The sequence below is a fragment of the Hydrogenibacillus schlegelii genome (assembly GCF_001653195.1).
Classification (GTDB): domain Bacteria; phylum Bacillota; class Bacilli; order Thermicanales; family DSM-22653; genus Hydrogenibacillus; species Hydrogenibacillus schlegelii.
This window is the reverse complement of sequence record NZ_JXBB01000001.1, coordinates 230,687-288,357: the sequence shown is the minus strand read 5'-3', so window position 1 is coordinate 288,357 and position 57,671 is coordinate 230,687. Positions and strand designations below refer to the sequence as shown.

The 57,671-nt window shown below is 65.8% G+C and carries 50 protein-coding genes, 1 tRNA gene and 2 pseudogenes (2 of these 53 running past the window's edge); 34 read left to right on the top strand and 19 right to left on the bottom strand.

The genetic code is table 11. From position 1 onward, the window contains the following. Positions 1-1,027, top strand: partial view of an acetate--CoA ligase gene (locus SA87_RS01330; RefSeq protein WP_066197889.1) — the 3' portion only. It extends 953 nt beyond the left edge of the window; 1,027 of the gene's 1,980 nt are visible here — the last part of the coding sequence; its start codon lies beyond the left edge, outside the window; its stop codon occupies positions 1,025-1,027. Between the two features lie 168 nt (positions 1,028-1,195). Next, positions 1,196-3,184, top strand: coding sequence for an acetate--CoA ligase (gene acs, locus SA87_RS01325; protein ID WP_066197886.1), 1,989 nt, complete (start codon positions 1,196-1,198; stop codon positions 3,182-3,184). Positions 3,185-3,262: 78 nt separating this feature from the next. On the opposite strand, the gene SA87_RS01320 is transcribed toward acs, so the two are convergent. Next, a complete protein-coding gene (locus SA87_RS01320) occupies positions 3,263-4,627 on the bottom strand; it encodes an MFS transporter (RefSeq protein WP_066197883.1) in 1,365 nt (454 codons plus the stop codon). A gap of 164 nt (positions 4,628-4,791) precedes the next feature. Between SA87_RS01320 and uvrC the strand changes: the two genes are divergently transcribed. The 6 genes from uvrC to SA87_RS01290 all read left to right on the top strand — a co-directional run bounded on the left by uvrC (position 4,792) and on the right by SA87_RS01290 (position 12,355). Continuing rightward, on the top strand, positions 4,792-6,795 hold the full coding sequence (gene uvrC / locus SA87_RS01315) for an excinuclease ABC subunit UvrC (protein WP_066197880.1): 2,004 nt from the start codon (positions 4,792-4,794) through the stop codon (positions 6,793-6,795). A 54-nt stretch (positions 6,796-6,849) separates the two neighbouring features. Then, a complete protein-coding gene (locus SA87_RS01310) occupies positions 6,850-8,289 on the top strand; it encodes an aspartate kinase (protein WP_066197877.1) in 1,440 nt (479 codons plus the stop codon). Between the two features lie 216 nt (positions 8,290-8,505). Further along, entirely contained in the window at positions 8,506-9,123 is a 618-nt protein-coding gene (locus SA87_RS01305) for a succinate dehydrogenase cytochrome b558 subunit (protein ID WP_066197872.1), read from the top strand. Positions 9,124-9,140: 17 nt separating this feature from the next. Further along, on the top strand, positions 9,141-10,904 hold the full coding sequence (sdhA, locus tag SA87_RS01300) for a succinate dehydrogenase flavoprotein subunit (RefSeq protein WP_066197868.1): 1,764 nt from the start codon (positions 9,141-9,143) through the stop codon (positions 10,902-10,904). Then, on the top strand, positions 10,901-11,647 hold the full coding sequence (gene sdhB / locus SA87_RS01295) for a succinate dehydrogenase iron-sulfur subunit (RefSeq protein ID WP_066197867.1): 747 nt from the start codon (positions 10,901-10,903) through the stop codon (positions 11,645-11,647). The genes sdhA and sdhB overlap by 4 nt, the downstream gene beginning before the upstream one ends. A 9-nt stretch (positions 11,648-11,656) precedes the next feature. Next, positions 11,657-12,355, top strand: a complete 699-nt coding sequence (locus SA87_RS01290) for an acyl-CoA thioesterase (protein WP_066197864.1) — start codon at positions 11,657-11,659, stop codon at positions 12,353-12,355. Positions 12,356-12,418: 63 nt separating this feature from the next. Here SA87_RS01290 and SA87_RS01285 read toward each other — a convergent pair whose 3' ends face one another. Further along, on the bottom strand, positions 12,419-12,676 hold the full coding sequence (locus SA87_RS01285; protein ID WP_066197862.1) for a hypothetical protein: 258 nt from the start codon (positions 12,674-12,676) through the stop codon (positions 12,419-12,421). A gap of 268 nt (positions 12,677-12,944) precedes the next feature. Between SA87_RS01285 and SA87_RS01275 the strand changes: the two genes are divergently transcribed. The 8 genes and pseudogenes from SA87_RS01275 to SA87_RS01240 all read left to right on the top strand — a co-directional run bounded on the left by SA87_RS01275 (position 12,945) and on the right by SA87_RS01240 (position 19,299). Next, positions 12,945-13,169, top strand: a complete 225-nt coding sequence (locus tag SA87_RS01275; protein ID WP_066197859.1) for a helix-turn-helix domain-containing protein — start codon at positions 12,945-12,947, stop codon at positions 13,167-13,169. Positions 13,170-13,342: 173 nt separating this feature from the next. After that, positions 13,343-13,774 (top strand): annotated as a pseudogene (locus SA87_RS01270) (MarR family winged helix-turn-helix transcriptional regulator); the annotation flags it as partial. Positions 13,775-13,862: 88 nt separating this feature from the next. Beyond that, positions 13,863-14,675 (top strand): glutamate racemase, encoded by an 813-nt coding sequence (gene murI, locus SA87_RS01265; RefSeq protein ID WP_066197857.1) that lies wholly within the window; start codon positions 13,863-13,865, stop codon positions 14,673-14,675. An 89-nt stretch (positions 14,676-14,764) separates the two neighbouring features. After that, the gene (locus SA87_RS01260) at positions 14,765-15,832 is read left to right on the top strand and encodes a GerMN domain-containing protein (RefSeq protein WP_066197852.1); all 1,068 of its coding nucleotides are present in this window, start codon (positions 14,765-14,767) and stop codon (positions 15,830-15,832) included. Positions 15,833-15,912: 80 nt separating this feature from the next. Further along, on the top strand, positions 15,913-16,701 hold the full coding sequence (rph, locus tag SA87_RS01255; RefSeq protein ID WP_066442026.1) for a ribonuclease PH: 789 nt from the start codon (positions 15,913-15,915) through the stop codon (positions 16,699-16,701). Positions 16,702-16,836: 135 nt separating this feature from the next. Continuing rightward, positions 16,837-17,451 (top strand): RdgB/HAM1 family non-canonical purine NTP pyrophosphatase, encoded by a 615-nt coding sequence (gene rdgB / locus SA87_RS01250; RefSeq protein WP_066197847.1) that lies wholly within the window; start codon positions 16,837-16,839, stop codon positions 17,449-17,451. 148 nt (positions 17,452-17,599) lie between these two features. Next, positions 17,600-18,214, top strand: coding sequence for a metallophosphoesterase family protein (locus SA87_RS01245; protein ID WP_066197844.1), 615 nt, complete (start codon positions 17,600-17,602; stop codon positions 18,212-18,214). Between the two features lie 131 nt (positions 18,215-18,345). Beyond that, positions 18,346-19,299 carry a metallophosphoesterase family protein gene (locus SA87_RS01240; RefSeq protein ID WP_066197841.1) on the top strand — a complete coding sequence of 318 codons (954 nt, stop codon included), beginning with the start codon at positions 18,346-18,348 and terminating at the stop codon, positions 19,297-19,299. Positions 19,300-19,537: 238 nt separating this feature from the next. Here the strand turns inward: SA87_RS01240 and SA87_RS01235 are convergent, their stop codons facing one another. Continuing rightward, positions 19,538-20,164 carry a hypothetical protein gene (locus SA87_RS01235; protein ID WP_066197838.1) on the bottom strand — a complete coding sequence of 209 codons (627 nt, stop codon included), beginning with the start codon at positions 20,162-20,164 and terminating at the stop codon, positions 19,538-19,540. Then, entirely contained in the window at positions 20,161-21,213 is a 1,053-nt protein-coding gene (locus tag SA87_RS01230) for a type I phosphomannose isomerase catalytic subunit (protein ID WP_066198080.1), read from the bottom strand. The genes SA87_RS01235 and SA87_RS01230 overlap by 4 nt, the downstream gene beginning before the upstream one ends. 253 nt (positions 21,214-21,466) lie before the next feature. Between SA87_RS01230 and SA87_RS01225 the strand changes: the two genes are divergently transcribed. After that, a tRNA-Ala gene (locus SA87_RS01225) sits at positions 21,467-21,541 on the top strand. A gap of 334 nt (positions 21,542-21,875) precedes the next feature. Here the strand turns inward: SA87_RS01225 and SA87_RS01220 are convergent. The 7 genes from SA87_RS01220 to SA87_RS01200 all read right to left on the bottom strand — a co-directional run bounded on the left by SA87_RS01220 (position 21,876) and on the right by SA87_RS01200 (position 29,214). Then, the gene (locus SA87_RS01220; RefSeq protein ID WP_066197836.1) at positions 21,876-22,313 is read right to left on the bottom strand and encodes a type II toxin-antitoxin system VapC family toxin; all 438 of its coding nucleotides are present in this window, start codon (positions 22,311-22,313) and stop codon (positions 21,876-21,878) included. Then, the gene (locus tag SA87_RS12925) at positions 22,310-22,531 is read right to left on the bottom strand and encodes a hypothetical protein (protein WP_066441998.1); all 222 of its coding nucleotides are present in this window, start codon (positions 22,529-22,531) and stop codon (positions 22,310-22,312) included. Before SA87_RS12925 ends, SA87_RS01220 begins: the two co-directional genes overlap by 4 nt. Before the next feature lie 491 nt (positions 22,532-23,022). Beyond that, complete coding sequence (locus tag SA87_RS01215) at positions 23,023-23,709, bottom strand: TorD/DmsD family molecular chaperone (RefSeq protein ID WP_066197834.1); 687 nt, start codon at positions 23,707-23,709, stop codon at positions 23,023-23,025. Positions 23,710-23,780: 71 nt separating this feature from the next. After that, on the bottom strand, positions 23,781-25,181 hold the full coding sequence (locus SA87_RS14315) for a 4Fe-4S dicluster domain-containing protein (protein WP_368015007.1): 1,401 nt from the start codon (positions 25,179-25,181) through the stop codon (positions 23,781-23,783). Between the two features lie 216 nt (positions 25,182-25,397). Beyond that, entirely contained in the window at positions 25,398-26,429 is a 1,032-nt protein-coding gene (nrfD, locus tag SA87_RS01210; protein WP_169816877.1) for an NrfD/PsrC family molybdoenzyme membrane anchor subunit, read from the bottom strand. Between the two features lie 45 nt (positions 26,430-26,474). Continuing rightward, positions 26,475-27,014: a 4Fe-4S dicluster domain-containing protein gene (locus SA87_RS01205; protein WP_066197830.1), complete on the bottom strand. Its 540-nt coding sequence runs from the start codon at positions 27,012-27,014 to the stop codon at positions 26,475-26,477. 13 nt (positions 27,015-27,027) lie between these two features. Continuing rightward, positions 27,028-29,214, bottom strand: coding sequence for a molybdopterin-dependent oxidoreductase (locus SA87_RS01200; protein WP_066197827.1), 2,187 nt, complete (start codon positions 29,212-29,214; stop codon positions 27,028-27,030). 996 nt (positions 29,215-30,210) lie between these two features. Here SA87_RS01200 and SA87_RS01195 point away from each other — a divergent pair. After that, a pseudogene (locus SA87_RS01195) lies at positions 30,211-31,069 on the top strand (transposase). Positions 31,070-31,454: 385 nt separating this feature from the next. Here the strand turns inward: SA87_RS01195 and SA87_RS01190 are convergent. The 5 genes from SA87_RS01190 to SA87_RS12465 all read right to left on the bottom strand — a co-directional run bounded on the left by SA87_RS01190 (position 31,455) and on the right by SA87_RS12465 (position 37,420). Then, a complete protein-coding gene (locus SA87_RS01190) occupies positions 31,455-32,132 on the bottom strand; it encodes a DsbA family oxidoreductase (RefSeq protein ID WP_245637593.1) in 678 nt (225 codons plus the stop codon). A gap of 622 nt (positions 32,133-32,754) precedes the next feature. Next, complete coding sequence (locus SA87_RS01185; protein ID WP_066197824.1) at positions 32,755-34,326, bottom strand: hypothetical protein; 1,572 nt, start codon at positions 34,324-34,326, stop codon at positions 32,755-32,757. 56 nt (positions 34,327-34,382) lie between these two features. Then, positions 34,383-36,461, bottom strand: a complete 2,079-nt coding sequence (locus SA87_RS01180; protein ID WP_066198074.1) for an efflux RND transporter permease subunit — start codon at positions 36,459-36,461, stop codon at positions 34,383-34,385. A gap of 97 nt (positions 36,462-36,558) precedes the next feature. Then, a complete protein-coding gene (locus SA87_RS01175; RefSeq protein ID WP_066442006.1) occupies positions 36,559-37,113 on the bottom strand; it encodes a hypothetical protein in 555 nt (184 codons plus the stop codon). Between the two features lie 16 nt (positions 37,114-37,129). Further along, positions 37,130-37,420 (bottom strand): hypothetical protein, encoded by a 291-nt coding sequence (locus tag SA87_RS12465; RefSeq protein WP_066442009.1) that lies wholly within the window; start codon positions 37,418-37,420, stop codon positions 37,130-37,132. A 399-nt stretch (positions 37,421-37,819) separates the two neighbouring features. On the opposite strand from SA87_RS12465, the gene SA87_RS01165 reads away from it, so the two are divergent. The 3 genes from SA87_RS01165 to SA87_RS01155 all read left to right on the top strand — a co-directional run bounded on the left by SA87_RS01165 (position 37,820) and on the right by SA87_RS01155 (position 40,195). Further along, a complete protein-coding gene (locus SA87_RS01165) occupies positions 37,820-38,620 on the top strand; it encodes a patatin-like phospholipase family protein (RefSeq protein WP_066197820.1) in 801 nt (266 codons plus the stop codon). Positions 38,621-38,796: 176 nt separating this feature from the next. Next, positions 38,797-39,336: a GreA/GreB family elongation factor gene (locus SA87_RS01160; RefSeq protein ID WP_066197815.1), complete on the top strand. Its 540-nt coding sequence runs from the start codon at positions 38,797-38,799 to the stop codon at positions 39,334-39,336. A 37-nt stretch (positions 39,337-39,373) separates the two neighbouring features. Continuing rightward, positions 39,374-40,195 (top strand): SDR family NAD(P)-dependent oxidoreductase, encoded by an 822-nt coding sequence (locus SA87_RS01155; protein WP_211258094.1) that lies wholly within the window; start codon positions 39,374-39,376, stop codon positions 40,193-40,195. 66 nt (positions 40,196-40,261) lie between these two features. On the opposite strand, the gene folB is transcribed toward SA87_RS01155, so the two are convergent. The 3 genes from folB to SA87_RS01140 form a co-directional block, all read right to left on the bottom strand. Further along, positions 40,262-40,660 (bottom strand): dihydroneopterin aldolase, encoded by a 399-nt coding sequence (gene folB / locus SA87_RS01150; protein ID WP_245637592.1) that lies wholly within the window; start codon positions 40,658-40,660, stop codon positions 40,262-40,264. Between the two features lie 203 nt (positions 40,661-40,863). Then, positions 40,864-42,183: an NCS2 family permease gene (locus SA87_RS01145; RefSeq protein ID WP_415579162.1), complete on the bottom strand. Its 1,320-nt coding sequence runs from the start codon at positions 42,181-42,183 to the stop codon at positions 40,864-40,866. A gap of 148 nt (positions 42,184-42,331) precedes the next feature. After that, on the bottom strand, positions 42,332-42,967 hold the full coding sequence (locus SA87_RS01140) for a DUF7847 domain-containing protein (RefSeq protein ID WP_169816876.1): 636 nt from the start codon (positions 42,965-42,967) through the stop codon (positions 42,332-42,334). Positions 42,968-43,078: 111 nt separating this feature from the next. Between SA87_RS01140 and miaB the strand changes: the two genes are divergently transcribed. The 13 genes from miaB to SA87_RS01075 form a co-directional block, all read left to right on the top strand. Beyond that, positions 43,079-44,689, top strand: coding sequence for a tRNA (N6-isopentenyl adenosine(37)-C2)-methylthiotransferase MiaB (gene miaB / locus SA87_RS01135; protein ID WP_415579161.1), 1,611 nt, complete (start codon positions 43,079-43,081; stop codon positions 44,687-44,689). A gap of 220 nt (positions 44,690-44,909) precedes the next feature. Further along, the gene (locus SA87_RS01130) at positions 44,910-45,404 is read left to right on the top strand and encodes a YlbF/YmcA family competence regulator (protein ID WP_066197806.1); all 495 of its coding nucleotides are present in this window, start codon (positions 44,910-44,912) and stop codon (positions 45,402-45,404) included. 97 nt (positions 45,405-45,501) lie between these two features. Further along, positions 45,502-46,077, top strand: coding sequence for an outer spore coat protein CotE (cotE, locus tag SA87_RS01125; protein ID WP_245637591.1), 576 nt, complete (start codon positions 45,502-45,504; stop codon positions 46,075-46,077). Between the two features lie 2 nt (positions 46,078-46,079). Next, on the top strand, positions 46,080-47,384 hold the full coding sequence (locus tag SA87_RS01120; RefSeq protein ID WP_066197799.1) for a putative amidoligase domain-containing protein: 1,305 nt from the start codon (positions 46,080-46,082) through the stop codon (positions 47,382-47,384). A 17-nt stretch (positions 47,385-47,401) separates the two neighbouring features. Then, positions 47,402-50,176 (top strand): DNA mismatch repair protein MutS, encoded by a 2,775-nt coding sequence (mutS, locus tag SA87_RS01115; RefSeq protein ID WP_245637596.1) that lies wholly within the window; start codon positions 47,402-47,404, stop codon positions 50,174-50,176. A gap of 107 nt (positions 50,177-50,283) precedes the next feature. Continuing rightward, the gene (mutL, locus tag SA87_RS01110; RefSeq protein ID WP_066197794.1) at positions 50,284-52,311 is read left to right on the top strand and encodes a DNA mismatch repair endonuclease MutL; all 2,028 of its coding nucleotides are present in this window, start codon (positions 50,284-50,286) and stop codon (positions 52,309-52,311) included. Between the two features lie 28 nt (positions 52,312-52,339). Further along, entirely contained in the window at positions 52,340-53,158 is an 819-nt protein-coding gene (locus tag SA87_RS01105; RefSeq protein ID WP_169793292.1) for a class I SAM-dependent methyltransferase, read from the top strand. After that, positions 53,155-54,135: a tRNA (adenosine(37)-N6)-dimethylallyltransferase MiaA gene (gene miaA / locus SA87_RS01100; protein ID WP_066197790.1), complete on the top strand. Its 981-nt coding sequence runs from the start codon at positions 53,155-53,157 to the stop codon at positions 54,133-54,135. Before SA87_RS01105 ends, miaA begins: the two co-directional genes overlap by 4 nt. Before the next feature lie 37 nt (positions 54,136-54,172). Then, positions 54,173-54,433, top strand: a complete 261-nt coding sequence (gene hfq, locus SA87_RS01095; RefSeq protein ID WP_066197788.1) for an RNA chaperone Hfq — start codon at positions 54,173-54,175, stop codon at positions 54,431-54,433. A 177-nt stretch (positions 54,434-54,610) separates the two neighbouring features. Next, complete coding sequence (locus SA87_RS01090) at positions 54,611-55,231, top strand: genetic competence negative regulator (protein ID WP_066197786.1); 621 nt, start codon at positions 54,611-54,613, stop codon at positions 55,229-55,231. Positions 55,232-55,365: 134 nt separating this feature from the next. Next, positions 55,366-56,712, top strand: coding sequence for a Glu/Leu/Phe/Val family dehydrogenase (locus SA87_RS01085; protein ID WP_245637590.1), 1,347 nt, complete (start codon positions 55,366-55,368; stop codon positions 56,710-56,712). Positions 56,713-56,946: 234 nt separating this feature from the next. Further along, on the top strand, positions 56,947-57,153 hold the full coding sequence (locus tag SA87_RS01080) for a hypothetical protein (RefSeq protein WP_066197784.1): 207 nt from the start codon (positions 56,947-56,949) through the stop codon (positions 57,151-57,153). Between the two features lie 60 nt (positions 57,154-57,213). Further along, a protein-coding gene (locus SA87_RS01075; RefSeq protein ID WP_066197781.1) for a PepSY1/2 domain-containing protein crosses the window boundary here: on the top strand, positions 57,214-57,671 show its 5' end (the start). Its footprint extends 892 nt past the window's final position; only the first 458 of its 1,350 coding nucleotides appear in the window; its start codon is at positions 57,214-57,216; its stop codon lies beyond the right edge, outside the window.

Sequence of the window (57,671 nt, the reverse complement as noted above, 5' to 3'; positions counted from 1 at the left end):
GGCGCTCGATCACCCCGGCCCGGAGACGTTCTATCGCCTCCTGGAGTCGGAGCGGGTGACGGGACTTTTCGTCGCGCCGACGCTCATCCGGATGCTGATGAAGTACGGCGCCGACGTCGCTCGCCGCTTCGACCGCACGTCGGTCGAGCGGGTGTTCAGCGCCGGCGAGACGCTGAACCCGCCGGCGTGGGCGTGGTTTCAGGACGAGGTGTTCGAAGGGCGGGTGCCGGTGATCGACCACTGGTGGCAGACCGAGACGGCGGCGCCGGTCATCGGGAACCCGTACGGCCTGGGACTGCTCCCGATCAAGCCCGGGTCCGCCGGCGTGCCGCTCCCCGGCATGGCGGTCCGCATCGTCGACGATACCGGCACGCCGCTTCCCGCCGGCCGGCAGGGTATGGTCGTCGTCGAGCGGCCCTTCCCGACCCTCACCGCCCGCCTGTGGGGCGAGCCGGAGCGATACGCCGAGTCGTACTGGCGCCGCATCCCGGGCGTCTACTACGCCGGCGACGCGGCGCACGTCGATGAGGACGGCTACGTCTGGTTCGCCGGCCGGGCGGACGAGGTTCTGAACGTCGCCGGCCACCGCCTCGGCACCGTCGAGGTGGAATCGGCGCTCCTTCGCCATCCGGCGGTGGCGGAAGCCGGCGTCATCGGCCGGCCGGATCCCCTCCGGGGCGAAGTCATCGCCGCCTTTGTCGTGTTGAAAGGGGACGTTCGGCCGTCGCCGGCCCTCGAAGACGAGCTCCGTAAGACGGTTCGCCAGGCGCTCGGCCCCGTCGCCGTCGTCGGGGACCTGATCTTCGTGCCGATGCTGCCGAAGACCCGGAGCGGCAAGATCATGCGTCGGGTGCTCAAGGCGACGCTCCTCGGCCAGCCGCCGGGGGACATCTCGACCATCGAAGAGGAGGCGAGCGTCGCCGAGATCATGGAAGCGTGGCGGAAGCTCGCCGCCGCCCGAAGCGGCGCCGATGCCGGTGCCCCGCCGGCGGCGGGCGCGGCTTCGCCACCATTCGCGCAAGATTGAAACGCCCCGGTTCTTTCGCGTCTCGGTCGATTGTGTTAGACTCGATTTTACAAACGCGCCGGGGCGGCGCCCCTGCGGCGGACCGGCCCCCCTGCGGGGGATCGGCGGCCGCCTGCGGCGGGCCGGCAGGCACCGGGTTCATCCTTCACCGGCAAGGAGGGACGGACGATGACCGATCGCGAGGTGAAGGCGGCGGAAGGGCCGCTTCTGGAAAGCAAGCTCCGGGAAGAGCGCCGCTTTGAACCGCCGGCCGACTTCCGGGAGCGGGCGTGGGTCAAAGACCGGACGCCGTGGGAAGAGGCGGAACGGGATTTTGAGGGCTTCTGGGCGAAGCACGCCGAAGCGGAAGTCCACTGGTTCAAAACATGGGATCGGGTCCTCGAGTGGAATCCGCCGTGGGCGAAGTGGTTCGTCGGCGGCGAGACGAACGCGAGCTACAATTGCGTCGACCGTCACGCCCTCGGCTCCCGGCGGACGAAGACGGCGATCCTCTGGGAAGGGGAGCCCGGCGACCGGCGCGCCCTCACGTACGAAGACCTGCACCGGGAAGTGCAGAAGTTTGCCAACGTCCTGAAGGGCCTCGGCGTCCGGAAGGGCGACCGGGTGGCCATCTACATGGGCATGGTGCCGGAGCTCGTCATCGCCATGCTCGCCGCCGCCCGGATCGGCGCCACCCACACCGTCGTCTTCGGCGGCTTCAGCAGTCAGGCCCTCCGGGACCGGATCCAGGACGCTCAGGCGAAGGTCCTCATCACCCAGGACGGCGCCTGGCGGCGGGGGCAGGTCGTCCCCCTCAAGCAGTGGGCCGACGAAGCGCTGGCGGAGGCGCCCTCGGTCGAGAAGGTCGTCGTCCTGCGGCGGGTCGGCGACGCCGCCGGCGCTGCGATGGTCCCCGGCCGGGACGTCTGGTGGCACGAGGCGATGGCCGGGGCGGCGGCCGACTGCCCGGCGGAACCCCTCGACAGCGAGCATCCGCTCTTCATCCTCTACACATCCGGTACGACCGGCAAGCCGAAGGGCGTCCTCCATACGACCGGCGGCTACCTCGTCGGGACGACCCTGACGGCGAAATGGGTCTTCGATCTCAAGGATGACGACGTCTACTTCTGCGCCGCCGACATCGGCTGGATCACCGGTCACAGCTACATCGTCTACGGCCCGCTGTCGAACGGAGCGACGGTCGTCATCTACGAAGGGGCGCCGGACTGGCCGGATAAGGACCGCATCTGGGCGATCGTGGAAAAATACAGGGCGACGATCTTCTACACCTCGCCGACGTTCCTTCGGACGGCGATGCGCTGGGGGCCGGAGTATCCGAAGCGGCACGACCTTTCGAGCCTCCGCCTCCTCGGCACCGTCGGCGAACCGATCAACCCCGAGGCGTGGATGTGGTACCACGAGCACATCGGCGGCGGCCGCTGCCCGATCGTCGACACGTGGTGGCAGACCGAAACCGGCATGATCCTCATCGCGCCCCTGCCCGGCGTCCAGACGACGAAACCGGGTTCGGCGACGGTGCCGCTTCCGGGCATCAAGGCCGACGTCGTCGACGAAGCGGGCAACCCCGTTCCGCCGAACGTCGGCGGCTACCTCGTCATCGAGCGGCCCTGGCCGGCGATGTTCCGCACCCTCTGGGGCGACCCGGACCGGTACGTCAAGGCCTACTGGAGCCAGTACCCCGGCCGCTACCTCACCGGCGACGGCGCCCGGAAGGATGAAGACGGCTATTTCTGGATCACCGGCCGCGTCGACGACGTCGTCAACGTCGCCGGCCACCGGCTGTCGAACATCGAGCTCGAAAGCACCCTCGTCGCCCATCCGGCGGTCGCCGAGGCGGCGGTGATCGGCCGCTCCGACCCGATCAAGGGGCAGGCGCTTTCGGCCTTCGTCGTCCTCCGGGCCGGCGTCGAACCGAGCGACGCCCTCAAGGAGGAGCTTCGGCAGTGGGTCGGCGAGAAGATCGGCCCGATCGCCAAACCGTCGGACGTCTTCTTTGCCGCCGACCTGCCGAAGACGCGCTCGGCGAAGATCATGCGGCGGCTGCTTCGGGACATCGCCGAAGGACGGGCCCTCGGCGATACGACGACCCTCACCGATCCGGCGGTCGTCGAGGAGCTCCGGCAGCGCTACATCGCCGAAGGGAAGGAGCAGGCCTGAAACGGCTCCGGATCGTGGAGAAAATCGGGCGGCCCTGAAGGAGGGCCGCCCGATTTTCGGTGCCGGCGCTTCCGGCGTCTACCGGCCAGCCGCCGGGGGTCCTGCGACCAGACGGCCGGCCGGCTCTCCCGGATGGAAATGTCGATCGCTCGGGAGAAGGAAAGCCAGCGTCCCGAGCAGCGGAAGGACGCTTAAGGCTTGCATGCCGAGTGTGATGCCGAAATGCTCGATGAAGGCGCCGACGGCGACGGCGCCGACGGCCCCCATGCCGAACGCAAGGCCGATGACAAGCCCCGACATGGCGCCGACGTGGCCGGGGAACAGCTCCTGGGCGTAGAGCACGCTCACCGAAAAGCTGGAGAAGACGATGAAGCCGAGGATCGGCATGACCGCGAGGGCAAGCGCCGGTCCCGCATGGGGAAGGAGAAGGGCGAACGGGGATGCGCCCACCATGGAAAAGACGAGCACCGTCTTTCGCCCGAAGCGATCGGCGAGCGGTCCGCCGCAGAGCGTCCCCAGCGCCCCCGCCGCCAGAAACAAAAAGAGGTAAAGCTGTGCGCGCTGGACCGGAAGTCCGCTCCGTTCGATCAGGTAAAAGGCATAAAAATTGCTCATCCCCACATGGTACCAGGATCGGAGGAAGACGAAAGCGACGAGGACGAGAAGGGCCCATCGGGCGCGAGTGAGGAGGCGGTGGCGGACGGCGTGCGGGGCGGCGGCCTCCGTTTTCCGGTCGCGTTCGGCCGGCCCCCGGGCGCCCGCGGGGGCGAAGGGGTGCGCGTTCGGGATCGTTTTGCGCCAGGCGGCGACGGCGAGCATGAGCCCGGCGGCGGCTGCCGCCGGGAGGGCAAAATAGAGCGCCGCCCGCTGTCCGAAAGGGACAAAGATCAGCGCGGAAAGAAGCGGGGCGAGGGACTGTCCGGCGTTTCCGCCGACCTGGAAGATCGATTGTCCGAGTCCCCGGCGCGGGCCGCTCGCCAGATGGGCGACGCGCGATGCTTCCGGATGGAAGACGGCCGACCCCAGCCCCACGAGCAACACCGCGAGCAGCACGTGATGAAATTCACGGGCTGAGGCCAGGGTGACCATGCCGGCGAGGGAGAACAGCATGCCCGTCGGCAGCAAATAGACGAGCGGGCGGCGATCCGTTCCGAGGCCGATCACCGGCTGCAGCACCGAGGCCGTGGCGTACAGGGCGAAACTCACCCACCCGAGCTGAACGTAGTCCAGGGCCAAGTTCTCCCGCAGGATGGGAAAAACGGCGGGAATCACGGCCTGCATCGAGTCGTTGAAAAGATGCGCCAGGCTGATCGCCAGAAGAATCCACAAAAACATCGCCGGATCGCGGCGTCCTTTTTCCCGGGCGGTCGCCGGTTTGGCGGGCGCCTTATCCTCTTCGGACGCCCCGGGAAAGGGGATTTTCCTTCCGACGGTCGCGCGCATGCGGCTCCCTCCTTCCCTCGGATCGGTGTCTGTTTTGTCGGTTGTAGCTGTTAGATTATATCAGAAAAACGGCGGTGGCGCGAAAACGGCGAACGGAGCGAAGGAGGTCGGGATCCTGCCGGCGAAGAGCCCGCCCCGGCCGATGTGCTACAATAGGGGAGAAGGTGATCGTCGTGAAGCTCAAAGAAAAGCTTTCCCTCCTCCCCGACGCGCCGGGTTGCTATCTGATGAAAGACAAAGACGGCCACGTTCTTTACGTCGGCAAGGCGAAATCGCTCAAAAACCGCGTCCGGTCGTACTTCACCGGCTCCCACGATGGGAAGACGGAGCGGCTCGTCCAGGAGATCGCCGATTTCGAGGTCATCGTCACCCGGAGCGCCTTCGAGTCGCTCATTCTTGAGATGAACCTGATCAAGGAGCACCAGCCCCGCTACAACGTGCTCCTCAAGGACGATAAAAGCTACCCCTACATCAAGCTCACCAAGGAGCGGCACCCCCGCCTCGAGATCACCCGGCGGGTGAAAAAAGGAGACGGCCACTACTTCGGTCCCTATCCCGACGCCACCGCCGCTCGGGAGACGAAGCGCCTCCTCGACCGCCTCTATCCCCTCCGGAAGTGCCGGACGCTCCCGGCGAAGGCGTGTCTCTACTACCACCTCGGCCAGTGCCTCGCTCCGTGCATCCGGCCCGTCGAGCCGGAAGACTACGCCGCCATTGCGAAGGAGATCAAAGCGTTTCTCCGAGGCGGCCACGGCGAGGTGAAAGAAAAGCTCGCCGCCGACATGCGCCGGGCGGCGGAAGCGTGGGACTTCGAGCGGGCGGCGGAGCTGCGGGACCTCATCCGGCGGATCGATGCCGTGATGGAAAAACAGTCCGTTCTCCTTCCGGACGCCGCCGACCGGGACATCTTCGGCTACGCGGAGAAAAACGGTCTCCTCTCCGTTCAGGTGCTGCACATGCGCGGGGGTCGACTCATCGAGCGGAAAAGCGACATCCGGCCTCTCTCCGTCCCGGCGGAAGAGGCGTTTTTCTCGTACGTCGCCCAGTTCTACGCCGCCTTCGACCGGGACAGCTGGCCGGACGAGATCCTCCTCCCGCCGGCCGCCGGTCCGGAAGGGGAGGCGGCGCTGGAGGCGCTCGAGGCTTTTCTCGAGCGGCGGGTGAAGATTCCGAAGCGAGGCGCCGGCCGGGACCTCGTCCGGATGGCGGAAAAAAACGCCGCCCTCGCCCTCGACGAGCACCTCGCCCTCCGGGCCCGGGACGACGAAAAGCTCCGGAGCGCCCTCGCGGAGCTCGGCGCCGCCCTCGGCCTCCGGCCGCCGGAGCGGATCGAGGCGTTCGACATCGCCCACCTGGGCGGCGCCGACGCCGTCGGCGCGATGGTCGCCTTCGTCGGCGGCCGGCCCGACAAAACCGCCTACCGCAAATACCGCCTCAAAGAAGCCCGGGGCGGCGACGACCCCGGCGCCCTGCGGGAGGTCGTCCGCCGGCGCTTCATCCGGCTGCTCAAAGAAGGCGCGCCGCATCCCGATCTCGTCCTCGTCGACGGCGGCCGGGCGCAGGTCGAGGCGGCGGTCGACGTCCTCCGGCACGAACTCGGCCTTTCTCTGCCCGTCGCCGGCATGGTCAAGGACGAGCGGCATCGGACGGCCGGACTCCTTTTCGGCGATCCCCCGGCGCCGGTCGCCCTCCCGCGCTCCGGCGAGGCGTTCGTCCTCATCGCCCGCATCCAGGAAGAGGTGCACCGCTTCGCCCAGGCGTACCACCACGCCGTTCGCCGGTCGAGCGCCCTTGCATCGCTGCTCGACGGCGTGCCGGGGATCGGTCCGAAGCGAAAGCGCGCCCTCCTTACGCACTTCGGCTCCCTCCGGCGCCTTCGCGCGGCCGACCCGGAAGAGATCCGGCGCCTCATCGGCCGTCCGGCGGCGGAGGCGCTCCGGGAACGCCTGCTGGCGCTCGACGCCGGCGGCGCGGCCTCGGAGGGAGCCCCGGAGGAGCGGCCCCGGCCGGATCGGCGCTCCGGCGCCGGAGCGGCGCCGGCGCCCTCCGGCGGTCTCGACGAATCCGGCATCGACGCCGAAGCCGGGGAGATCGAGGCGGCGGTCGATTCGGCGGACGGCGGCGCCCGGGCGGCCGACCGCGTTGCCGAAGGCCCCCCCCTCGGATAAAATGGGAACCATGAGCGCTTTAAAGAGACAAAGTCCTCAAGGGAGTGGAGGCCGGTGCGCATCGTGCAAAAATACGGCGGCTCTTCGGTCAAGGACGCCGACCGCATCCGAGCCGTCGCCGGGCGGATCGCCGCCCGCCACCGGGAGGGACACGAGCTCGCCGTCGTCGTCAGCGCCATGGGCCGGACGACCGACGATCTCATCGCCCTGGCCGAGGCGGTCGTCGGCGACCGACGGCGAGAGCCGGCGTTTGCCCGGGAAATGGACATGCTCTTAAGCACCGGCGAGCAGGTGTCGATTGCCCTCCTCGCCATGGCCTTGAAGGCCCTCGACGTGCCGGCGGTATCCCTGACGGGCTGGCAGGCCGGCATCCTCACCGAGGCGGTTCATGAGCGGGCCCGCATCCGGGCCGTCGACGCGAAAAAGTTGCGCGCGCTTCTCGCCGAAAGGACGGTGGCGATCGTCGCCGGCTTTCAGGGCATCACCGCCGGCGGCGAGATCACGACCCTCGGCCGCGGCGGATCCGACACGACGGCGGTCGCCCTGGCGGTCGCCCTCGGCGCCGATCGGTGTGAAATCTATACCGACGTCCCCGGCGTCTACACGACCGACCCGCGGATCGAACCTCGGGCGCGGCTTCTTCCGACGGTGACGTACGACGAGATGCTCGAGCTGGCCCATCTCGGCGCCGGCGTCCTTCACCCGCGGTCGGTGGAGCTCGCCAAGCGCTATCGGATGCCGCTATTTGTCGGCTCATCGTATACGGACGAAGGGGGGACACTGATCGTGGAAACGCGTTCGACGCGTCCGGAGGACGTCCGCCATGAGCGATCGACCGGCGCCGCCTCTTACGCTCAAGACCGTTCCGCTTCGACGGAGCTGAAGGCGCGGACGGCCGCGGAGGCGCCCGGCGCCTCGGATTCGACCGGCGCGCATCCGGCCGCTTCGGGTGAGAACGCCGGCGGCCTCGAAGACGACCGGGTCGTCAGCGGCGTCGCCCTCGACAAGGCGGTGGCGCGGCTTACCCTCGTCGGCCTCTCGCTCCGGCCGACGACGCTGGCCGATCTGTTTGAAGCGCTGGCGGCCGCCGGCGTCAACGTCGACATCATCATCCACACCACCCGGAACGACGGCACGACCGACGTCGCCTTTTCCGTCCAGGAGGACGACGTCGACCGGGCCCGGGCCGTCCTCGACGGCCTTCAGGCGACCCTCGGTCATGCGGCGGTCGAGGTCGAGGCGGACCTGGCCAAAGTGTCCATCGTCGGCGCCGGCATGGCCACCCGGCCCGGCGTCGCGGCGACGATGTTTCGCTTGCTCGCCGCCGCCGGCATTCCGGTCAAGATGGTGAGCACCTCCGAGATCAAGGTGTCGGCGGTCATCCCCCGCGCCCTCGGGGCGGATGCCGTCCGCATGCTTCACGACGGCTTCGGCCTCGGCGAGGAGAACGGCCTCGGCCGGCTGGCCGCCCGGATCGCCGAGGCGGCGGAGTGAACAAGGGTTGGGCGCCGTCGACGGGGGCCGTTTTCGGGCCGTTTCCGGTCGGGCGGGATGGCCAGCCGTCGATGCGGGAGCGTTTTCTTGACCTTTTTTTGACCCGACGGTACAATGAAAGCGGAAAAATGATCCGGAGTTTCACCTATCAAACCACGCGTGCTTTTTTTCACAATATTGTCCCGGGTCGGCCCCGGCCGGAGGCGGAGGGATTCGATGGCAACCGTCTTACCTCGTTCCTTTGTCAGCCGCAGGCTGCATTCGCTCCTCGGCGTCATCCCGATCGGCGCCTTTTTGATCGAGCACCTCATCGCCAACTACTCGGCGGTCGGGGGGCCGGAGAAGTTCGAGGCGACCGTGCGGTGGATCAACAGCCTGCCGTTCGTCCTCCTCATGGAGATCTTCTTCATCTATCTCCCGATCCTCTTTCACGCGGCCCTCGGCGTGGTCATCGCCTTTCAGCCGAAAAACACCCTGCCGAACTACGGCTATTTCCGGAACTGGATGTTCTATCTTCAGCGGCTCACCGGTCTCATCACCCTCATCTACATCGCCTGGCACGTCTGGGAGACGCGGGTTCAGGCGGCCCTCGGCCAGCCGGTGAACTTCGAGATGATGAAAAACATCCTCGACAACCCCGTCTCGATCGCCTTTTACGTGATCGGCATCCTTTCGACGGTGTTCCACTTTTCGAACGGCCTCTGGTCGTTTGCCGTCAGCTGGGGTCTCGCCGTCGGCCCCCGGGCCCAGCGGCAAATGACCTACGTGTCGGCGATCGTGTTCGTCTTTCTGTCGTACGTCGGGCTCATGGCGCTCTTTGCGTTTATCGCGTGAGAGGGGAGTAGAGGCGGATGGCAAAGCAAACGCTCATCGTCGTCGGCGGCGGGCTGGCGGGGCTGATGGCGACGATCAAGGCCGCAGAAGCCGGCGTGCCGGTGAAGCTTTTTTCCGTCGTCAAGGTCCGGCGGTCCCACTCCGTCTGCGCCCAGGGCGGGATCAACGGCGCCGTCAACACCAAGGGCGAGGGCGACTCGCCGTGGCAGCATTTTTACGACACGATCTACGGTGGCGATTTTCTCGCCAACCAGCCGCCGGTCAAGGCGATGGCCGAGGCGGCGCCGGGGATCATCTACATGTTCGATCGGATGGGCGTCATGTTCAACCGGACGCCGGAAGGGCTCATCGACTTCCGACGCTTTGGCGGCACCCTCTATCACCGGACGGCGTACGCCGGGGCGACGACCGGGCAGCAGCTCCTGTACGCGCTGGACGAACAGGTGCGCCGGCATGAGGTCGCCGGCCTGGTGGAAAAGTACGAAGGGTGGGAGTTTCTCTCCCTCGTCCTGGACGAGGAAGGCGTCGCCCGGGGGATCGTGGCGCAAAACATGACGACGATGGAGATCCGGGCCTTCCCGGCGGATGCCGTCATCCTCGCCACCGGCGGACCGGGACTCATCTTCGGCAAATCGACCAACTCGATGATCAACACCGGAAGCGCCGCCTCGGCCGTCTACCAGCAGGGGGCGATCTACGCCAACGGCGAGTTCATCCAGGTGCATCCGACGGCCATCCCCGGCGACGACAAACTCCGCCTGATGAGCGAATCGATCCGCGGCGAAGGAGGCCGGGTGTGGGTGTACAAGGACGGGAAGCCGTGGTATTTCCTCGAGGAAAAGTACCCGGCTTACGGCAACCTCGTGCCGCGGGATATCGCCACCCGGGAAATCTTCCACGTCGTCGTCGATCTGGGCCTCGGCATCAACGGAGAGCATATGGTGTACCTCGACGTTTCGCACATCCCGCCGGAGGTGCTCCGGGTGAAGCTCGGCGGGGTGCTCGAGATCTACGAAAAGTTCATGGGCGACGATCCGACCAAGGTTCCGATGAAGGTCTTCCCGGCGGTGCACTACTCCATGGGCGGCCTCTGGATCGACTACAACCACATGACGAACATCCCGGGCCTCTTTGCGGCCGGCGAGGTCGACTACCAGTATCACGGCGCCAACCGCCTCGGCGCCAATTCGCTGCTTTCGTCCGTCTTCGGCGGCATGGTCGCCGGTCCCAAGTCGGTCGAGTACATGCGGGGGCTCAAGAAATCCGCCCACGACCTCCCGAGCACGCTCTTCGAGGCGGCGGTGAAGCGGGAGGAAGAAAAGTATCGCCGCATCCTCGGCATGCGCGGCGGGAAGGAAAATGCCTACAAGCTGCACGAAGAGCTCGGGAAGTGGATGACGGAAAACGTCACCGTCGTCCGGTACAACGACCGGCTGAAGAAGACGGACGAGAAAATTCAGGAGCTCATGGAGCGCTGGCACGACATCAACCTCGACGACACGCTGGAGTGGAACAACCAGGGCGTCTTCTTCACGCGGCAGCTTTGGAACATGCTCGAGCTCGCCCGGGTGATCACGTTGGGCGCCCTGAACCGGAATGAAAGCCGCGGCGCCCACTACAAGCCGGAGTTCCCGGAGCGGAACGACGAAGAGTGGCTCAAGACGACGAAGGCGACGTGGACGCCGGACGGGCCGAAGTTCGACTACGAAGACGTCGACATCTCCCTCGTCAAGCCGGTGCCCCGACGGTATGACGTGGCCAAGGAGGCGACGAAGGCGTGAGCCGCAAGATCACCCTCATCGTGACGCGCCAGGACGGGCCGGATCAGCCGCCGTACAAAGAGACGTTCGTCATCGACTACCGGCCGAATATGAACGTCATCGGCGCGCTCATGGAGATCCGCAAAAACCCCGTCAACGCCAAGGGGGAGCGGGTCGCGCCCGTCGCCTGGGAGATGAGCTGCCTCGAGGAAGTGTGCGGCGCCTGCTCGATGGTCATCAACGGCAAGGCCCGGCAGGCGTGTTCGGCCCTCATCGATAAGCTCGGCGACACGATCACCCTCGAGCCGATGCGGACCTTCCCGGTCGTCCGGGACCTCATCGTCGACCGCAGCCGGATGTTCGAAGATCTGAAGAAGGTCAAGGCGTGGGTACCGATCGACGGAACGTACGACATCGGCCCCGGGCCCCGGATGCCGGAAGTCGAGCGGCAGATGGCCTACGAGCTTTCCCGCTGCATGATGTGCGGCGTCTGCCTCGAGGTCTGCCCGAACGTAAGCCCCCGGTCGAAGTTCATGGGCGCGGCGATCATGAACCAGGTCCGCCTCCACAACACCCATCCGACCGGCGCGATGCACAAGCACGAGCGCCTTGAGGCGATCATGGGGGAGGAGGGCCTGGAAGGGTGCGGCAACTCCCAGAACTGCGTCCAGGCGTGTCCGAAGGGGATTCCGCTCACGACGTCGATCGCCGCCCTCCGCTGGGAGACGACCCGGTATTCGATCAAAAAATGGATGTTCTCGTAAGGTGAAACGATGCGCCTCTCGTTCATCGCCGGCCCGGTCGACGCTTGGCTGGCGGGGTTTCGCTATTTCCGGCCGTTTCGCGTTCGTTTCGGCGAGCTCGACGCCTTCGGTCACGTGAACAACGTCGTCTATTTTCGCTATTTCGAACAGGCCCGGATCGACTACTTCGGCCGCCTCGGCCTGTTTACCGATCTTTTTACCGGTCCTTCTTCCGGCCTCATCGTCGTCGCGCAGCAGGAAGCCCATTATCTGAAGCCGCTCTACTTCGGCGATGCGATCGACGTCGGCGTCCGATGCGCCCGCCTCGGCCGGACGTCGCTCACCCTCGATTACGCCGTCCTCCGGCGACCCCGCCCCGACGGGGACGTCCGAGCCGGGACGGGAGAGACCGCCGGCGAAGGCGGATCCGCGGCCGCCGGGCGGGGCGGGCCGGCGGCGCCGAACGCTCCGCCCCCGGCGGGCGAACGGAACCGGGCGAACGAGGCCGTCGACGATTCCGGGCCCGCGGAACCGGCCGGAGACGGCAGTCGATCGGCCGTCGACGCATCGGAGGACCGGCCTCGGCCGGAGCGCCTCGTCGCCGCCGGCCGGAGCGTCCTCGTCCACCTGGATCGGGAGCGTAAGGCGCCGGCGGCGCTCCCGGAGGCGGTGCGAGCGGTTCTGTCCGCCTTTGACCGTCCCGAGGGAGCGGACGAATGGGGATATTGAAGAAAAGCTCGGGATTCGTAAGCCGAAAAAAGCCGCCGTCCATCGGCGGCATTTTTTATGGCTTTACGGGGCGTCGGACGCCGTCGCCTCACCGCCGTCCGCCGGCGGCGTTTCTCGTTCCAGCGGGCGGTGCTCGTCGATGAGGCCGTTTTCCGGGCTCACGATGCCGCCGCCCAGCCCTTCGTTGATCATCCGGTCGACATCGAGCCAGTAGGCGGCTTTTCCTTCCGGATTCAGGGTCGCTTCATCGCGGGCCGCCGCCGGTCGCACCCGGTCGGTCCGGCCCGTCGTCGGGTCGGGGAGCGGGGTCGGTTCGGCCATGATCTTCCTCCTTCCGGCGCCATTTGACCAAAAGAGCCGGGGATCCGGCCTGTCGGAAGCGATCGTCGGGGCGGCGACCGGGTGGGCCTCCGGGGTGGGCCGGAAGACCGGTCGGGCTGCCCGATCGATCGGGCCGCCGACGGTAGTGTGCCCCGTTTTGGCCTACACCACCGCCGAAGGCGAGACATAAGATAGTCTGACGCCAAGACCGTACGTCCGCGCGCCATGGCGCCGCCACGGTGCAGGGCGTGGCTAGGAGGGTGGCCAGGTGCAAGAGGCTGGGCGCAGGCGGTCGTCCGTGCTGACGAAGCGGGAGCGGGAAGTCTTTGAACTCCTCGTGCAGGATAAAACGACGAAAGAAATCGCCGAGCAGCTTTTCATCAGCGAAAAGACGGTCCGCAACCACATCTCGAACGTCATCCAGAAGCTCGGCGTCGCCGGCCGTTCTCAGGCCGTCATCGAACTGATCCGCATGGGGGAGCTCAAGATCTGACGCCGTCCCTTGACAGCCTTTTGGCGGTGCGGTTTACTTTAAGACAAGAACATCGCCGAAGAGGTCCCGACATGGCGCATTTCGATGCAACTTCCTCCTCTCGCGACGTGTCGCTTTCTTTCGACCGAAGGGAAGCGTCGACCGGTCCGCCGCCGGAGCGGTCCACGTTGGACGTGCCGGTCGATCCGGCCGTTGCCGAGGTGGAGTGGCTCCTTCGTTACATCAGCGGCATCATCAAGCAGCGGGGGCGGGAGATCCTGCGGGATTTTCCGATCACCCCGCCGCAGTTTGTCGCCCTCCAGTGGCTGAAAGAACACGGCGACATGACGATCGGCGAACTGTCGGAAAAGATGTACCTCGCCAACAGCACGACGACGGACCTCGTCGACCGGATGGAAGCGAGCGGCCTCGTCCGCCGGGTGCGTTCGGCGACCGACCGCCGCGTCGTCTACATCCACCTGCTGGACAAAGGGCGGACGATCATCGACGCCGTGATCCGCGCCCGGCAGCGGTACCTCGCCGAGGTGCTCGCTTCCTTTGCGCCGGAGGACGTGGAGCGGCTCATCGCGCTTCTCGGCGCCCTGTACCGGCAGATGAAGGGCGAGCCGGTGTCGAATCGGAACCGGGAACGACGGGCATCCGACGCCGCCGAAGGCGGCGGGCGGTCGGATCAAGCGCGGGAGGAGGGGTCGGATGGATCGGCCGATCGGCATCCTTGATTCCGGCGTCGGCGGGCTCACCGTCGTCAAAGAAGTGCTGCGGCAGCTTCCGAACGAGCGCATCGTCTACATCGGGGACTCGGCGCGATGCCCCTACGGCTCCCGGCCGCGGGAGGAGATCGTGCGGTTCACGATGGAGATGGTGCGTTTTTTACTTAAATTTGATCCCAAGGCCCTCGTCATTGCCTGCAACACCGCGACGGCGGTGGCGCTCGATGCCGTCCGGGCGGCGGTTCCGGTGCCGGTGATCGGCGTCATCGACCCGGGAGCCCGGGCGGCGATTCGGGAGACGGCGGGCAGCCGGATCGGCGTGATCGGCACGGTGCAGACGATCGAAAGCGGCGCCTATGCGGCGGCGATCGGTCGGACCCGGCCGGACCTCACCGTCGTCGGCATCGCCACGCCGGAGCTCGTGCCGCTCATCGAACTGGGCTGGCCGAAGGAGGCGGCCCGGCCGGTGCTGGAGGCGTCGCTCGCGCCGGTGCGGGCGGCGGCGGTCGACACGCTCGTCCTCGGCTGCACCCACTATCCGCTCATCGCCGACTGGATTCAGGACGTCCTCGGCGACGGCGTGAAGCTCATCAGCTCGGCGACGGAGACGGCGGCGGAGCTCGCGGCGGTGCTGACGGAGGCGGGGCTTTTGCGCCGGGCGCCGGAGGTCCCGGTGGAAGAGCGCCTGCTTCTGTTTACGACCGGCGATGTGCCGGGCTTTCAGGCGATTGCCGAGCGGTGGCTCGGCCGGGCCGTCGCCATCCGGAGTGCCGTCTTGAACCCGGAACGGGTCTAGAACGACCCGGCATATCCGCCCGTCCCGGTCCGTATACATGAGCGTACGAGCCGAACAAGCGCCTTCAGGGCGCAAGGAGGGACGGACGGATGCGAAAGTGCACGGTCGGCGGACGGTGGATCCGAGGAACGCTGTTCGTCGTCCTCATTTTCGGACTCGGGATCGGCGGATGTGCCTGGGGAGCGCAGCCGTCGTCGGCCCCCATCGATCCGCCGCCGCTTCCCAAGGCGGACGTCCCGGAGGAGGGCCCCGATGGCGGGGCGGGGGCCCGGCCGACCGAGATGCCTTCCGGATGGGTGAACGCCACGCTGTATGCCATCGATGCGCACGGATACGTGATGCCGCTTACGGTCCGCCTCCCGCACGCGGAAGGGGTCGCCCGGCAGGTGCTCCTCCACATGGTCGACGGCGGCCCGGGGACGGCGCTCCTTCCGGCCGGTTTTCGCCTGCCGCTTCCGAAGGGGACCCAGATGAGCGTCGACGTGCGGCCGGACGGAACGGCCGTCGTAGACTGGACCGGGGCGTTTGACCGCTACCGGCCGGAGGATGAGGTTCGGATCGTCCAGGCGGTGACGTGGGCGCTGACGGAGTTTCCGACGGTACGAAAGGTCCGGTTCCTCCTGAGGGGAGAGTCGCTTCAGGCGATGCCGGTCGCGGGGCTGCCGTTGCCGGAGGCGCTCGACCGGTCGATCGGCCTCAACGTCGAGTTTTCACCGGCGGCCCGCCCCGGCGAGACGACCGCGGTGACGGTGTTCTTCGAGGGCGAAAGCGTCGACGGAACGTTTCGCTATTTTGTGCCGGTGACGCGGCTTGTCCCGCGAACGCTTGATCCGGCGGCGGCGGCGCTGGAGGAGCTCATCCGCGGTCCGGCGCCGGGAAGCCCCCTCCTGCCGACGGTCGTGCCAGGCGCGGAGGTACACCGAATCTCGGCGGACGGCGAGGCGGCCGTCGTGGACGTTGCTTCGGAACTGCTCGGGCCGGAGCCGAAGCGGACGGGGCTTCGGGCGGTGGAGGCGGCTGCCCTTTCGCTCCTCACGTCGCTCCCGCTCAAAAAGGTGCATTTCCTCGTCGACGGTCGACCGATTCAGCTCGGCGACGCCCTCGATCTGACGCAGCCGGTCACGCGGCCGAAGTCGATCAACCCCCTCGCGTTCTAAGCCGTTTGGGATTGCCGGCCGAGGCGCGGTATAATGAAGGCATGCTCAAGATCGGCACATCGGTGAAGCGAGGGATCGGATTGCGGGCGGACGGTCGGGCGTACGACGCGCTGAGACCGGTGACGATCGAAACGAGCGTCAATAAATACGCCGAAGGGTCGGCGCTCATCCGGGTCGGCGATACCGCGGTGCTGTGCACGGCGACGATCGAAGACAAGGTGCCCTCGTTCCTCCGCGGGAGCGGCCGCGGCTGGGTGACGGCGGAGTACAGCATGCTGCCGCGGGCGACGGAAAACCGGACGCCGCGGGAGGTGGCCAAGGGACGGCCGAGCGGCCGGACGATGGAGATTCAGCGGCTCATCGGCCGGGCCCTCCGATCGGTCGTCGAGCTGGAAGCGCTGGGCGAGCGGACGGTCATCGTCGACTGCGATGTGCTGCAGGCCGACGGCGGCACCCGAACGGCGGCGGTGACGGGGGGGTTTGTGGCGCTGGCGCAGGCGCTCGGGGAGATCGCCCGTCGGAAGCAGCTGGCGGCGCCGCCGCTTTATGATTTTGTCGCTGCGACGAGCGTCGGCCTCGTCGACGGGGAACTGCTTCTTGATTTGACGTTTGCCGAGGACAGCCGCGCCGCCGTCGATCTGAACGTCGTCGGAACCGGCGCCGGGGCGTTTGTCGAGGTTCAAGGGACGGGAGAGGGCACGCCTTTTACGTACGAGCAGCTGATGGCGATGCTGGCGCTCGCCCACCGGGGGATCGAAACGCTCGTCGCGGCGCAAAAGCAGGCGCTCGGCCCCCTCGGCGAGCGGATCGCCGCCCGGGCGTTTGCCCGGTCCGCCGGGGCGGTCGTGCGGGCCCCGGACGGCGTTTAGCCTGCTTTCGCCGACCGCGAGCCGGTTCGGGGAGCGCTTCGCGGTGGTTCGGGGGCGCAGGACGCTTGAGGAAAGCGGCGCCCGGGCAGGAAGCGGAAGGTCCAAAAGAGCGGCGCGGCAAACGGGTGAGAGACGGTGGCAACGATCCTGCTTGCGACGCACAACCGGCACAAGGCGGAAGAACTGCAAGCGCTCCTCCTTCCCCGCGGCATCCGCGTGCGGACGCTGGCGGAGTCGGCGGTGGACGTGGCGCTTTCCGAGACGGGCGCGACGTTTGTCGAAAATGCGCTGGAAAAGGCCCGGACGGCGGCCGCGGTGTTTCACCTGCCGACCCTCGCCGACGATTCGGGGCTGGAGGTGGCGGCGCTCGGGGGAGCGCCGGGGGTGCATTCGGCCCGCTTCGCCGGCGAGCCGCGGGACGATGCCCGGAACAACGCGAAGCTGTTACAGGCCCTGGAAGGGGTGACCGACCGGCGGGCGCGGTTTGTGGCCGTGCTGGCGTTCGTCGCCCCCGTCGCCTCCGGCTGGCTGGAGCGGACGTTTACGGGGATGCTGGAAGGGGAGATCCTCCCGGCGCCCCGAGGGACGGGCGGATTCGGCTACGATCCGCTGTTTTACGTCCCGGCCCTCGGTCGCACGCTGGCGGAGCTGTCTCCGGATGAGAAAAACGCCGTCAGCCACCGCGGCCGGGCCCTCGCCGCCTTCGTCCGCTGGCTGGAGGCGGAAGGCCGAAGGCTTCTCGGATGGTGACGGCCTCGGGTTTTCCGGCTCCGTCGGGGAAAGGGGCGGCGCCTCTGTTCGGCGCGCTTCCGACGGCCATCCGGCGTCGGGCGGTCGGACGGGAACGCGCCTGCGCCGGCGGAAATTTTTTCCGGGCCGATCCCCGACCCCAAAGGAGGTGACGGTCCGGTTCGAAGGCGCCCTGCCTGAAGGGCTTCCGGCAGCGTTGACGAACCGGGGCAGGATGGAGTTTCTCGTCATGAGCGACAGTCACGGCCTCGTCGAAGCGGTGGAGGCGGTCGTCCAGCGGCATCCCGGGGTTCGGGGCATCCACTGCGGCGACGTCGTCGCGCCGGTCGACCGACCGCCGTTTGCGGAGCTCCTCATCGTCGCCGGTAACCAAGACCGCGGCGCCGGGCTGCCGGCGCACCGCCTCCTGCGCTGGGAGGGGGAAGCGATCCTCGTCACCCACGGCCACCGGTTCGACGTTCAGGCGGATCTCTTGAGGCTCCGGCTGTTTGCCGAGGCACAGGGCGCCCGCATCGTCTTTTACGGCCACACCCACGTGCCGGGGTGGACCGTCGACGGCGGCGTGCTTCTCTTGAACCCCGGCAGCCTCGCCCGGCCGCGGGGATACCCGCACCCGACGTACGCCGTCGTCCGCCTGCACCGGTCCGAAGCCGGCGTCGAGGTGGAAATTTCGTACTATGATCTGGCCGGCCGAAAGCAGGAGGGGCTGTCCGGCCGGACGGTCCTCTCCGGGACGCGCCCGACCGGCGGCGCTTCGCTTTGATTTTCATCAAATCTTTACACCGTCTTTACCGTCCGTCAACCGTCATCCGATACAATGGCGTCGGAGAGCTGCGTGCGGATGCCGGCAGAGACGGGCGCCGAAGCGGCGCCGCGGGCGGAGGAGGGACGGGGATGCGCATCGCCATTTTGGGCGACCTTCATTACAGCGCCCGGCTATTGACCCGTTATCCGGCGCACCGGGCGGCGCGGGATCGGGCGTTTGACGCCCTGGTCCGGCGCTTTTTTGCAGTGGAGGCGGACTGGTACGTTTCGATCGGCGACCTCGTCAACGAAGGGCGTTCCGCCGATTACGACGGCATCTACCGGCTGATCCGCCGGTACGCCCCGGCGTCGTCGCCGGAGAAGGGGGCGCTTCGGGTCGGCCCGTCGTCCATCGCTCGGCCGAAGCTCGAGCGCCGTTTTATCCACGTCCTCGGCAATCACGACGTCCTCCTCCTGCGGAAGGAAGACGTGGAGGCGCGCATCGATCAGCCGCGCAACTTTTCAATCGATGTGCCGGAAGCGCGGCTTATCTTTTTGGACACGACGAAGGCGCGAAAATGGTACGACTGGGGCGGAACGCTCGATCGCGAGACGCTGGCGTGGCTTTCCGCGGAGCTCCGGGCGGCGGGCGATCGCCCCGCTCTTGTCTTCGCCCACCATCCGGTTCACAACACGACGGCCCGTTCGGCCGGCGACCGCCGTTCGATCGATGCGGCGGTGCCGATCGAACCGGTGCTCGCGGAAAAGCGAGGCCTGAACCTGTTTTTCTCCGGGCACAATCACGTCGATTCCATCGCCCGTCGGCCCCACTGGCTGCACGTGCAGACGGCCGCGGCTTTGGACACGTTGACGATCCGGCTCGTGGACCTGTCCGGCGGAAAGATCCGGCTCCGGCTCGTTCCGATCGGCACGCCGGAGATGATGTGGGACGTCGGCCGCTTCGCCCGGCACATGCGGGGATTTCGGCCGGGGGAAGGCGGGGCGTTCGGGCCCCTCGACGAGGCGTACGTCAGCGTCGAACGGCCGATGGCCGTGCCGGCGCCGGAGCCGGCTTGGGCGCCGGCCCGGGCAGCCGAGGCGTAACGATGGGGCGCAAAGTCCAAGTCGATCGATATCAATCCGCCCGAAATCAAGGGCCGTCCTCCGAAGAACGAAAAGCCGCCCGTCCGGGCGGCTTTTCGCTTCCGGTGGCGTTCGTCGTTTTCGGCATCCGGTCGAGGGCGGTCGGATCGGGAGGGGTCGGGCGAGGGGGACGATCGGGTGACGGGACGATCGAATCGCGGACGGGTGCGTCGAGAGGAATGATTTCGGGCGACGGCGGTCAATTTTTTTCCGTCTGCTGGCTGCTTTTCGGCCGGCGGGGAAAGTCCCGGCTTTTCAGGACCCGGAACTGGCTCCGGCGGTGGTGCGGGCCGAAGAGTTCCGCCTCCCGGGCCTTTGGGAAGAGGACTTCAAAGTGGACGAAGAAGTACATCGTCCACATGTACGCCATCGCGTGGAGCCGTTCGCTGTAGTCGGTGTACCGAGAGAGGCCTTCTTCGCCGTATTGCTCGACGAAGGCGTCAACCGGCGTTTTGAGGGGCGTCCGGAAGGTGAAGTGCCGGAGAATCGCGTTTTTCGCCCCTTCGTCCATCTTCTCGATCGGCTCGGCGATCACCTGTTCGAGGGCTGCGAGAGCAGCGAGGAAAAATTCATTTTTGGCGTTTTCCCAGAAGCCGTCGTCCTGCGCCGGGTGAATCCGCTCCCACCAGGCGTCTTCGTGGTTGTCGAAGACGGCGTCGAGCAGGTAGTTTTCGATCTGCTCCTGTTCGGTTTTCCCGTATTCATGCGGCGCCTTTTCGATATCGTCGTAGACGTCCTGCCAGATGCGGTACTGGACGCGGAGATCGTCCATCATCTGCCAGAACGCCTCGACGATCCAGTCTTCAAAGAACGTCTCCCAGATCATCGCACCTCACCTCCGGGTCCGGGGATGGCCCGCAGAAAAACGAGCGCCTTTGCCGTCCGCACGGTGTAGCGGGGGATGTCCGCCGGGACGAGGATCGTGTCACCGGGCCTTAGGGCGAGAACGGTGACGTCGTCCGTCCGCCCGGGCGGTCCGTCGGCCGTCCCCTCTCGGGGGGGCGCTTCCCGGCCGTCGAGGACGAGCCCCCCTTCCCCGTCGGCGACGACGATGACCTCCGGACGGTGGGCGACGACCGGCGCGAAGCGCCGGCGTTCGCCCGCGGCCAGCGCGTGTTTTTCCAGCGTAAAAAACGGCGTCCGGAGGGCGGTCGTGCTCTTTTCGGCGACGGAGGCATCGCCGTAGCGGATGACGTCCGCCGCCTTGTCCACGTGAAGCGGCCGGGGCCGGCCGCTTACCGGATCGATGCGATCCCAGTCGTAAATCCGGTAAGTGACGTCGGACGGCTGCTGGATTTCGATCACCGTCGTGCCGCCGAGGAGGGCGTGCACGCGGCCGGCCGGAATATAGACGAGCTCGCCGGCGGCGATCGGCTGTTCGAGGAGGTACTCCCGGATCCGGCCTTCGGCAACCGCCCGCCGGTACGTGTCCGGGGAATCGAACCGGTGCCCGGCGATGATCCGGCCGCCTTCAGGCGCTTTCAGGATGTACCACGCTTCGCTTTTGCCCCAGTCGTTTTCGTGCCGGCGGGCGTAGGCGTCGTCGGGATGAACCTGAACCGAGAGGTCCTGGGCGGCATCGATGAACTTGACGAGGAGCGGAAAGCGGTCGGCCGGCGCCAGCGCCCCGAGCATCCGTTCCGGCGCTTCGGCGATGAGCTCGGTAAGCGTCCGGCCGCGGTGCGGTCCGTTCGCCACCCGGCTGGCGTGGGTCGGGTGCGTCACGAGCGTCCACACTTCGCCGATCGGATGCCGGCCGTCGCCGGAGCGCTCGGCGTCGGGAAAGAGCGGCTCGAGCGCCGTCCCGCCCCATAGGCGCTCGACGGCCAGCGGGATGAAGCGAAGCGGATAGAGCGTGACGAGCGATGCGTCCATCGACCACATCGCCTCCTTATCCACCCCAATCATACGCGATTTTGCCGGAGGCCGCAATGGTCGCGGCCGGGAAACGGGCCGGCTCCCTCGGCGGAAATGGACGGGTATCGCCGCTTCCGCCGGGTCGAGCGAGGGGCGACGGTCGTCGGCAGTCCGGGGGTTGCCGCAAACAGGTGTGCACAATATACATCTTGACTGTCCGGCAGGCGCGGCGTATAGTATATCTTGTCGCCGTTCAAAACGGCACAGCGACGGGGGCGTAGCTCAGTGGGAGAGCGCTTGAATCGCACTCAAGAGGTCGTGGGTTCGACTCCCATCGCCTCCACCAGTACATAACGCCGGAAGCCTTTGAAAATCAAGGGCTTCCGGTTTTTTTCTCCCCTTCAAAAAGGCCTCCGGGGAAAGCACGGAATCGAAAACCAACATGATGGGCTCCAGATCGGCGGCGGGCGTCCGGTGCGTGCAGATGAAGCGGTGCGACCCGCTCATGGACGGCGGAGCAGTCTAAGACGCGAGCGATCGTTCTGGCGCGGCTTCGGGCTCGGCGAGCGGACCGGCGGCGCCTTCGCCGCAGGGCGGCGGATCGAAGGCGGCGGTCCGGACAGGGAAGACGCATGCCGCATTGCGACGATACCGCATTCCGGCCATGAAAGCGAACAACTTCACGACAGGAGCTCTTCAGGTGGATGCGCCACGATTCCCGTGAAACCGACAAAATCTTTAGTATTATAAGTGCAGATAACCGAAATTCCGAGGGATTTCATCTGGGCAACGAGCCAGGCGTCAAAAACCTCTCCGCCGCGCATGTTTGGACGTTCTGAGATCATCTTCGCAAACCATTCCAGCGCATCTTCTTGCACTTCTAGGACCGGAAGGGAAAGCCTAAACGCTTTGATCTGCTCCAGCGCCGTTCCAGGGGCGAGAGGAGTCAAAACACGTTTGCCGGTGACCACCGCATAAAACTCAAGCAAGACTTGGGGGACAAGGACCGCCTTGATATGGCCTTGACGAGCGTTTTCGATCAACTTGCGGCTTGGTGCGTGTTGAGGAGCCAGCTCGTCGATGGCGTAGACGAGCACATTGGTATCAATCAGAATCATGTCCTGTCTACCCTTTCGGCGTAAAGGTCGGCGCGCCGAAGGGACGGGTGAGCCCCGATCTTAAAACGCCCCAACGGCGGTTGATCTGCACTCAAAAGGTATTTTTCCAGAGCCTCGATCACGATTTCGGATTTGCTCTTTTTGGATTTAAGAGCGACTTCTTCCAACATTTCAAATATCCACTTTTTGGAATCGGGAACATAAATATTGAACTGCATCGTTCAAAGCACCCCCTCAGGTCTATATATAGGGTATAGATAAAGACGGCAAAAGTCAACCCGTGCGGGGCTCTAAGCTAAAAAGTGGGGTTGTCTAAGCAGAAGAAAAGTGGTCAGAGCGCTAACGGGATAGTTATCACACCCCATCCCAAGGAGGCTCCGAGCATCACCTCGTCTATTGCTACAAGGGGCAAATGGGGTCCTACGTCACCGCCGGTCTTCGCCTCCTCGGCTGCGATGCCACAACCTCTCGGGGGCTTCGGCGCGCGGGGAGACGCCAAGTTGCCTACGAAGGATGACCGCCGGGCGAGGGCTCCGCTCCGGTGCAAACAGCTCCTGCTCCGTTGGGCGGTGACGGCGGCTGCGGCGGCTGATCCGGCGAAACGGTTGGGCCCTCCTCTTTTGCGGATGTCAGAAGAGCGCGACGTCCCTAGCAGTGCAAAAAAGACGCTGGGATAGCAAAAACGGCCGGGATGCCCCGACCGTTTTTGCTATCCGTCTTTCCTTCCCCCCTCGGACGTCTCCTGCCGCAGAAGTTCTTCGAGCCAGGCTACGATTCGGGCGTAACGTCCGCCCCGCGGCGTCGTTTCCAGTTCCGCACGAAAGTCGCCGAGCCAGTCGAGATGTTCGCGAATGAACAGGCGGGCGGCTTCCGCTTCTCCGGCCTCAAAGAGAAAGGCGAGAAATTCGAGTTCGAGCGTGAGGTGGTCGGGTATGCTCGCGTATTCGGGGGGGAGGGTGATCCCCAATTCGTCGTACAGGTGGCGCATGTGTACCGCAGGATCCCCGTAAAAGTATCCCCTCTGCCCCGCCATGGGGACTTCCGCTCCCGGATCTTCCGTCCACGGCTTGTAGATGGACTCGACCGGCGGGGCGTACGGGTGGATCGCCCCGGAGACAGCACGGCGGTAGTCCTCCGCGAATTCTCCAAAGGACGACCAGAGCTCGCGCAAATTCGGGGCCGAGGTCGTCGCGCTGTACCCGGCCTCTTGAAACCAGCGCGAGAGTTCTTCGGGAAAACGGGGAGACGTGATTTCCTGGTAAAAACCTTCTTCGGGGGGCTTAAAGAACTCGGCGAAGAAGCGGTAGAGCTCCGCCTTGGCGGAATGGATGCCGTCGTTCATACAGACTCCGGTCGACGGGATGCCGAAGGGCCATTCCGTCGAACCGAACGCCACCTCCTCACGACGAAGTTCCCCCCGCCCGAAAGCTCGAGCGGGCGGGAGTTTATCCAAGCACAACCCCGCGGTCATCTGCTCGGTCGCGGAGCGAACTGGGCGGCAAAGAAGTCCGGCGGCAGGCGCCGCGCGCGGCACACGGGACATAGGCGTTCCGGATCTTCAGGGCGGTCGCGAAAAGGTTCGCCACATTGAGCGCACGTCCGTTCCTCGAAGACGACGAGCGGGCGTTCCGTGAGAGGACGAGACGCGTTCCAATGGACGGCAATTGCCTGCCGCGGACATAGAACAGCGCACTTTTCGCATCCAAAACAGCGCTCTTCGTCGAGGACGAGGGCCACCTCACCCGAACGGGAACGCCAGGAAAGAGCGTCCGAAGGACAGACGCGCACACACACGTCACACCCGTCGCACGTCTCCCCTACGGCAAGGGTGGCCGTGAGCGCGAGCTTCTCCCCGAAGCGGTACGTGCGTAGAGAAGGGGTCGAGGAGAGCCGTTCACGGTAAAGCCGCTTTTTCGCCAGGGCGCGTTCCACTCCGCGTCTGGGCAGGGGATCCTCTTTCTCGCTCCCTTTCCCACCGGGAGGGCGGTCTGGAGATGCGGTAGTCCCCGGCGACTTGCCCGACGGAGGGGAGGACGTTTCCTGCGAACTCGCGAGAAGTTCGCGAATTCCCGGGGGGAGGAGACGACGAAAGAACTCCCGACGCCCGATCGCCTCCTGCGAGACGGATTCGCGACCCAAGGCTGCATCGGCGGAATCTCGCCCCCTTCCCTCAGGACCTTCGGCAAGGGGAACGAACGTCACGGACCGACCGTAGGACCGAAGGGCCTCCTCGAGGGCGCGGAGGTGGGATTCTGCTTCTTCGTACCGCACACCCCGCGGGCAGCGGCGGCAAGGAAGCAAATCGACGGTAACGTGGACGTGTGGTCCCTCGGTCGAAGGAGAGGTCGAACCGGCGTTTTCCCAATCCGCGCCGTTCGAAGCAAGCACCCCCTCATGGGGAAGGGAAACGGGCAAAGAACCTCCATCCGACGGGGGAACGGGCCCGATGTCGAGAAAGTGCGCCGGCTCGAGTTCGAGGACACAAGCGATGGGCCATACCGAACGCTCCCGGTGGGGAGAAAGGGTACAGGCGAGGAAGGGTTCGGCGGAAGGCGCGTCGTCTCCGACATTCGCAGCGGCTGGTAGCCCCCCCTTGGTCCGCGCATTCCGCCACCGAAGCGCGTATGCCAAAGAATCAGGGACGCCTCGTTTTTGAAGAGCGCCGGTGAGACAAGCCCCCACGCAGGCAGCACACCCCGTGCACGCTTCGGGATCGACGACGACGACTTCCGGCGCGTGCACATCGATGCGGATGGCGGCAAAGGGACATGAGCGCGCACACTCATCGCAGACGACCGCGCGGCTTTTGGCGTTGAGGCAAACTTCGGGACGGACGTCGAGCCTTTCTCCCGGAAAGAGGAGGTCCATCCACACGGCCCCATCCCTCCTTTCTCGGGGGAGATGCGCTTCCCCGAATCGCGCCTTCCTGCACAATCCCATCAAAGTCCTCAGCAGAATTCAAGCGGAAAAGGAACCTCGAAACGGCGAAAAAGAGGGCGGAAGGACACCCTTCCGCCTACGTGCGTCACGTCTCGTCGCTGCCTTATTGTCCATCTCCGCGACCCGAAACGCACCTCAGTAAACTCACCAGGTGGGCAGGAAGTAGACGAAGTGGCCGGCGAGGAGGATGAGGTAGCGAAGGACGAACCCGCCGACAATCGCAAAGAGGTGCATGATCTGCGATGTGGCAAAGAGGCGTGGGCTCAAGCTCCCTGCGTCGACGGGTCTCTTGTCGCCCGCGGGAACCGATGCGGCAAGGGCCGGAACGTGGCCGGCGAGGAGGTGCTTCCGCTCCTGAAGCTCGTACCGGAGGGGCAGCGCGAGCCCCAAAACCACGAGGAGGATCCAGAACGGCAATGCGAGCCTGCCCCAGAGGAGGTCGGCGGTGGACGCCTTGGCGGCCTGGTCGCCGTACCACGAGAAGTAGAGGAGGGCGAAGAGGAGAAAAAGTTCAAGTCCTTTTAGCGATGTGGAGAGGGCGAGGTACGGCGCGTAGTGCTCCTGCACCTTGGGGTCCCACGCCGTGGCCGTAAAGAGCGTGATGGCGATTCCCGTTGAGAAGGCCGAGACGACGAAGAGTACGGGCAGGATGGAATTGTTCCAGAAGGGGACGGCGTGAATGTTCCCGATGAGGAGCGCCGTGTACGTCGCCGTTGCGACGGCCATGACGAGGCCCAAGAAGTCGATCCATCCGCGCCCTTCCACGAACCAACGAAGCCATTCCGGAGGCCGGGCGAAGAAGCGGTCGAGTCCCAAGGGCCACTTCTTCTCTCCGCCGTCGCGCCAGATCTCCGCCAGAGATACGACGGCCCGGTACAAGGCAAGGGGGGTGAAGAGGGTGAGGATGTACACGCCGATGGCCATGATCGACGAGGGGTTGCCGATGTAGAGGAAGAAGAACCTCCACGGGTGGAAGAATCCCGCCTCCGCGTCGATCATGAGGGTGACGAGCCCGATGATCACGAGCGGAGGGGCGACGATGTAACCGGACCAGCGAATGACCTTGAGGTGCGGGTAAAGACGCTGGGAAAGGTACGCCGTCGTGTACGCACCGGCGCTCATCCCCGCGAGAAAAAGGTAAAGGGCGATGATCCAACCCCAGATCTGACCCGGCATGATTTGCCCGGGGTACATGCCAAACGCTCCGCTCGGCATCCCGCATCACCACACGTAGAAGATTTTCGGCTTCGTCCCGAGGTCCGGACGGAGGGGACGGGCCTTCTTCTCGTTGATCTGCTTGTTGAGCTCGCTTTCCGGATCGTCGAGGTCGCCGAAGACGCGCGCCTCACCGAGGCACGTCTGAACGCACATCGGCTGCTCGCCCTCTTTTACGTGGTCGAAGCAGAAGATGCACTTCATCGGCGTGTGCGTTTCCTCGTTGAGGACGCGGGCGTTGTACGGACAGGAAGTCATGCAATATTTACAGCCAATGCATTTGGACTCGTTGAGGAGCACCACGCCGCCGTCTGCGATGTAGCTCGCTCCCGTGGGGCAGTTGTACACGCACGGCGGTTTTTCGCAATGTTGGCACTGAACGGGAATGTTCACGAGGGAGACGACGGGAAACGTCCCGTACTCCTGCTGGTAGAACTTGATGAAGTGCACCTCGGGCGGGAGATCGTTTTGGAGCTGACAGGATACCGTACACGCCATACACCCTGCGCACTTCGTGAGGTCGATGAGCATTCCGTAGCGGGCCATTGGGTTTCACCCCCTAGATTTTCCGCAGGGTGACGACAATTTCCTGCGTCATCGCGATGCCGCTCACGGGATCGAGCTTGTGGTAGGGAAGGAGCGTCATGAAGGAGAAGGCGAAGTTTCGCCCGGGGGCGTCCTTTGCGAGACTTCCGTAGGGCGCGTAGATGAACACCGCTTCGGGGTGGATCGCCTCCGTGAGGTGGACCTGGACGCGCGCCGTTGCGGCTTCCGAGCGCACTTCCACCCAGTCCCCTTCCTTGAGGCCCATGCGCTCGGCGACGCGCCGGTTAATCCACAGGCGGTCGCCGTGGTAGTGCTCCGTGAGCGCGAGAAGGTAGGGGTTGCGCGTCGTGTTCGTGTGTGAATGGTACGCCTGACGTCCGTTGATCAGGCGGAATTCGCCTTTGGAGACGTCCGGCATCACCAGCGGAGGCTTCCAATTCGGGATCGGATCGAAACCCGCCGCCTTGAAGTTCGTGCTGTAAAACTCCACTTTGCCCGTGGGCGTCTCGAAATTCGGCGTCCCGAGCAAGAGGGGAGAATTCAGGACGACCGTACCCTCGGCCTTGAGTTCGTTCAAGGAAAGCCCCGTGGGAGCGAGCATCGCCTGGTTCAACTCGTCGATCGTGAAGTTGAAGTACTTTCCGACTCCCGCCGCTTCGGCGATGCCCCGGTAAATCTCCCAGGAAGCTTTGGTCTCGGGGTGGATCTTGCCGATCGCCTGCTGGCGTAAGGCGACGACGGGCTTCTTTCCGCCTATGCCTTCGACGACGTCGTCGCGCTCGAGGTAGCTCACCTCGGGAAGTACGTAGTGGGCGAGCTCCGCCGTCTCGCTCATGAAGATGTCCACCACGACGAGGAGTTCCAAAAGCTTGTAGGCCTCGCGGGCGTAGAGCGGGTTGTTGTAGTGCATCACGGGGTTCGAGCTGTTGACGATGATCGCCTTAAGCGCCCCGTCGCGAATCTTATCCGGCACGGCGGTGACCACGTTGTGGGGAAGCGTCCACTCGTTGTCCACGCGCGGAAGCGCCGGCTTTTCCGGAGCGGGGTATTTCGCCGGATCGAGGTTACCGAAGGGAGGATTTTTGCCGAAGATGAGGCCGCCTTCCTTTTGGTAGTTTCCGAGAAGCGCGTTCACGAGGGCGACGGTGCGCGCCGTGTCGACGCTGTTCGCATATGAGTTTCCCGTGGGGCCGCGCCATCCGGGGTGGATGAAGGCACGCGGCTTGTTCTTCCCGAGACCCCGCGCCACCTCCTCGATCGTCGCCGCCGGGACGCCGGTGATCTCCTCCGCCCACTGGGGCGTGTACTTCTCCACAGCCTGGGCGAACTGTTCAAACCCGTAACCGTACTCCTTGACGAACGCGGCGTCGTAAAGGCCTTCCCTGATGAGCACGTGCGCCAAGGCGAGGACAAAGGCGAGGTCCGTCCCCGGCCGGATGGGCACCCACTTCGTCGCCATTTGGTACATGTTGTTCCCTCGTGGGTCGACGACGACGATCTGGGCGCCCTTTTCCCGTGCTTTGGCGAGCTCGAAGACATCTCCCGGGGTGATCCCCTCGGCGAGGTTGCGACCCATGTAGACCATGTAGCGGGCGTTCGCGATGTCCGTGCCCGGAGTTCCGCCGACGGTGTGCTCGAAGCCCACCACGCGTCCGGTGTTGCAGGAAGCGTCGTGCGTAAAGGTGTTCGGCGAACCGAGAGCCCACAGAAGGCGCTCCCCGTACCATCTGGCCGTCTTTCGTCCCGAGTAGCTGATGTGGGCGATGACTCCCGGACCGTACTTCGTGCGGATTTCCTGGAGCTTCTCCCCGATTTCCCGGAAGGCCTGCTCCCAAGAAATCGGCTGGAAGCTTCCATCTTCCATCCGCTTGAGGGGCTGGGTGAGCCGCTGCCGCAGATACGGCGTAGCCAAAAGACCGTGCCCGCGGGCGCAGATCTTACCCTTGCTCTTCGGATGCTGCGGGAGGCCGACGGCACGCCACACGCGGCCGTTTTTCACGTAGACGTTGAGGCCGCAGTAGTTTGAGCACGCCGCACAGAGCGTCGGGATCACGCGGATGTCGTCCTTCCGTTCAGCCTCGGCCCTTTTCCCTTTCCACGTCTCAAAGGAAAACGTCCCTACCGCGCCTACGGATAGAGCGCCCACAGCGAGGGCCGTCGCCTTGAGAAACGTGCGGCGGGAGATTTTTTCCTCAAGCATCTGCTTCCCCCCTTCGCGTACCTCGCGTGTGCTTGAGAGTTCACCCGTTCTCGACCGCTTCGGATGGTGTGTGGACCGGCGCAAGGAGAAAGCGCTTGCGCTTTCGCTTTCGTCCATCCCCTCCGTTCGGCCCGAAGCACGGAAATCCGTACCCTACGGGGCTTGTGAGTACTTTCACTACTACTCTACGCTCAGAAAAAATCGTTGTCTATAGAAGGAAGCACGTCGTCATGAACGTTTCAAAAAAGATCGTCCTTTTTGTGACGATTACCTGTTTGCACTATGGTAAATGAGGAAAATAAGTGCGAACTCGTTTGCCGACAAAAAAAGCCCCCGAAGAGACCTCTCCTGTGCTCGGTTGAAATCCTGTCATTCGTACTTCCCCGACGGTCCGTATCCGCGTCCCCTTTGGCGACGCCCCCACCTGGGCATCCATTCTGCAGATCCCGTCTTATTGCCCGCGGGCTCTTCGGGGCACCCTTCGCCCGTGGAGTTCCCTGCCTCCTCAGGTTCCCGTCCGTCCCCGTGCACGATCAGCCGTTTCCCGAGGACGAGGGACTCCGCTACCTTGCGTCGCGCTTCTTTGTACATTCGTTATACGGTAGATCGAGCCTCGCCCGTACGGGCGGCCCACTCTTAAGCCCCTCGAGATCGATCAACCGAATCGTCTCGAGTTTCTCAAGGGGCATGTGAAACGTACGCTCCCACGACCAAGGTCCTTGTCCCAAGGGGCCGAATTCGCGATACTCGGGGGAAAAACAGACGCGGCGACGTTTGCGCGGTCTAGGCATTGCGCGTCCGGCTCGCCTTTGAAAATTTTCGTATTTTTTCATGTTCTTATCCGTCTTTTCGGACGCCCCGTCGTCCCCGCTGCAGAGGGCGTCCTCGATCCACCGAAGCTCGGCGAGGAGTCGTTCCCACCGGAGTTCCAGCGCCCGCCGCGATTTCCGGATCGCCCAACCAGGGCCAACCGGGCCCTCTTTGGTAGAATCTGGGTTGGACAAACATCACACATCAGACGACGCGATTTTGGAAGGGCTCTTTCAACGAGACGGAGGCGTCGCCAAGCTCGTCGAAAGTGTTGTCAATCAAATTCTCCAAGCGCAGGTCCAAGAGCAGTTGAAGGCGGCACCTTACGAGCGGACAGAGGCGCGAAGAGGTTACCGTAATGGGACCTTACGCGCACGCTCACCACACGGGTGGGGCGACTGGTGTTGCGCGTTCCAAGGGTTCGGAATGGCGAGTTTTCAACGGAGCTTTTCGCTCGGTACCCGCGTAGCGAGCAAGCCTTTCTCCTCGCCTTGATGGAGGTCGTGTCCGACCGTCACAGCGGGCTCGTCAAGGCGCTTCAGACCGAATTTCAGGGCTCGACGAAGAGCGGGGCCAGACCCCCTTCGTGCGCCATCTCTTGGACGCCACGCCCAAGGCGTTGCAGGAAGAGGTGGACCAAGAGGTCCGCATGATCCTCGATGCGCCTGATCTGAAGACCGCGCGGCTGCTCAAAGAGGCGTTAGTCGAAGCCTACAGAGAGAAGGCGCCACAGGCGGTGCAGGTGTCGGAAGATGGCTTTGATGATGTAACCGCTGTTTTGGTCCTCCCTGAGCGATATTGGCGGCGCTTACGCACGACCAATGGCGTCGAACGGCTGGGCGAAGAGATTCGGCGACGCGAGTGCGTCATTCGCTTCTTCCCCAACCGGGAATCGGCGATCCGTCTGCTGGGGGCGTTCCTGATGGAAATCGACGAAGAATGGAGGACGGGCCGGAAATATCTCAACATGGACGAATATGAGACATGGAAGAAGGTGCAGCAGGCCTGGAGAGAATCAAATCAGGCCTGTGCAACAACGGCCTAAGTACTCACCGCTTCATTCGCCGAAGAGGGCAATTTTACACACGATCTCGGACTTGACCTTGCGGTTTTACTGCAGACGCTGACGTGGTGGGAGCGGTAAACATCGGGGAACGTTTCTTCGATGTGGAGCTCTTAGCACTGGCGGAAAAGTACTGGTACAGTCGGAATCTGCGCCGTTAAGATAAAAGAACTCCTCCTTGTACGTGCCGCAAGTGCGGAGTAGGTATCTTTCCATGAAGCCATAAGGTCGCCTCCAGCCGGGATGAAGGAAACGGACCGTAGCGGAGGCGCCTCGCCCTGAAGGAACGGGAAGCCCCGTCCTTCAGGACGGGGAGGCTTCACGCAGGAGATCCAGCTTTTCGTCGGTTTTTACCCTTTCTTTAACGTCAGTCGATGCGAGAGGTCCCATGCTGCGCCAGGAGGCGCTCGATCCAACTCTTGAGCCGTTCATAAGGTTGGGCCCCGCTGAGGGTGTACTTGCGCTCCGCCACGAGGGTGGGCACGCCCCGGATCCCGTACAGGCGGGCCCGCGCCAGGTCCCGCTCGACGGCCTCCCGGGTCTCCGGCGAACGAACGTCGCCTTCCCACCGGGCCACGTCGAGGCCGACGTCTTCGGCGCACCGACGGAGCACCGCGAAATCGGCGATGTTCAGGCACTCTGTGAGATGGGCGCGCTGGATCCGGTCGTACAGAGCCCAGTGCGCTTCCTGCCCGCCCTGGCGCTCGGCCGCCTTGCAGGCCAAAAGCCCCGGCATGGAGTACGGGTAGTCAAAAGGGCGCGTGGCCATGAGCGCGGCGTCGATGCGGTGGTCATCGTCGTTCTGGTTGGCCGCTCGCCAGTGGGAAAGGATCTCCCGCTTGGCCTGCTCCTTTGAACCGAACATGGTCTCCAGGGATTCCGGCGTCGGCGCCAGGGCAAAGGCGCGGTGGACGATCCGGATTTCGGGGTACTCGGCGGCAAGCCGCCGAACCCGCGGAGAAAGGGCGTAGCACCACGCGCAGAGGACGTCGTGGAAAAACTCCAGCTCGATCTCCGGGCGGGAGGTCTTGGCAAGACCTTGCATCGGCGGGACGCCTCCGTTTCGGCTGAGGATGGCGCTTGCTCGGGCTCAGCGGGCGATGAACCGGTCTGTAGGCTTACCCGGGTAGAGTTACTTATCATTTTACCACAGGTCGACCCGACGGCGTCAACGCCGGGCGGCATGCCTTCGGGCCGCGTTCTTTCCCGACCCGCTCGGTTGAGAGGAGCGGCGGTGGGGTTTCGGCGGGCAGCCAGACGGCACCGTGCGGGGCGCGAACGGCAGCTCCGGATCGCCGGCGTCGCCTATGGTGTCGCCTATGGTTCGGAGGACGGATCCTGATGCGAAGCTTTTCGGCGGGAGGAAGCGGATGAAATAGGCGGGAAACCGACGGGCGGCGCCGATCGTCTTTGATGACGAGGCGCTTCTCGGGCGGTACGGCGTCTAGGGGTTGCGTTCCGGAGATCGTTCCGAAGCCTGGGATCGTACCTGGGGAGGACGAAATCGGGGAGATCCGGTTCAAAACAAGCGGAAATGACTTGAGCACAAGATCAAAGGGGAAGTCCTGCCCCATCGGTGCTCTTGCAGCGGCGGCAGGGCACGGCTTTCCAAGCTCGCTGGCGGCGTCAGGATGGGAAACGGGGCATGGCTCCGTGCGGCATGGCCCTCACCGCTGAAACAGGCGAGAGAAAAAGGCCCAGATCCGCTCCAGGAAGGGACGCTGTTTTTCTTGCGGTTGAGCGGCGGGCGTCGCCGGTGGCGCTTGGGTATCCGGAGCGGGTTTCTCTTTCGGATGTTGAATCGCTTCGCTCTTCAGGATGAAGCGCACGTCGCCTTTGGCCCCGTCGGGTTTGCCGATGAAGGTGTCATAGGCGGCGGCTAAGGATTGGAGGGCCTCCATCCTGGCCTGGGCTTCGTTCCATTGTCCCAAGCCCGCCCGGAGTTCGCGGTCCATCGTCGCCGTCCCGCCGGAGAGCCTGCGGACGGCCGCCGCGAGTCGATCCGCGCCGCTTGCCGCTTGATCGGCGGCCCCTGTCAGTTGGGTCGCGCCTTCCCGAGAGGCGCGGAGGCCATCCTGAAGCGCTTTGAGGCTCGGAAACGGCCGCCCTTGCCACGTTCCTCCCTGCTTCAGAAGCGTCAGGGCCTCTTTTTCTTTTTGCAATCCCTGAAGGAGCGCGTCCAAAGACGCCTGAAGCTCGGGATTTTGCAACGACGCCGTTTTGGCTTTAAGCCCCTGCGCCAGGGCGATAAGCTGCTCGTGGGAGGAGAGAAGCTCGTCGAGCACGGCGGCGTGCGCGTCGCTCACGCTTTCCAGCTGTTTCAATCCTTCCGCGAGCTCGGTCAAACCGGACTTCATTTGCCGGATGCCGGCGGGAAGCTGCGCGGAACCCCGATCCAGTTCGGCGAGGGCCGAGGCGAGATCTTCGATCCCTTCCGCGAGTTTTTCCATCTGCGCCGGGTCCACCGGCATCGTCGGCATCGGCGGGATCCCGGGGATTAAGGTGATGGTGATCGGATCGAGTTCGATGTGGTTCCCGGTCATCTCCACGGTGACGGTCGCCTCGGGGTCGGGCACGACCATCCAGGTGGCGCTCATCGTTTTCCCCGTCACGACCGTCATCGCCTCTCCGGTTTGCACGTCCCGAAAACGATCCACCGGGATATTGACATTCACCAGGGCGAGAAACGGCGTATACCGTTCTTTTTCCGCGGTGCGCGTCCCGCCTTTTTCATCGACGGAGGGGTTGGACCGGGCCTGTTTGAGCTTGTTTTGAAGATGCACTTCGATTTTGACCCGGCCGTCTTTTCCGGCGAGCTCCTTTGCCTCGACCGGTTGGCCGTTCAAGGTATAGGCGATGGCCGCCTCGACCGGCAACGCTTTGGACGTCTCCCCGGAATAAAAGAGGTCATGTTCGCCGTCCACGTCGAGCGTCCAGACGATCGCGTCGCCCTGGACGGTCGGCATCTCCCGGCCGCTTAAGTTCGTAATGTTCTCGAGCGGACCGGCGTCTCGGACGGAGATCCGGCCGTGACCCTTGACGTGCAGCCAATCGACGACGATCGTCTTTTGGACGCTGCCGGCGGCGTCGAGGAGCGCATAGACCGTTTCGTGATCGGTGACCGTCGTTTGACCTTCTTGCTCTTCGGCAAAGACGCCGGAGCCGGAAAGCATCCCCAGGGAGGTGGCGAGCAGGATCGATACCCCGCGGGTCCACGCGCTTCGGAATGCTTTTCCCATCGTGTTTCGCTCCTTTCTTTCTTGGGTCGGTGCATCCGGACGTCGGGGCCCGTGCTTCAGGACGGTTGCTTTGGCCAGCCGACGGTCGTCCGGGCGATGAAACCGCTCAGGGTGAGCAGCACGGCCGGGAGCAAGAAAACGATCACGGTGAGCGAGATGAGGGCGCCGCGGGCGATCATGAAGGTGAGATCGCCGAGGAGCGAAATGTCGGTCACCATCCAGATGCCGATGACCGCGGCGAACAGGGCCAGCGCGCTGCTCAGGATGGCGCCGCCGCTGGCCGATACGGCGCGCGCCATCGCCGCTTTCGGGTCTTTCGTCTCCTGGCGGGCCAGTTCTTCTTTAAAGCGGGTGACGAGTAAGATGGCGTAGTTGATCGTGCTCCCCAGCTGGATGGCGCCGATGGCAAACGTGCCGATGAAGGGCATGGAACGGCCGAGGTAAAAGTCGAGGCCCAGGTTGAACAAAATGGCCAGCTCGATGCTTCCGACCAGGACGATGGGCAAAGCGAGGGAACGAAAGGCGATGAGGATGATCCAAAAGATCGCGACGATGGAGATCAGGTCGACCCGCCGGCTGTCGTCTTGGACCGTCGTCACGAGATCGTTTTGGAGCACCGCTTGGCCCGTCAAGTAGGCGTGCCCCGCATAAGGGCGGATGATGGCTTCCGCCGCTTCGATCATCCGGGTCGTGCGCTCGTCGTACGCCCCGTACGTCAGTTGGATCATGGACAGGTTGTAACGGTCTTGGGCGAACATCGCTTTGACGTTTTCCGGGACGAACGCTTCCGGCACGGTGGGGTCGATCAGCGTGTCGAGGCCGATCACGCGCCTCACGCCGTCCAAGGTTTCGATCTGTTTCACGATGTGCGTGCGTTCCGAAGCGGAGAGCGTATCGTCCATGATCAGAAAAGCCGATTCGGTCGAGGGAAAGACCCGCCGGATCGCCTCCAGATTTTGGATGGCCGGAAGATTCTTCGGCATGAGCCGATCGATGTCGTAGACGACGTCCACCGAGGCATAACCGATCCAGGCGGGGATGAACAGAAGTAAAAAGAGTCCAAAGATCGGCTTGTGGTGGCGGACGATCCGCCGGGCGAGGGCGTCGAAATCGGGGACGAACGTGCGGTGCTGAAAGCGCTCGATCCACGGTTCGAAGATCAGGATCAACGACGGCAGCAAGGTCAAAATCATCAGCACGCTGATGAACACGCCGCGGGCCATCGTCATTCCGAGATCGCCGCCGATCCCGAGCGCCATCGCCGTCATGGCCAAAAAACCGGCGATCGCCGTCGCCGCGCTGGTCAAGATCGCCTGCGCCGTGTGGCGGATGGCGTCGGCCATGGCGCTTTCTTTGTCTTTGGTGCGCCGCTCTTCGGCGTAGCGGTGGACGAGAAAGATGGAAAAATCCATGGTTACGCCCAGTTGCAGCGCGCCGGCGACGGCGGCGGTGATGTAGGACATCGAGCCGCCCAGGTAGTACGAGAGGCCGAGATTGTACACGATGGCGACGCCGATGGACAGGAGAATCAAAACGGGAAGGAGAAACGACGGCAGGGTGAGTCCGAGAAGCACAAGTGTGAAAAGGACGGCCGCCAGCGAATAGAGGGGCATTTCGCTTTCCAGCTGCGCCCTCAGCTCGGCAAGCATCGGCGGCGTACCGGCAAAGTAGGCGTCGGGACCTAAGACGGCTTTGATTTCCCGAACCGCCCGATCGGTTTTGAGGGAGGCGGCTTCTTCTTGAAACTGGATTTGCATCAGGGTGCCGTCATCGGCATAGAACTGGTCGATGAGTTCCGCCGGCAAGAATTCCCGGGGGACGGCCAAATCGGCCAGGTCGCTGATCCAGGTGACGGCTTCGACGCCGTCGATCTGTTCGAGGCGCTCCTTGAGCGCTTCCGCTTCGACGTCGCTTTTGTTTTTGAGCATGAGGATGCCCGTACCGCCGTAACCGAAGGCCTGGTTCAGGATGTTCTGCCCTTGGACCGAAGGGAGGCGCTCCGGAAGATAGGCCAAGATGTCGTAGTTGATGCGTGTATGGTTCATCCCGTACCCGGCCGGGATGAGAAGGAGCAAGGAGAGCATGACGATGAGGACTCTCTTTTTGACGACCCACCGGGCCATCGCGTCCAGCATGTTCGACACCCGCCCGTTTTTTGGTTCCTGGTTGTTCTCTCAAGCACCCAAAAAACCCAAAAATACGGCGGAGAAACGCCCGCCTCCATGTTTCCCTTTAGAGGCATGCTTCCCGCAGAAAGTCGTCCAGTAAGCGGACCTCCTGCTCGGTCAGTTCGACCATCGACTGCACATACCGGCCGATGAGTTCGGCCATGGTGAGGTCCAGATCGCGTCCTTCCGCTTGTGCGACGATGCCGAAAACCGTGCCGATGAGGAGTGCAAGGCACGTTCTTCCGGCCGGCACATGGGAGAGGAGGTTTCGGATCAGCGCTTCGGTTTTCCGGTCGAGCTGGCGCAGATAAGCGAGCAGGAGCCCGAAGAACCACGCTCCGAAAGCGGCCCGCGATCCGGCGTGCACGAGCTCGTGCAGAAACGTTTGGACGATTTCGCGAAGGCCCTGGCTTTTGACCCGATCCAGCGCCTCGAGGATTTTGGCCTTGACCTCGGGCCACTCGTTCTCCCAGGCCTTTTCTTTTTCGACCCTTTTTTGTTCGAAAAGCCGGATCGCCTTCAGGCTTGGGATAAAGACGACCTGGGAGCGGCCCACGGCGCCGGGAGACAGAACGGAGTCGCGGATCAGGTAGCCGAGTTTTTCCAGCCCCTTCACCATGTCGTACGACGTCCGCTTATCTCACACCGATCGCTTTGGCCAGGATTTCGTCGTGGACGGGGAACTGCGTTTTGTGATAAAGTTCAATCACGTGGCGCAGGAATTCTTTGCGGCGTTCGGTTAAGAGCATCCCTTCCGCACTCCCGCTCCGTTTATGCTCATCATGCCCAAAAAACCCAAAAAGCCAGCGCAAAGAGGTCGGGATGAGGCGAAAAGCGGCCTCCGCCGCGGCCCATGCGGCCTCTTTGGGTCGGTGCGGCTTGGCTCTTGCGAGCAAGGCTTCATGTAACGTGGGATCGGCGAGCATTTCCGCCCAGCGGACGAGCGCTTTCTCGTCGCCCGTTTCGGCCGGGCCGAGGGAGACAAAGAGGCGGGCATTTTTTCTTCCGGTCCCGGGAGCGCGTGAACCAGAAACATCGGCACGCCGACCGCCAGGACCTCGGCGAGGGGGACGCCGCCCGGCTTCAAGTCTTTCAGGGCTTGGGCGCGCGCCAAGGCGGCCCGTCGATGCCCGGCGCCGAAATCGCTGGTTCAGAGAAAGAAAGCGCGGTTGGGGAGCGATGGCCCATTCTGATCCTCCTGCGGGGGATGAGAGTTTGGAGGCTGCCTGAAGTTCGGTTATCCTATTAAGCGGCACAAAAACGGCTGCCGGGAATTCTTGAGCCCAAGAGGAGGCGGAAGTTTGTTTGCGCGGAGGGAGGCACACGTGCGACCTCGAATCGGTCTGGCCCTGGGCGCAGGCGGCGTTCGCGGGCTGGCTCACCTCGGCGTGATCGAAACGTTGGAAAAGGCAGACATTCCGATCGACGCGATTGCCGGAAGCAGTGTCGGGGCGCTCATCGGCGTGCTGTATGCGAGCGGTCTACCGGTCGGGCGGCTGCAGGAACTGTCCCGGACGCTGGAGTGGCGCCGCTTTGTCGACGTGTCGGCCCCCCGCTACGGACTGCTTAAGGGCGAACGGTTCAAAGCGCTCGTTCGGGATTTAACGCGGGGCAAGCGACTTGAAGACCTCGCCATTCCGACCGCCGTCATCGCCACCGATCTTAAAAGCGGTGAAATGGTCGTTTTCACGGAAGGGCCGGCCGATGTGGCCGTTCGGGCCAGCATCGCGATTCCGGGAATCTTTACGCCGGTGTTTGTCGAGGACAAGGTCCTGGTCGACGGGGGACTCGTCGCGCGCGTCCCGGCCGGCGTGCTCAGGCAAATGGGAGTGGACGTGGTGATCGGTGTGGATGTTTCCCCGGCGCCCCGCGTCGCCGAAATTCGTCACATTTACGATGTGCTCATGCGCAGCCTGGAAATCGCCGGACATCACCTCATTCAATGCCGAAACCGGGAGGCGGACATTCTCATGACGCCGGATATGGACGGCTATCGGGCGACGGTGTGGGTCGACGATCCTGAAGGGCTCATTGAAACGGGGCGCCGGGCGGCTTTGGCGCACGTGGAGGTCATCCGGGGCAAGATCAGGCGGCTTGAAGCCGTGACGTCGGATGCGAAGGCATGATCGGCCCTCGACGCACGCTCCGCTGCCGGGGGAGTCTAACGCTCGAGCAGGCCGGAGGAAAACGGGACGGCGCTTCCGGCGCCGTGCGCCGGCGCCGTTTGTAGCCGGTGGTCGGGCGACGACGACACGGGATGTTGATGGGCTTTCAATCCCGCTTGGTGAGGAGGGAGGCCGCGATGAGCAAAGCGTTTTTGAAAGACGACCTTCCGAACGAGCCGTTCATCGTGCCGCCCCTTGCCGACCTCCCGCCGGGCACGCCGAACCGGGTGACGCCGCGGGGACTCAAACTTCTGGAGGAAAAACGCGCCGCGCTCGAAGCGGAGATCGAGCGATGGCGCGCCGAACACGCCGAAAGCGATCCGGCGGTGCCGGTCCCGGCCGTGCTCTATGAACGCCTGAACGAAGTGCAAAAGCGAATCGCCGAGGCGGAAGTCGCCCCGCCTCCGGCGGCCCCGACGGACGTCGTCCAGTTCGGAGCGACGGTCGTTGTCGAGGGGATCGGCGGTGAATTTGCCGGCGAGCGGTGGCGCTTTACGATCGTCGGCGTCGACGAGGCGGCGGAGTTTTGGGAGGACGACCTCGTCGCTTTTACCGCGCCGATCGCGCAGGCCGTGCTCGGGCGAAAGCGGGGCGACGAGGTGTGGTTTTCGATCGAGGGGCGGAAGCAGCACCTCCGGATCGTCGGCGTCGCTTACGGCTCGGATGACGGTTCATGATGAAAAGCTTGCTCGGGTCTGAAAGGGGGACGGCATGATGCGACCATCGATGCGACCCGTGAACAAAAGTGAGGCCGGGCGGCGTTTTGTCGGCAAAGTGGCCGTCGTCACCGGCGCGGCCCGGGGCATCGGCCGGGAAGTCGCCGTGCGGCTGGCGGCGGAAGGCGCGCGGGCGGTGTTTTTGCTCGACGTCCGCGAAGCGGAAGGGCGGGAGGCCGAGCGGGCGGTGGGCGAAGCCGGACGGGCGTTCGGCACCGTGGCGCGGTGGCTTCGCGTCGACGTCGCCGAACCGGGCGAGGTCGAACAGGCGGCGGCCGCCGTTCGGGCGGCGTTTCCTTCGATCGATGTGCTCATCAACAACGCGGGCACAAGCGGCCGGCCGCTCGGCGACGGACCGGTCCATCGGGTGGCGGTCGAGACGTGGGCGAGGGTGCTCGCGGTGAACCTGACCGGCGTTTTTCTCGTCTCCCGGGCGTTCATCCCCCTCATGCTGGAGCGGGGCGGAAGCATCGTGAACGTCGCCTCCGACGATGCCCTCGTCGGCCAGGCGGCGCCGAACGACACCCACGCCTACACCGCGAGCAAAGGCGGCGTGCTCGCCCTGACGCGGGCGATGGCCGTAAGCTACGCCCCTGGGATTCGCGTCAACGCCGTGGCCCCCGGCTGGGTGCGGAGCCCGATGACGGAAGACCTCTTTGCCCGGCCTGACGTCGGCGAGCGGCTGGCGGCGGCCTCGCCCCTCGGCCGGGCGGCCGAACCGGGGGAGATCGCCGAAGCGATCCTTTTTCTCGCCTCCGACGCGGCGTCGTTCATCACCGGGACGACGCTCGTCGTCGACGGCGGCGCGACGATCTGGTGACCGGCGGCGCCGGTCGGGAGGCGGTCGATGCAGCCGGAGCGCTTCGGCGCGCCGATCGGGGGCCGGTCAGTGCGGCCGGGCCTCCTGGGGACGCCGGCGCCGGACGGTGACGCCAACGGCCGAAAGCGCCCCGGGAAAGGGCGGGTCGAGCTTCCGCACGGTGCACTCCGCCGCCGCGACCCGCGGATCGAAACGGAAGCACGCCTCGACGATGTCCCGGGCGACCGCCTCGAGGAGGTTTTTGGGCGGTCCCTCGACGATGTCCCGGACGAGGGTGTATATTTTTTCATAATCGATCGTTTCGGCGAGGGCGTCCGTCTCCCCGGCTCGGGCGAGGTCGACCGTCAGGCGAAGGTCGACGGTAAAGCGCCCGCCTTTTTCTTTTTCCGCCGGAAAGACGCCGTGCCGGCCGAAAAAGAGCATCCCTTCGAGAAACACCGTATCCACCGGTCCGTGTCCGTCCATGGGCGGCGAACCTCCTTGGTCCTCGACGGTGATAAAAAGGCGGCCGTCAAATGCGGCGATGAACAGCGGCCATAAAAATGCCGCCCGGCGAAACCGGCCTCCGTGCGCCGGGCGGATGGATCGGCCCTCCTCGAACGATCCCGACGGCGTCGCCATGCGCTCCGCCGGCCGGGCGGACGGATCGGGTCCTCGGCCGCTTGACCTCAGACGTGCGGCAAAAAGAGAAGCTGCACCAGAAACAACGCGGCAAACAGCCAGAGAAGCGGATGGACCGTCCGCCCTCGTCCGGAAAAGAGCATCAAGAGCGGGTGGGCGATGAAGCCGAGGGCGATGCCGGTGGCGATGCTCGACGTAAGCGGCATCGTGAGGGCGATGAGAAAGGCCGGGAACGCCTCTTCGAACCGGTCCCAGCGGATGTGCCGGAGACTTTGCAGCATGAGGCTCCCGACGACGATGAGCGCCGGCGCCGTGATCGCCGCCAGGCCGGCAACGGCGGAGACCGCCGGGGCGAAAAAGGCGCTCAGGATGAAGAGCGCCGCCACGACGACGGCCGTAAGTCCCGTCCGGCCGCCGGCGGCGACGCCGGTGGACGATTCGATGTAGGCGCTCGTCGGGCTCGTGCCGAGCATCGCGCCGACGGTCGTGGCGACGGAATCGGCGAGGAGGGCGTGCTGGACGCGGGGCATCGTGCCGTTTTTGAGGAGCCCCGCCTGTTCGGCCACGGCGATCATCGTCCCCGTCGTGTCAAACAGCGTCACGAGCAAAAACGAAAAGACGACGGCATACAGGCCGTGTTGCACGACGTCAAAGACGGCCTGCCACGGGCTTTCGAACACGAGCCACTCCGGCATGCTCGGCACCGAGACGAAGCCGTCGTCGAAGCGGAGCATGCCGAGACCGTAGGCAACGGCGCCGGTGAAGACCATGCCGAAAAAGAGCGCTCCCGGCACGCGAAGGACGAAGAGGACGGCCGTGACGAGGAGCCCGCCGAGGGCGAGGGCCGTCGCCGGCGCCCGGAGGTCGCCGAGGGTGACGAGGTTTTCCGGGTGTTTGGTCACGATGCCGCTCAGCCTCAGGCCGATGAAGGCGATGAAAAGCCCGATGCCGGCGGTGATGCCGTGCTTCAGATTGTCCGGGATCGCCCGGATGAGGGCTTCCCGGAAGCGCGTCAGCGAAAGCAGCAAAAAGAGCACACCGGCGACGAACACCGCGCCGAAGGCGACGTCGTACGGCACGCCGGCGCTGCCGGCGACGGCGAAAGCGAAGTAGGCGTTCATCCCCATCCCGGGGGCGATGGCGATCGGATAGTTCGCGAAAAGTCCCATCCAGAGCGTTCCGATCACCGTCGCGAGGATCGTCGCCATGAACACCTGCTGAAACGGCACGCCGGCCTGGCTCAAGATGATCGGGTTGACGACGACGATGTAGACCATCGTGAGAAACGTCGTCACACCGGCCAGGACCTCTCGCGGAACGTTCGTGCCGCGGGCGCGCAGTTCAAAGCGCTTTTCCAGTCCGTTCACCCTGACCCCTCCATGGAAAATGTTCCGTTCCGGCCCGTGCGGTCGCGGCCATAATACCGAACGTTAACCAGGCCGGGAAGAATAATATTCGTCATCTAGGAGGGGGAACAAGCCTCATTTTTTGCCTTCCGTTCCGGTCGGCCGGTCGTCAGGGGCGGGAAACTTTTTCCTCGATCGGAGGGGTTTCGGCGAGCCGCGCGTAATAGTTCGCCTGAAAGGCGGTGGCCAGCGTCGCCGCCGGCAAGATGCCGATCAGAAGGGCGATGAATCCGGCGACCAGGACGAGAAACTGGACGAAGAACAGGCCGAGGATGCCCCAAAACTGCCCTTTCGTAAGCTGCCAGCTTTTGGAGAGCGCTTCCAGCGGTCCGAGGCCGTCGGCGATGGCGTACGGGAAAAACGACAGCCGAACGAGGAGGTAGAGGCCCGGAAGGATGAGCAGGAGAAAGCCGACGGCCACGACGGCGCCGTACAGCAGGCCGGCGGCGAGGTACTTCCAGAAATCGAGGGGATAGGCGAGCACCTCGCCGACCTGCGGCCGCTCTCCCCGCACCGCTCGGAGAAAGGTGAGATAATACCCCCGGGAGAGGATGGCGGTGAGGAGGACGCTCACGACGTTCGACCAGAGGCCGGGGGCGTCGGCCCCGTACAGGTTCCGTTCGTACACCAGGATGATCTCCGCCGGGATCAGGACGAGGGCGGTAAAGAGGAGAAACGCGCCGAGGAGCGGCCAGAAGCGGTTCGCCCACGCTTCGAAGCCGCCGGAGAGGACCCGACCGAGCACGGTCGTCGCTCCTTTCGCAAGGCAGTATGAAAATTTATCCATTGCCAGCATAACGAAAAACGTTCCGGCGATCAAGCGTAAGACGGGCCCTTTGTGTTATAATCCGATGAGATGATTTCACGAAAGGAGCGAGCAAAAATGGAACGGGACGGCCGAACGGACTTAAAATCCGCGCCGGTCTCCCCCGCCATGGCCCGGCTGCCGCTCGACGTCCGGCTGGAGGCGGACGGCAAGGCCGTCGTCCGGGTGAAGGGCATGACCCGCCGGGCGATCATTCGCTCCGCGCCGGTCATCGACCTGAGCCGGAAGCGGAGCCGCGGCGAGGCCCCGGTCGTCTACTTCGACGGGGCGCTTTCGCCGGAGCTCCGCCGCCTCGGCGAGGGAAAGACGTACCTCATCTACACGTGGGGCTGTCAGATGAACATGCACGATGCGGAGACGATGGCCGGCATCCTCGAGCTCATGGGCTTTCGGCCGACGGAGGTGGAGGAAGAGGCGGACGTCATCCTCCTCAACACGTGTGCCATCCGGGAAAACGCCGAGGACAAGGTGTTCGGGGAGCTCGGCCGCCTGAAGACGTTGAAGGCGGAAAAGCCCGGCCTCGTCCTCGGCCTCGCCGGCTGCATGGCCCAGGAGGAAGGCGTCGTCGCCCGCATCCTCGCCGAGTACCCCCACGTCGACCTCGTCTTCGGCACCCACAACATCCACCGGCTGCCGGTCCTCCTTCGGGACGCCCTCCTCGGAAAAGAAATGGTCGTCGAAGTGTGGAACATGGAGGGCGAGATCGTCGAGCGGCTGCCGAAGCGGCGCCAGGGCGGCCTCAAGGCGTGGGTGAACATCTCCTACGGCTGCGATGAGTTCTGCACTTACTGCATTGTTCCCTATACCCGGGGCAAGGAGCGGAGCCGGCCGCCGGAAGAGATCCTGGCGGAGATCCGCGACCTCGCCCGGCAGGGGTACAAAGAAGTGACGCTCCTCGGTCAGAACGTCAACGCCTACGGCAAAGACTTCCAGACCCGCCGGTACACCTTTGCCGACCTCCTGCGGGACGTCCGCCGCATCGACATCCCGTGGGTCCGCTTCACGACGAGCCATCCGCGGGACTTCGACGCGGACACGATCGAAGCCCTCGCCCTCGGCGGGAACCTCGTCGAGCACGTTCATCTCCCGGTGCAATCCGGGAGCGACCGCATCTTGAAGCGGATGAACCGGAAGTACACCCGGGCAGGGTACCTCGAACTCGTCCGGGCCCTCCGGGACCGCATTCCGGGCGTCTCGCTCACGACGGACCTCATCGTCGGTTTTCCCGGCGAGACGGAGGCCGACTTTGAGGCGACCCTCTCCCTGGTCGAAGAAGTCGGTTACGACGCGGCGTTTACCTTTATTTATTCCCCGCGGGAAGGGACGCCGGCGGCGAAGATGCCGGACGACACGCCCCTTTCGGTGAAAAAGGCCCGCCTCGCGGCGCTGAACGAGCGAATCGCCCGCATCGCCTACGAAAAGCAAAAGACCCTCGTCGGGAAGACGCTCGAGGTGCTGGTCGAAGGGCCCAGCAAAAAAGATCCCGGCGTCCTCACCGCCCGCACCCGGACGAACAAGATCGTCCACCTCGCCGGAGGGCAGGAGCTCGTCGGCCGGTTCGTCCGAGCGCGCATCACGCAGGCCAGGACGTGGACGCTCTACGGCGAAGTCGTCGACCAGAAGGCGCCGGCGCTCGTCTGAGCGCCGGCGAAGGATCACCGGCGACCCGCGACCTTCCGGCGCACCGGATCGCCCGCGGCAGCTCTGGTCCGACCGTCGGGCCGGATCTGAGCGCCGAAGAAAGCGTTCGCCGCGGGGATGCGATCGCGGCCGGGACCGCGCCGCCGGCATGGGTTTTCGGCCGGGGCCGGCGCCGACGAATGAGCTCGCCGAACGCCAAGCTTTCGGGAGGGGAAGGCCGATGTCCCAGGTGCCGGCGCCGGAGGGCGCTCGACGTTTTCCGCTTCGTTCCCGGGAAGAGATCCTGGCCAAAGCCCGGGAGCTTGCCGATTTTATCGCTCAGTCGGAGGAAGTCCGCTTTTATCAGCTCGCCGAACAGAAGATCAAGGCGAACGGCCGCGTCTCTTCCCTCATCGCCGAGATCAAGCGAAAGCAAAAAGAGGCGGTCAACGCGGAGCACCTCGGCAAGAAGGTCTATCTCGAGCAGGTCGAGGCGGAAATCCGGGCGCTTGAAGCGGAGCTCGATGCGATTCCGATCGTCCAGGAGTTTAAGGCGGCCCAAACGGAGGTGAACGACCTCCTCCAGCTCATCACGACGACGATCGCCAACGCCGTGACCGACCGCATCATCGAGGACACCGGCGGTGACGTCCTGAGCGGCCAGTCGGGCCGCCTGCCCCCGGACGACGTGGCGGCGCTTGAGGCGGCGCTCCGGGAGCGGGATCGGATCGGCTGACCGGTGAATCGACTGCCCCGCGCTCGGTCGCGGGCGCAAGCCGGCCCATCGGGCCGGCTTTTTTCGTCTTCACCCCCGACAAGCGCCCTGCATAGAGATGTATCGACCGCTCCGGAGGGGGGAAGCGAAGACGATGGCGACGAATGAAACGGAGATGGCATCCCGGGAGATCATCACCAAAGCGGTGGTGGCCCGGGGAAGCCGCCTGAGCCAGACCACCCACCAGATCGCCACGCCGCACGCGCCGTCAAGCATCCTCGGCTGCTGGGTGATCAACCACACGTTTGTTTCGCATAAAGCCGGCGATGAAGTGGAGGTCAAAGGCGCGTACGACATCGACGTCTGGTACTCGTACGACGACAACACGAAGACGGAAGTGGCCAAGGAGACGGTCCAGTACGTCGAGCGCATCCCGCTTTCGTTTCTCGACAGCGAAATCATCGGCGACGCGTTTGAGGTGCGGACGCGGGTGACGGAAGCGCCGAACGCCGTCGAGGCGAAGGTCCACGGCGCGGGTGCGCAGGTGGTCGTCGAAAAGGCCTTTTCGACTGAGGTGATCGGCGAGACGAAGCTGTGCGTCTACGTCGCCCCTTCGTGCGGTGAGGTGGATGACGAAGAGGAAAAGGACGACGGCTTCGACGACGGGGAAATCATCATCGAAGATCTCCGCTGACGATGACGCAGAACGACGGAGCGTTCCGCCCGGCGGAGCGGGCGGCGCTCGCCGCCGCCGGCATCGAGGTCGGCGCCGCCGGGCCGGCGGCCGCCGGGACCGCCCGCCTGCTTCGCATCGTTCTGGACGGCCGAACCGTCGCCTGTGCCGAGCCGCCGGATTTTTACCGCCGTCTGCTCGAAGCGTTCACCCGGGACGCGCCGGGGGAGGGGTCCCGGGCGGCCGACGTCGACCGGCTGCGGAGGGGCGGCGACCGCCGGGCGGCCCGGCTTGCGCTCACCGCCTGGCGGGCGATGTATCTTCTCGGCCGGGACGCCGGCGAGGTCATCCTCCTCGACGCCGGCCGAAGCGGCCGCATTGTCGCCGTCCGGCCGACCGCGGGGGTCGGTCCGACCGGCGGGACCGCCCCGCCTTCGGCCGGCGGGACCGTTCCGGCTCCGGCGGGGGCAGGCGAAGGCGGGCTTCGGTTCGGCGCCGATCTGGAATGGCTGATCGTTGACGCCGGCGGCAGGATCGTCCCGGCGTCGCTTTTGTTTCCGGAGGCGGGTCCGATCGGGACGGACCGGCAGGTCGTCCGGGGGCGGTCGGGGCGCGCGCATCGCCCGATTGCCGAACTCCGGCCGGCGCCCCAAGATCGGGCGGAAGCGGTCGTCCGGGAGGCGGCGTCCCTGTTCGGACAGGCGATCGCCGCCGTCCGTCGGCGGCTCCGGCGGCCGTTTGCCGTCCGGGCCGGGGCCCGCCCGGCCGGGGGTCTGTCCCTGGGGACCCACCTGCACGTAAGCGGCATCTTGCCGGAGCCCCGGCTTCTTCGGGCGCTTGATCGGTACGTGGCGCTGCCGTTTTTTTGTCTGGAAGACCCGGCGGGCCGCCGTCGGCGCCCCCGTTACGGCGGCCTCGGCGATGTGCGCCTGAAGGCCCACGGCGGGTTTGAATATCGGACGCTGCCGAGTCTCTTCGTCGATCCGGCGCTCCTCTGGGCGGCCTTCGCGCTGGCGGAGGCGGTCGTCCGATCGCAGGCGGCACTTCCGGCGGATCCGCTTCCCCCTGCGGTCGTCCGGGGGTACTATGCCGGCGAGGACGCCGTCGTCTGCCCGGAGGCCCGGGCGGCGCTTCGGCGGCTTCAGGCGGTCCTCCGCCGGCGGGACGGAGGCATTCCGGAGGCGCCGGCCGAGGCGGGGCTTCGGGCGATTGCGGTGCTTCAGGCGCGGATGGACGCCGGGTGGCGCTGGCGGGAGGCGGACGACGTCCTCGCCATGTGGGGCGGCGATCCGGCCGGGCCGTGGACGGGCTTTGCGGGTGTGGTATAATGGCCTCGGTGACGGCCATGGCGGACGGACTGACGCCGATGTTTCAGCAGTATCTGGAGCTCCGCCGGCAGGTGCCGGATGCGCTCCTTTTTTTTCGCCTCGGCGATTTTTACGAGCTGTTTTTCGACGACGCGCACGTGGTGCACAAGGTGCTGGGGCTCACGCTCACCGGTCGGGACGGCGGCCGGGAGCGGGTGCCGATGTGCGGCGTGCCGGTGCACGCCGCCGAAGGGTATATCCGGACGCTCCTCGAGCACGGTTATAAGGTCGCCATCTGCGAGCAGGTGGAAGACCCGAAGACCGCCCGAGGCCTTGTCCGGCGGGAGATCGTCCGGATCATCACCCCGGGGACGGCCGTCGAGGAGGGGCTCGTCGACGACGGGCCGGGTCATCTGGCGGCGGTGTACGGCCGGGAAGGCGCGTACGGCGTGGCGTTCGTCGATGCCACGACCGGCGACGGGGCGGTGCTCGCAGAGCGTTTGCCGACGCTTCAGGCGGTTGCCGAAGAACTGATCGCCTTTCGGACGCGGGAGGTGCTCGTGCCGGCGGCGGCGCCGGAGGGGATGCAGGCGTTTTTTGCCCGGTTGGGCGTTCCGGTGACGCCGTTTGATCCGCCCGGGGCGCCGGAGGCACGGGAGGGGTCGGACCCGGCGGCGTTCTGTCCGCCGGAGGCGCCGCCGCCGGCCCGAACGGCGGCGGAAGCCCTCTACGCCTATGTGCGGCGGGTTTACCCGGCGCTCGTTCGGGCGCTCCGGCCGCTTCAGGCGTACCGCCGGGATCGGACCCTCGTCCTCGACCCGTACACACGGGCGAACCTGGAACTGTTCCGCCGGAAGCGGTCCGGGGAGGCGGCGGGGAGCCTCTTTCAGGTGATCGACTGGACGGAGACGCCGATGGGGCGGCGGCGACTCGCCCGGCGGCTCGAACGGCCCCTCGTCGACGGGGCGGCGATCGCCGAGCGGCTTAAGGCGGTGGCGTTTTTCGTTCGGGAGGGGCTCCTCCGGCACCGGGTGCGGGAAGCGCTGCAGGCGATGTACGACCTGGAGCGGCTTACGGCGCGGCTTGCCCTCGGCACGCCGTCCGGCGGTGACCTGGCCCGGCTCCGGGAGACGCTTCGGGCGGCGCTTCGCCTTCGCGCGGTGCTTTCGTCGGCGGAAGGGGCACCGATGGTCGTCCGGGCCTTTCTCGCCGCGGAGGCGGCGCCGATCGAGGCGGCGCTCGAGCTCCTCGAGCGGGCGCTTCCGGATGAGCCGCCGGCCGCCCCCGGCGAAGGCCGCTTTTTCCGGCCGGGGTACGATGCGGAGCTCGACCGCCTTCGCGCGGTGCTCGAAGAAGGGTCGGCGTGGCTTCGACGCTACGAAGCCGAAGAGCGGGAGCGGACCGGGATTCGGTCGCTCAAGGTCGGCTACAACAAGGTGTTCGGCTACTACATCGAGGTGACGAAGGCGAATCTCGACCGGGTGCCGCCGGAGTACGTCCGCAAGCAGACGATCGCCGGCGGCGAGCGGTATGTGACGGAAGCGCTCCGGGCGTGGGAGGAGGCCGAACGGGAGGGGGTTGAGCGGCTCGAAGCCCGGGAGCGGGCGCTGTATGCGGAGCTGATCGGACGGCTGCAGGCAAGCGGCGAGGCGTTCCGGGCCCTCGCCGACGGACTGGCGGAGCTCGACGTCGCGGCGGCGCTGGCGGAGCTTGCCGTCCGGCGACGGTACGTCGAACCGGTGATCCGGGACGACGGCCGGATCGTCCTTCGCGGAAGCCGGCATCCGGTCGTGGAGGCGGTCCTGCCGGAAGGCCGGTTCGTCAAAAACGACGTCGTGCTCGACGATCGGCGCCGGATCCTCCTCATCACCGGGCCGAACATGGCCGGAAAGAGCACGCTCATGCGACAGGTCGCTTTGGCGCAGATTTTATTTCAAATCGGCAGTTTCGTGCCGGCGGATGCGGCGGAGCTCACGCCGGTGGACCGGATCTTTACCCGGATCGGCGCCGCCGACGACCTCGTCCAGGGGGAAAGCACGTTCCTCGTGGAGATGAAAGAGGTCCGGCTTGCGGTGACGGAGGCGACGCCCCGAAGCCTCATCCTCATCGACGAGCTCGGCCGGGGGACGTCCACGGAAGACGGCATCGCCATCGCTCACGCGGTGATCGAGTACATCCACGACGTCGTCGGCGCCAAGGCGCTCGTGTCGACCCATTTTCACGAACTGGCGGCGCTTGAAGGCCGGCTTTCGGGCCTGGTGAACGTCCACATGGGCGTCGAGGTCGAGGCGGAGCGGATCATCTTTACGTATCGTCTCCGCCCCGGGGCGACCTCCCGCTCGTACGGCATCGCCGTCGCCGCTCGGGCCGGGCTCCCGGAGCGGATCATCCGCCGGGCGGAAGCGCTCGTCCGGCGCTACGGCGGCCGGACGCCGGAAGAGCAGCCGACGCTTTTTGACGGCGGCGGCTCGACCACGGTCGAGACGGCCAAGCGGATGATCCCGGACGAGACGACCGACCGAACGTCTCCGGCCGAGCCGGTCGACCGGACGCCCGCGGCCGCCGGTGCGAAACAGGAAGGCGAAAGCCCGGCGGTGGCGGCGGCCCTCCGGGTGGCGGAAGCGATCCGGCGGCTTCCCCTCGAGCGGATGACGCCCCTGGAGGCGTTCGACCGGCTCCGTGAGTGGCAGGCGGAGCTCGGTGCCGCCAACAAAGCTCCCGTCGCCGATGCGGCCGCCGAAAGCGACGGGCCGAAGCGCTCGACGGGGCCGGAGAAAACACCGAAAAACGCCCGGCCGCCGGCCGGGCGGTGAACCCGTCGGGAGGGCCGCCTGCCCGACGAGCGTCCGTCGGGCAGGCGATCATCGCGGGCGGCCGGGGCTCGACCGGGTCTTGGGCGGCTCGGTGAAGGAGGGAGACGATGGGGCGGATCGTTCGGCTCGGTCCGGAAATTGCCAACCAGATCGCCGCCGGCGAGGTGGTGGAGCGGCCGGCGTCGGTCGTCAAGGAGCTCGTCGAAAACGCCCTCGACGCCGGCGCCCGGTCGGTGGGCGTCGAGATCGAGGGCGCGGGGCTTCGGCGGATCGCGGTCGTCGACGACGGCGAGGGGATGACGCCGGACGATCTCGTGGCGGCGTTCGATCGGCACGCCACGAGCAAGATCCGCGATCTTCGCGATCTTGAACGCCTGACGAGCCTCGGCTTCCGCGGGGAGGCGCTCCCGAGCATCGCCGCCGTCGCCCGGGTCCGCCTCACGAGCCGGCCGCCGGAGGCGCCGACGGCGTGGACGATCGAGGCCGCCGGGGGCGTCATCGGCCGTCCGGCGCCGGCGGAAGGGGCGTTCGGCACGGCGGTGGAGGTGCGGGATCTCTTTTTCAATACCCCGGCCCGGCTCAAATTTTTAAAGTCGGGCAAGACCGAGGTCGGCCACATGGAGGACGTCGTCGTCCGGGAAGCGCTGGCGCGGCCGGACATCGCCTTCCGGCTGGCCGTCGACGGCCGGGAGCGGCTGAAGACGGCCGGTGACGGCCGGACGGAACACGTCGTCTTGCAGCTCTTTGGGCCGGACGTCGCCGCCGGGCTGATCCCGGTGGAAGAGACCGCCGGCGACGTGAAGGTGGCCGGGTTCGTCGGCCGGCCGGAGCTCGCCCGGCGGTCGAAGCCGCTCTACATGTTCGTCAATCGCCGGCCGGTGCGGGCGCCGCTTTTGGTCAAAGGAGTGTTGGACGCGTACGAGACGCGCCTTTTGCGGGGGCTTTATCCGTACGCGATTCTCTATCTTGATCTCAACCCGACGCTGATCGACGTCAACGTCCACCCGGCCAAGTGGGAGGTGCGGTTTGCCGACGAAGGGCACGTGCTCGGCCTCGTTCGCCGGGCCGTCGGACGGGCCCTCGATCGGGCGCGGCTCATCCCGTCGGCGGGATGGCCGACGGGCGACCGGCGGCCGCCCGGGCGACCTTCCGGCGACGATCCGGCCCCTTCGGCTGGCGTCGGGGAACACGGCCGCACCGGGGTTCCGTTCGGGCCGATCTTTCGCGAGACGGGCGATCCCCCCCGGTCGGACCGACCGGCGCCGAAGCAGAGCGGCCGTTTTCCCCTTCCGGATGCCTTTTCTCCGGGCGTCGTGCGGGAGGCGTCGGCCGCCTACGGCGCCGCCGGGGCGAACACCGGGCGGCGACCGTCTTCCGGCGCCGCTTCGGGGGATCCGGGCGGGATGCGGCCGGCGGTCCGGGCGCTTCTTGCGGCGATGCGAGACGGCCGGGGGGATCGGGCGGCTTTTCCGCTTCCGACGGCCGATGAGGGGCGCTTGGCGCCGGAGACGCCGGAGCCGGTCGGGACGCCGGAGCCGGCCGGGGCGGGCGGGGAAAAACAGCCGTTTCCGACGCTTCGGCCGCTCCTTCAGTTGTACGACGCCTACATCCTCGCCGAAGGGGAGGACGGGCTGTACATCGTCGACCAGCACGCGGCCGAGGAACGGGTGCGATATGAGGCGCTCAAGCGCCTGGCCCGAGCGGGGGGAGGGGGGACCGTCCGGCCGCTCGTGCCGATCGAGCTTGCGCTTACGCCGGCGGAGGCGCGAGCGCTGGCGTCGGCCCGGTCGGCGCTTCAGGCGCTCGGGTTTGAGCTGGACGCGGTGGACGGCCGCATCGCGCTGACCGGATATCCCGCCTGGGTGGAGGAGGAGGCGGCCCGGGCGCTCCTCATCGCCGTCTCCGACGGCGAGGCAGCAACGGTGGAGACGCTCCTTCACGTCATGGATGAGGCGCTGAAGACGAAGGCGTGCAAGGGCGCCCTCCGGGCCAACCGGCGGCTCGGCGACGCTTCGATGGCGGCTCTTCTCCGGGCGCTGGCCGAAGCGGAGGAACCGTACACCTGCCCGCACGGCCGTCCGGTCCTCGTCCGGCTTGGTCCGGAGACGCTGGAGCGCTGGTTTCGTCGGCGTTAAAGGGGGTGCGCGCGGAACGAGGATGAGCGTGACGGAGCGCTACTTTTTCACCACGGCCCTCGAGGCCGATCGGGAGACGCTTCGGGCGGCCCGGGCTCTGGCCGAGCGGTACGGCCTTCCGTTCGTTCCTCGAAAAAAACGATCCCTCCGGTCGCTCGTCGAAGAGCGGCAGGCGGACGGGGCGTTCGTCTACGGCGCCGACGGCCTCCGGCTCGTCGATTCGGACGGCGGCGAAACCCGTTTCCATCCGGGGACGGCGGCCGTCCGTATAAAGCGCCTACGGGCCGGAGAGACTGACCCTATGGTGGAATTTGCCAGACTCGCCGCCGGTGACCGGGTGCTCGACGCCACCGCCGGGCTCCTTCACGACGCCCTCGTCGCGGCCTACGCCGTCGGTCCGGAGGGGGAGGTCGTGGCGGTGGAAAAAAGCCTCCCCCTCTACATCCTCTCCGACGCGGCCGTCCGCCGTCCGCCGGACCATCCCCCGGCGGTGCGGGAGGCGCTGCGGCGGATCCGCCTTGTCCACGGCGATCACCGGGCGGTGCTGGAGGCGATGCCGGCCCGGTCGGTGGACGTCGTACTGTTCGATCCGATGTTTCGGCGGCCGGTCGCCCGTTCTCTGACGTCGAACCGCCCGCTCTATCGCTTTGGCGCGCCGGATTCGCTTTCCCCGGAGGCGTATCGGGCGGCGCTTAGGGTCGCCCGGAAGGCGGTCGTCGTCAAGGAGCGGCCGGAGGCCGAAGTGTTCCGCCGCTTCGGCCTTGAAGTGCTGCCGCGAAAGGCGTCGTTTACCTTCGGCCGCCGGCTCGTCGGCGCCGCGGCGGTACCCGAAGGAGAAAGGCGATGACGGGTTCGGAGGCAGGCGGGCGGCCGGACGGGGTGCTCATCGCCCTCGTCGGTCCGACGGCGGTCGGAAAGACGGCGCTTTCCCTCGAGCTGGCGGAGCGGTTTGACGGCGAGATCGTCTCCGCCGATTCGATGCAGGTCTATCGCGGAATGGACATCGGGACGGCCAAGGCGACGCCGGAGGAGCGGGCACGGATCCGGCACCACCTGATCGACGTCGCCGATCCCCGGGAGCGATATTCCGTCGCCCGGTATCAGCGGGAGGCGCTCGCCGCGATCCGGGACATCCGGGCCCGAGGAAAGGTGCCGTTTCTCGTCGGCGGCACCGGCCTTTACGTCAATGCGGTCGTGTACTATCCGCAGTATCGGTTTGCGCCTGGGAGCCCCGGGGCGCTCCGGAGACGGCTGGTGGAACGGGCCCGGCGGGAGGGCGCCCACGCCCTCTGGCAGGAGCTTTCGATCCGGGCGCCGGAGGTGGCCCGGCGCATCCCCGCGAACGACGTCCGGCGGATCGTCCGGGCGCTCGAGATGCTGGCGGGGGAGGGGGCGGGGCTTTTGCCCAATGCGCCGCCGCCCGAGCGAAAAAGTCCGTTTCATCTGCTTATGATCGGACTTACGATGCGCCGGGAGGCGCTTTACCGGGCGATCGAAGCCCGGGTCGAGGCGCAGATCGCCGCCGGGCTTCTGGATGAAGTCCGGCGCCTCCTCGCCGCCGGCGTCCCGCCGGAGGCGACGGCCCTTCAGGCGCTCGGCTACAAGGAGCTCCTCGGCGTCATCCGGGGCGAGGAGTCGCTGGAGGCGGCCGTCGCGCGGATTAAGCGGCGGACGCGGCAGTATGCCAAACGGCAGCTCACGTGGTTTCGCCGACTTCCGGACATCGAGTGGGTTCCGTGGGATGAGGACGTGCGGCCGGATTCCCGCCCAAAAATTTTTGCCCGCGTAGCAGGACATCTCGCCGCCGACGGCGAAAGCCTATAGAGAAAAGAAAGATAGACGCAGAGGAGGATCGGCCACCATGAGCCGCTCGGTCAACATTCAGGATGCCTTTTTGAACACCCTGCGGAAGGAGAACATCCCCGTCACCGTCTATCTGGTGAATGGCTTTCAGCTGCGGGGCCTCGTCCGCGGTTTCGATAACTTTACCGTCATCATCGAGACCGAAGGACGGCAGCAACTCGTCTTCAAACACGCCATCTCCACTTTTGCGCCGGCGAGAAACGTCAACCTCCAGCAGGCCCAGGCGAAGGCAGAGGCGGAGGGAGACGCGAACGCATAGACGCCCCTTCTTTTTGCCGTTTACGGATCGCCCGACCCCTGATATAATAAAACCGGTCCCGTCTAGGCGTGCCGCCTCCGCGAGGGGAGGCGGATCGATCCGGCGCCCGGCCGGGGGAAGAGGGGGGCCGGTCGGCGGCCGCGAGGCGGCGCCGCCGGCAAAAAGGAGGGGACGCGGATGCGCATCGAACGGATCGCTCCGGACAAGGTGCGCTTTTTCCTCACGCTCGACGACCTCTCGGAACGGAACATCGACAAGGACGATCTCTGGAAGGATCTGCCGAAAGTCCACGAATTGTTCAATGATATGATGGAACAGGCCTACTATGAGGTCGGCTTTGAAGTGAGCGGCCCGGTGGCCGTCGAGGTGTTTGCGTTGCCGTCGCAGGGGATGGTGGTCGTCGTCTCCAAGGCGTCGGAGGAATCCGACGGGGAACCGTTTGACGGCGAGACGATCGAAATGGAGGTCACCCTTGAGACGCGGGACGACATCGCCTGCGCGTTTCGGGACTTTGAGCATCTCCTGGCCGCCGTCCGGCGGGTGCGGTCCGTCGTCGGGCCGGCAGGGCGGCTCTACCACTACAAGGGGCATTACGTGCTCTACTTTGAGCCGCTGGCGCTCGACGAGGCGGAGTATGAAAAGCTCGTCGCCAACCTGGCCGAGTACGGGGATATCGTGCCGGTGACGATACACGTCCTGGAAGAATACGGGAAGCCGATCATCCCGGAGCGGGCGGTGGAGGTCCTCGGGCGGTACTTCGGGGAAGGCGGCCCGTTCGTCGACCCGGCCGGTCGCTGACCGGCCGGGTCGACGGGTCGGCGGTGTTTCGTTCGGTCGCCTTGGGCGGAGGGCGGAGCGTCGATGCGCTCCGCTTTTTTTGTCCGTGGGCTTGCAGGGGGGGTCGCTTGCGCCGCTTCGCCGTTGGTGTATACTTGTGGACGGAACGAACGCGATCCGAGGTGACCGGTATGGACAAGCGGGGGCGTCCGGCGGCGGCGCCGGCGTCGGCCTCGATCCGATCTCCGGCCGAAAGCCCTTCGGCGGAGACGAATCTCCTCGCCGAGACGCAGGCGATCATCAAAGAGGCGCTGCAAAAGCTCGGCTATCCCGATGCGATGTATGAGCTTTTAAAAGAGCCGCTCCGCTTTATCACCGTCCGCATCCCGGTGCGGATGGACGACGGCAGCGTGCGGGTCTTCACCGGCTACCGCGCCCAGCACAACGATGCCGTCGGGCCGACGAAGGGCGGCGTCCGCTTTCATCCGGACGTGACGCCGGACGAGGTGAAAGCGCTTTCTATCTGGATGAGCCTCAAGGCCGGCATCGTCGATCTGCCGTACGGCGGCGCGAAGGGGGGCATCGTCGTCAACCCGGCGGAGCTGTCCTTCCGGGAGCTTGAGCGCCTAAGCCGCGGCTACGTCCGGGCGATCAGCCAGATCGTCGGGCCGACGAAGGACATTCCGGCGCCGGACATCGCGACCAACGCACAGATCATGGCCTGGATGCTCGACGAGTACAGCCGCATCCGGGAGCACGATTCGCCGGGGTTCATCACCGGCAAACCGATCGTCCTGGGCGGAAGCCAGGTGCGGGAGACGGCGACGGCCCGCGGCGTGACGATCATGATCCGGGAGGCGGCGAAGAAGGTCGGCATCCCCCTCGAGGGGGCGCGGGTCGTCATCCAGGGGTTCGGGAACGCCGGCAGCTACCTCGCGAAGTTCATGCACGATGCCGGCGCGAAGGTGATCGGGATCTCCGACGTCTACGGCGGCCTCTACGATCCGGCCGGGCTCGACATCGACCGGCTTTTGGAGCTTCGGGATTCGTTCGGCACGGTGACGCGGCATTTTAAGGAGACGATCCCGAACAAGGCGCTTCTCGAGCTCCCGTGCGACATCCTCGTCCCGGCGGCGGTGGAAAACCAGATCACGTCGGAGAACGCGCCGAACATCAAGGCGAAGATCATCGTCGAAGCGGCCAACGGGCCGACGACGAGGGAGGCGACGCGGATCCTCACGGAGCGGGGCGTCTTCATCGTGCCGGACATCCTCGCGAGCGCCGGCGGCGTGACGGTGTCGTACTTCGAGTGGGTCCAGAATAACATGGGATACTACTGGACGGAAGAAGAAGTGCTGGCGAAGCTGGAAGAAAAGCTCGTGCGGGCTTTTCGGAACGTCGTCGCCATGGCGGAAAGCCGCGGCGTCGACATGCGGCTGGCGGCGTACATGGTCGGCGTCCGGCGGATGGCCGAGGCGTCCCGCTTCCGGGGCTGGGTCTAGGCGAAACCGCGGGGAGGGCGCCGGCGGCGGTTTCGGCGGCGGGCGGAACAACGCGCGTCAGGGGCTTTCGGCCGTCCGGGCGAAAGCCTTTTTTACATCGCGCCCTTCATCCCGGCCGGCCGCGCCGATCGCCGCCGTACCGGCGCTCAGGGGCGCCCGCTCGGCGCCGGCACCGCCGGCGGCCGAGCGACACATCATAAAAGAAACGGATCGGCGTCAAAGGAGGGCGGGGAGATGACGGAGGCGCAGGAACCGAAGCACGAGGAGGGGGGTCGCGTGCGACGCGAAAAAGTCCGCATCCAGTGCAACCGGTGCGGCGAGGTCTACATCCTCCGCGGGCGACGGAACAAATCCGGCGAGATCGAGACGGGCTTCGTCCAGTGCATATGCGGCAACACCGACGACTTTACGATCACGCCGCTGGAGCCGGCGGTGCGGTGAGCCCGGCCTGCATAAGCCTCCTTTTCCCGGCCCATCTTACCGGGAGAAGGGGGTTTTTTCATGCGGCGTTCGACGTGGTGGACGGCGGCGGCGCTCGTCGCCTCCCTCATCGTGAGCCTGTACTGGGGCTACCGGGAGTCTCGGGAAAAAACCGCCCTCCTCATCCGGGCGGAAAACGCCTATCAGCATCATTTTGCCGATCTCGTCTCCACCGTCGACGATCTCCACGACGCCCTCGGCCGGGCGGTGGCGACGAACGGGGCCGGCCCCCAGTCGGCGACGCTGGCGGCCGTCTGGCGGCTGGCCAACGCGGCGCAAAACGCCGCCGGCGGCCTCCCCTTATCCCTCGTGCCCCTCGGCGAAACGGAGCGGTTTTTGAGCCGGATCGGCGAATTCGCCTATCAGCTCCTCCGGCGGGACGTCCACGCCCATCCGCTCACGCCCGAAGAGCGCCGCACGCTCCTCGAGCTTTATCGGGCGAGCGGCCGCGTGCGGGCGGAGCTGGAGAAACTTCAGGA

Excerpts from the sequence above, each read along its gene's own strand:
- acs (WP_066197886.1), top strand. The coding sequence starts at position 1,196 with ATGACCGATCGCGAGGTGAAGGCGGCGGAAGGGCCGCTTCTGGAAAGC.
- SA87_RS01320 (WP_066197883.1), bottom strand. The coding sequence starts at position 4,627 with ATGCGCGCGACCGTCGGAAGGAAAATCCCCTTTCCCGGGGCGTCCGAA.
- SA87_RS01305 (WP_066197872.1), top strand. The coding sequence starts at position 8,506 with ATGGCAACCGTCTTACCTCGTTCCTTTGTCAGCCGCAGGCTGCATTCG.
- sdhA (WP_066197868.1), top strand. The coding sequence starts at position 9,141 with ATGGCAAAGCAAACGCTCATCGTCGTCGGCGGCGGGCTGGCGGGGCTG.
- SA87_RS01290 (WP_066197864.1), top strand. The coding sequence starts at position 11,657 with ATGCGCCTCTCGTTCATCGCCGGCCCGGTCGACGCTTGGCTGGCGGGG.
- SA87_RS01285 (WP_066197862.1), bottom strand. The coding sequence starts at position 12,676 with ATGGCCGAACCGACCCCGCTCCCCGACCCGACGACGGGCCGGACCGAC.
- murI (WP_066197857.1), top strand. The coding sequence starts at position 13,863 with ATGGATCGGCCGATCGGCATCCTTGATTCCGGCGTCGGCGGGCTCACC.
- SA87_RS01260 (WP_066197852.1), top strand. The coding sequence starts at position 14,765 with ATGCGAAAGTGCACGGTCGGCGGACGGTGGATCCGAGGAACGCTGTTC.
- SA87_RS01240 (WP_066197841.1), top strand. The coding sequence starts at position 18,346 with ATGCGCATCGCCATTTTGGGCGACCTTCATTACAGCGCCCGGCTATTG.
- SA87_RS01235 (WP_066197838.1), bottom strand. The coding sequence starts at position 20,164 with ATGATCTGGGAGACGTTCTTTGAAGACTGGATCGTCGAGGCGTTCTGG.
- SA87_RS01230 (WP_066198080.1), bottom strand. The coding sequence starts at position 21,213 with ATGGACGCATCGCTCGTCACGCTCTATCCGCTTCGCTTCATCCCGCTG.
- SA87_RS01220 (WP_066197836.1), bottom strand. The coding sequence starts at position 22,313 with ATGATTCTGATTGATACCAATGTGCTCGTCTACGCCATCGACGAGCTG.
- SA87_RS12925 (WP_066441998.1), bottom strand. The coding sequence starts at position 22,531 with ATGCAGTTCAATATTTATGTTCCCGATTCCAAAAAGTGGATATTTGAA.
- SA87_RS14315 (WP_368015007.1), bottom strand. The coding sequence starts at position 25,181 with ATGGACCTCCTCTTTCCGGGAGAAAGGCTCGACGTCCGTCCCGAAGTT.
- nrfD (WP_169816877.1), bottom strand. The coding sequence starts at position 26,429 with ATGCCGGGTCAGATCTGGGGTTGGATCATCGCCCTTTACCTTTTTCTC.
- SA87_RS01205 (WP_066197830.1), bottom strand. The coding sequence starts at position 27,014 with ATGGCCCGCTACGGAATGCTCATCGACCTCACGAAGTGCGCAGGGTGT.
- SA87_RS01200 (WP_066197827.1), bottom strand. The coding sequence starts at position 29,214 with ATGCTTGAGGAAAAAATCTCCCGCCGCACGTTTCTCAAGGCGACGGCC.
- SA87_RS01190 (WP_245637593.1), bottom strand. The coding sequence starts at position 32,132 with ATGCAAGGTCTTGCCAAGACCTCCCGCCCGGAGATCGAGCTGGAGTTT.
- SA87_RS01185 (WP_066197824.1), bottom strand. The coding sequence starts at position 34,326 with ATGGGAAAAGCATTCCGAAGCGCGTGGACCCGCGGGGTATCGATCCTG.
- SA87_RS01180 (WP_066198074.1), bottom strand. The coding sequence starts at position 36,461 with ATGCTGGACGCGATGGCCCGGTGGGTCGTCAAAAAGAGAGTCCTCATC.
- SA87_RS01175 (WP_066442006.1), bottom strand. The coding sequence starts at position 37,113 with ATGGTGAAGGGGCTGGAAAAACTCGGCTACCTGATCCGCGACTCCGTT.
- SA87_RS12465 (WP_066442009.1), bottom strand. The coding sequence starts at position 37,420 with ATGCTCGCCGATCCCACGTTACATGAAGCCTTGCTCGCAAGAGCCAAG.
- SA87_RS01160 (WP_066197815.1), top strand. The coding sequence starts at position 38,797 with ATGAGCAAAGCGTTTTTGAAAGACGACCTTCCGAACGAGCCGTTCATC.
- SA87_RS01155 (WP_211258094.1), top strand. The coding sequence starts at position 39,374 with ATGCGACCATCGATGCGACCCGTGAACAAAAGTGAGGCCGGGCGGCGT.
- folB (WP_245637592.1), bottom strand. The coding sequence starts at position 40,660 with ATGGACGGACACGGACCGGTGGATACGGTGTTTCTCGAAGGGATGCTC.
- miaB (WP_415579161.1), top strand. The coding sequence starts at position 43,079 with ATGATTTCACGAAAGGAGCGAGCAAAAATGGAACGGGACGGCCGAACG.
- SA87_RS01130 (WP_066197806.1), top strand. The coding sequence starts at position 44,910 with ATGTCCCAGGTGCCGGCGCCGGAGGGCGCTCGACGTTTTCCGCTTCGT.
- cotE (WP_245637591.1), top strand. The coding sequence starts at position 45,502 with ATGTATCGACCGCTCCGGAGGGGGGAAGCGAAGACGATGGCGACGAAT.
- SA87_RS01120 (WP_066197799.1), top strand. The coding sequence starts at position 46,080 with ATGACGCAGAACGACGGAGCGTTCCGCCCGGCGGAGCGGGCGGCGCTC.
- mutS (WP_245637596.1), top strand. The coding sequence starts at position 47,402 with ATGGCGGACGGACTGACGCCGATGTTTCAGCAGTATCTGGAGCTCCGC.
- mutL (WP_066197794.1), top strand. The coding sequence starts at position 50,284 with ATGGGGCGGATCGTTCGGCTCGGTCCGGAAATTGCCAACCAGATCGCC.
- miaA (WP_066197790.1), top strand. The coding sequence starts at position 53,155 with ATGACGGGTTCGGAGGCAGGCGGGCGGCCGGACGGGGTGCTCATCGCC.
- hfq (WP_066197788.1), top strand. The coding sequence starts at position 54,173 with ATGAGCCGCTCGGTCAACATTCAGGATGCCTTTTTGAACACCCTGCGG.
- SA87_RS01090 (WP_066197786.1), top strand. The coding sequence starts at position 54,611 with ATGCGCATCGAACGGATCGCTCCGGACAAGGTGCGCTTTTTCCTCACG.
- SA87_RS01080 (WP_066197784.1), top strand. The coding sequence starts at position 56,947 with ATGACGGAGGCGCAGGAACCGAAGCACGAGGAGGGGGGTCGCGTGCGA.